At 31.9% G+C, this 57,671-nt stretch carries 52 protein-coding genes and 2 tRNA genes (2 of these 54 cut by a window edge); 32 read left to right on the top strand and 22 right to left on the bottom strand.

Annotation, left to right across the window (positions count from 1 at the left end):
• From HMPREF2706_RS09105 to HMPREF2706_RS09090, 4 genes are all read left to right on the top strand, one after another.
• On the top strand, positions 1-81 hold the 3' portion of the coding sequence (locus HMPREF2706_RS09105; protein WP_002432975.1) for a TerC family protein. 720 nt of this gene lie to the left of the window's left edge; the window shows 81 of its 801 coding nt (coding positions 721-801); its start codon lies off the left edge, out of view; it ends in the stop codon at positions 79-81.
• 215 nt (positions 82-296) lie between these two features.
• Positions 297-2,228 carry a S1C family serine protease gene (locus tag HMPREF2706_RS09100; protein WP_070862331.1) on the top strand — a complete coding sequence of 644 codons (1,932 nt, stop codon included), beginning with the start codon at positions 297-299 and terminating at the stop codon, positions 2,226-2,228.
• Between the two features lie 17 nt (positions 2,229-2,245).
• Positions 2,246-3,604, top strand: a complete 1,359-nt coding sequence (locus HMPREF2706_RS09095) for a TrkH family potassium uptake protein (RefSeq protein ID WP_002469916.1) — start codon at positions 2,246-2,248, stop codon at positions 3,602-3,604.
• 178 nt (positions 3,605-3,782) lie between these two features.
• Positions 3,783-5,291: a bifunctional metallophosphatase/5'-nucleotidase gene (locus tag HMPREF2706_RS09090; protein WP_049426931.1), complete on the top strand. Its 1,509-nt coding sequence runs from the start codon at positions 3,783-3,785 to the stop codon at positions 5,289-5,291.
• A gap of 96 nt (positions 5,292-5,387) precedes the next feature.
• Here HMPREF2706_RS09090 and HMPREF2706_RS09085 read toward each other — a convergent pair whose 3' ends face one another.
• Positions 5,388-5,990 carry a CPBP family glutamic-type intramembrane protease gene (locus tag HMPREF2706_RS09085; RefSeq protein WP_002433304.1) on the bottom strand — a complete coding sequence of 201 codons (603 nt, stop codon included), beginning with the start codon at positions 5,988-5,990 and terminating at the stop codon, positions 5,388-5,390.
• A gap of 5 nt (positions 5,991-5,995) precedes the next feature.
• Positions 5,996-6,181: a YkvS family protein gene (locus HMPREF2706_RS09080; RefSeq protein WP_002433441.1), complete on the bottom strand. Its 186-nt coding sequence runs from the start codon at positions 6,179-6,181 to the stop codon at positions 5,996-5,998.
• A gap of 204 nt (positions 6,182-6,385) precedes the next feature.
• Here HMPREF2706_RS09080 and HMPREF2706_RS09075 point away from each other — a divergent pair, with 204 nt between their 5' ends.
• Positions 6,386-7,372, top strand: coding sequence for a lipoate--protein ligase (locus HMPREF2706_RS09075; protein WP_047796044.1), 987 nt, complete (start codon positions 6,386-6,388; stop codon positions 7,370-7,372).
• Positions 7,373-7,452: 80 nt separating this feature from the next.
• Here the strand turns inward: HMPREF2706_RS09075 and HMPREF2706_RS09070 are convergent, their stop codons facing one another.
• Positions 7,453-7,671 carry an IDEAL domain-containing protein gene (locus HMPREF2706_RS09070; protein WP_030065132.1) on the bottom strand — a complete coding sequence of 73 codons (219 nt, stop codon included), beginning with the start codon at positions 7,669-7,671 and terminating at the stop codon, positions 7,453-7,455.
• Positions 7,672-7,890: 219 nt separating this feature from the next.
• On the opposite strand from HMPREF2706_RS09070, the gene HMPREF2706_RS09065 reads away from it, so the two are divergent.
• The 3 genes from HMPREF2706_RS09065 to HMPREF2706_RS09055 all read left to right on the top strand — a co-directional run bounded on the left by HMPREF2706_RS09065 (position 7,891) and on the right by HMPREF2706_RS09055 (position 8,818).
• Entirely contained in the window at positions 7,891-8,466 is a 576-nt protein-coding gene (locus HMPREF2706_RS09065) for a competence protein ComK (protein ID WP_049426935.1), read from the top strand.
• A 185-nt stretch (positions 8,467-8,651) separates the two neighbouring features.
• Positions 8,652-8,726: transfer RNA gene (locus tag HMPREF2706_RS09060), tRNA-Asn, on the top strand.
• A gap of 3 nt (positions 8,727-8,729) precedes the next feature.
• Positions 8,730-8,818 (top strand) — tRNA-Ser (locus HMPREF2706_RS09055).
• A gap of 580 nt (positions 8,819-9,398) precedes the next feature.
• On the opposite strand, the gene HMPREF2706_RS09050 is transcribed toward HMPREF2706_RS09055, so the two are convergent.
• The 3 genes from HMPREF2706_RS09050 to HMPREF2706_RS09040 form a co-directional block, all read right to left on the bottom strand.
• A complete protein-coding gene (locus HMPREF2706_RS09050; protein WP_030065136.1) occupies positions 9,399-9,926 on the bottom strand; it encodes an Ltp family lipoprotein in 528 nt (175 codons plus the stop codon).
• 606 nt (positions 9,927-10,532) lie between these two features.
• A complete protein-coding gene (locus tag HMPREF2706_RS09045; protein WP_047796099.1) occupies positions 10,533-11,204 on the bottom strand; it encodes an Ltp family lipoprotein in 672 nt (223 codons plus the stop codon).
• A 20-nt stretch (positions 11,205-11,224) separates the two neighbouring features.
• Positions 11,225-11,590 carry a hypothetical protein gene (locus HMPREF2706_RS09040; RefSeq protein ID WP_030065139.1) on the bottom strand — a complete coding sequence of 122 codons (366 nt, stop codon included), beginning with the start codon at positions 11,588-11,590 and terminating at the stop codon, positions 11,225-11,227.
• A gap of 1,070 nt (positions 11,591-12,660) precedes the next feature.
• On the opposite strand from HMPREF2706_RS09040, the gene HMPREF2706_RS09035 reads away from it, so the two are divergent.
• The 4 genes from HMPREF2706_RS09035 to HMPREF2706_RS09020 all read left to right on the top strand — a co-directional run bounded on the left by HMPREF2706_RS09035 (position 12,661) and on the right by HMPREF2706_RS09020 (position 17,111).
• A complete protein-coding gene (locus HMPREF2706_RS09035; RefSeq protein ID WP_030065142.1) occupies positions 12,661-12,795 on the top strand; it encodes a gallidermin family lantibiotic in 135 nt (44 codons plus the stop codon).
• 96 nt (positions 12,796-12,891) lie between these two features.
• Entirely contained in the window at positions 12,892-15,495 is a 2,604-nt protein-coding gene (locus HMPREF2706_RS09030) for a lantibiotic dehydratase (RefSeq protein ID WP_070862330.1), read from the top strand.
• A 94-nt stretch (positions 15,496-15,589) separates the two neighbouring features.
• Entirely contained in the window at positions 15,590-15,874 is a 285-nt protein-coding gene (locus tag HMPREF2706_RS12405; RefSeq protein ID WP_070862329.1) for a lantibiotic dehydratase C-terminal domain-containing protein, read from the top strand.
• Positions 15,867-17,111, top strand: coding sequence for a lanthionine synthetase C family protein (locus tag HMPREF2706_RS09020; RefSeq protein WP_064212237.1), 1,245 nt, complete (start codon positions 15,867-15,869; stop codon positions 17,109-17,111). Before HMPREF2706_RS12405 ends, HMPREF2706_RS09020 begins: the two co-directional genes overlap by 8 nt.
• Positions 17,112-17,247: 136 nt before the next feature.
• Here the strand turns inward: HMPREF2706_RS09020 and HMPREF2706_RS09015 are convergent, their stop codons facing one another.
• Together HMPREF2706_RS09015 and HMPREF2706_RS12400 are read right to left on the bottom strand one after the other, a co-directional pair.
• Positions 17,248-17,862, bottom strand: a complete 615-nt coding sequence (locus HMPREF2706_RS09015) for a winged helix-turn-helix domain-containing protein (protein ID WP_049427964.1) — start codon at positions 17,860-17,862, stop codon at positions 17,248-17,250.
• A 470-nt stretch (positions 17,863-18,332) separates the two neighbouring features.
• Positions 18,333-18,461, bottom strand: coding sequence for an SAR1012 family small protein (locus HMPREF2706_RS12400; RefSeq protein ID WP_002435341.1), 129 nt, complete (start codon positions 18,459-18,461; stop codon positions 18,333-18,335).
• A 196-nt stretch (positions 18,462-18,657) separates the two neighbouring features.
• Here HMPREF2706_RS12400 and HMPREF2706_RS09010 point away from each other — a divergent pair, with 196 nt between their 5' ends.
• Positions 18,658-19,209: a GNAT family N-acetyltransferase gene (locus HMPREF2706_RS09010; RefSeq protein ID WP_023350492.1), complete on the top strand. Its 552-nt coding sequence runs from the start codon at positions 18,658-18,660 to the stop codon at positions 19,207-19,209.
• A 55-nt stretch (positions 19,210-19,264) separates the two neighbouring features.
• Here the strand turns inward: HMPREF2706_RS09010 and HMPREF2706_RS09005 are convergent, their stop codons facing one another.
• Entirely contained in the window at positions 19,265-20,203 is a 939-nt protein-coding gene (locus HMPREF2706_RS09005) for a 1,4-dihydroxy-2-naphthoate polyprenyltransferase (protein WP_023350491.1), read from the bottom strand.
• A gap of 178 nt (positions 20,204-20,381) precedes the next feature.
• Here HMPREF2706_RS09005 and HMPREF2706_RS09000 point away from each other — a divergent pair, with 178 nt between their 5' ends.
• Genes HMPREF2706_RS09000 through menB form a run of 4 tightly spaced genes read left to right on the top strand, consistent with a single transcriptional unit; the run spans position 20,382 to position 25,004 of the window.
• Entirely contained in the window at positions 20,382-21,743 is a 1,362-nt protein-coding gene (locus HMPREF2706_RS09000; RefSeq protein ID WP_030065153.1) for an isochorismate synthase, read from the top strand.
• Positions 21,730-23,403: a 2-succinyl-5-enolpyruvyl-6-hydroxy-3-cyclohexene-1-carboxylic-acid synthase gene (gene menD / locus HMPREF2706_RS08995; protein WP_002469946.1), complete on the top strand. Its 1,674-nt coding sequence runs from the start codon at positions 21,730-21,732 to the stop codon at positions 23,401-23,403. The genes HMPREF2706_RS09000 and menD overlap by 14 nt, the downstream gene beginning before the upstream one ends.
• Entirely contained in the window at positions 23,390-24,193 is an 804-nt protein-coding gene (menH, locus tag HMPREF2706_RS08990) for a 2-succinyl-6-hydroxy-2,4-cyclohexadiene-1-carboxylate synthase (protein ID WP_030065155.1), read from the top strand. The genes menD and menH overlap by 14 nt, the downstream gene beginning before the upstream one ends.
• The gene (gene menB / locus HMPREF2706_RS08985; protein WP_002435362.1) at positions 24,186-25,004 is read left to right on the top strand and encodes a 1,4-dihydroxy-2-naphthoyl-CoA synthase; all 819 of its coding nucleotides are present in this window, start codon (positions 24,186-24,188) and stop codon (positions 25,002-25,004) included. The genes menH and menB overlap by 8 nt, the downstream gene beginning before the upstream one ends.
• A gap of 106 nt (positions 25,005-25,110) precedes the next feature.
• Here the strand turns inward: menB and HMPREF2706_RS08980 are convergent, their stop codons facing one another.
• Entirely contained in the window at positions 25,111-26,283 is a 1,173-nt protein-coding gene (locus tag HMPREF2706_RS08980; protein ID WP_049427968.1) for an aminotransferase class I/II-fold pyridoxal phosphate-dependent enzyme, read from the bottom strand.
• A gap of 148 nt (positions 26,284-26,431) precedes the next feature.
• Complete coding sequence (locus HMPREF2706_RS08975) at positions 26,432-27,439, bottom strand: acyltransferase family protein (protein ID WP_030065159.1); 1,008 nt, start codon at positions 27,437-27,439, stop codon at positions 26,432-26,434.
• A gap of 155 nt (positions 27,440-27,594) precedes the next feature.
• Here HMPREF2706_RS08975 and HMPREF2706_RS08970 point away from each other — a divergent pair, with 155 nt between their 5' ends.
• Positions 27,595-28,014 (top strand): MarR family transcriptional regulator, encoded by a 420-nt coding sequence (locus tag HMPREF2706_RS08970; protein ID WP_002435477.1) that lies wholly within the window; start codon positions 27,595-27,597, stop codon positions 28,012-28,014.
• 216 nt (positions 28,015-28,230) lie between these two features.
• Here the strand turns inward: HMPREF2706_RS08970 and HMPREF2706_RS08965 are convergent, their stop codons facing one another.
• From HMPREF2706_RS08965 to HMPREF2706_RS08950, 4 genes are all read right to left on the bottom strand, one after another.
• Entirely contained in the window at positions 28,231-32,625 is a 4,395-nt protein-coding gene (locus HMPREF2706_RS08965; protein ID WP_049427969.1) for a glucosaminidase domain-containing protein, read from the bottom strand.
• A gap of 245 nt (positions 32,626-32,870) precedes the next feature.
• Complete coding sequence (locus tag HMPREF2706_RS08960) at positions 32,871-33,296, bottom strand: GNAT family N-acetyltransferase (protein WP_002435317.1); 426 nt, start codon at positions 33,294-33,296, stop codon at positions 32,871-32,873.
• Positions 33,297-33,496: 200 nt separating this feature from the next.
• A complete protein-coding gene (locus tag HMPREF2706_RS08955) occupies positions 33,497-33,967 on the bottom strand; it encodes a DUF2538 family protein (RefSeq protein ID WP_002435360.1) in 471 nt (156 codons plus the stop codon).
• 56 nt (positions 33,968-34,023) lie between these two features.
• Entirely contained in the window at positions 34,024-35,289 is a 1,266-nt protein-coding gene (locus HMPREF2706_RS08950; RefSeq protein ID WP_030065162.1) for an LCP family protein, read from the bottom strand.
• A 440-nt stretch (positions 35,290-35,729) separates the two neighbouring features.
• Here HMPREF2706_RS08950 and HMPREF2706_RS08945 point away from each other — a divergent pair, with 440 nt between their 5' ends.
• Complete coding sequence (locus HMPREF2706_RS08945; protein ID WP_070862328.1) at positions 35,730-37,382, top strand: phospho-sugar mutase; 1,653 nt, start codon at positions 35,730-35,732, stop codon at positions 37,380-37,382.
• A 30-nt stretch (positions 37,383-37,412) separates the two neighbouring features.
• The gene (locus HMPREF2706_RS08940; protein WP_030065164.1) at positions 37,413-38,636 is read left to right on the top strand and encodes a serine hydrolase domain-containing protein; all 1,224 of its coding nucleotides are present in this window, start codon (positions 37,413-37,415) and stop codon (positions 38,634-38,636) included.
• 142 nt (positions 38,637-38,778) lie between these two features.
• Here the strand turns inward: HMPREF2706_RS08940 and rihC are convergent, their stop codons facing one another.
• The 6 genes from rihC to HMPREF2706_RS08910 all read right to left on the bottom strand — a co-directional run bounded on the left by rihC (position 38,779) and on the right by HMPREF2706_RS08910 (position 44,454).
• Positions 38,779-39,687, bottom strand: a complete 909-nt coding sequence (rihC, locus tag HMPREF2706_RS08935) for a ribonucleoside hydrolase RihC (RefSeq protein WP_030065165.1) — start codon at positions 39,685-39,687, stop codon at positions 38,779-38,781.
• Between the two features lie 150 nt (positions 39,688-39,837).
• Positions 39,838-40,128, bottom strand: a complete 291-nt coding sequence (gene qoxD / locus HMPREF2706_RS08930; RefSeq protein WP_002435478.1) for a cytochrome aa3 quinol oxidase subunit IV — start codon at positions 40,126-40,128, stop codon at positions 39,838-39,840.
• Positions 40,125-40,730, bottom strand: coding sequence for a cytochrome aa3 quinol oxidase subunit III (gene qoxC, locus HMPREF2706_RS08925; RefSeq protein ID WP_002435471.1), 606 nt, complete (start codon positions 40,728-40,730; stop codon positions 40,125-40,127). The genes qoxD and qoxC overlap by 4 nt, the downstream gene beginning before the upstream one ends.
• Positions 40,720-42,708, bottom strand: a complete 1,989-nt coding sequence (gene qoxB, locus HMPREF2706_RS08920; RefSeq protein WP_049427976.1) for a cytochrome aa3 quinol oxidase subunit I — start codon at positions 42,706-42,708, stop codon at positions 40,720-40,722. The genes qoxC and qoxB overlap by 11 nt, the downstream gene beginning before the upstream one ends.
• A complete protein-coding gene (gene qoxA / locus HMPREF2706_RS08915; protein ID WP_002435296.1) occupies positions 42,708-43,832 on the bottom strand; it encodes a cytochrome aa3 quinol oxidase subunit II in 1,125 nt (374 codons plus the stop codon). Before qoxA ends, qoxB begins: the two co-directional genes overlap by 1 nt.
• A 304-nt stretch (positions 43,833-44,136) precedes the next feature.
• Positions 44,137-44,454: a DUF5011 domain-containing protein gene (locus tag HMPREF2706_RS08910; RefSeq protein WP_002435347.1), complete on the bottom strand. Its 318-nt coding sequence runs from the start codon at positions 44,452-44,454 to the stop codon at positions 44,137-44,139.
• Positions 44,455-44,715: 261 nt separating this feature from the next.
• Between HMPREF2706_RS08910 and HMPREF2706_RS08905 the strand changes: the two genes are divergently transcribed.
• Positions 44,716-45,861 (top strand): globin domain-containing protein, encoded by a 1,146-nt coding sequence (locus HMPREF2706_RS08905; protein WP_070862327.1) that lies wholly within the window; start codon positions 44,716-44,718, stop codon positions 45,859-45,861.
• A 90-nt stretch (positions 45,862-45,951) separates the two neighbouring features.
• On the opposite strand, the gene folD is transcribed toward HMPREF2706_RS08905, so the two are convergent.
• A complete protein-coding gene (gene folD / locus HMPREF2706_RS08900) occupies positions 45,952-46,809 on the bottom strand; it encodes a bifunctional methylenetetrahydrofolate dehydrogenase/methenyltetrahydrofolate cyclohydrolase FolD (RefSeq protein WP_002435335.1) in 858 nt (285 codons plus the stop codon).
• A 203-nt stretch (positions 46,810-47,012) separates the two neighbouring features.
• Between folD and purE the strand changes: the two genes are divergently transcribed.
• The 11 genes in view from purE to purD are tightly spaced (at most 27 nt apart) and all read left to right on the top strand, a layout consistent with a single transcriptional unit that may run on beyond the window.
• Positions 47,013-47,495 carry a 5-(carboxyamino)imidazole ribonucleotide mutase gene (gene purE / locus HMPREF2706_RS08895; protein WP_030065166.1) on the top strand — a complete coding sequence of 161 codons (483 nt, stop codon included), beginning with the start codon at positions 47,013-47,015 and terminating at the stop codon, positions 47,493-47,495.
• Complete coding sequence (gene purK, locus HMPREF2706_RS08890) at positions 47,482-48,609, top strand: 5-(carboxyamino)imidazole ribonucleotide synthase (protein ID WP_002435349.1); 1,128 nt, start codon at positions 47,482-47,484, stop codon at positions 48,607-48,609. The genes purE and purK overlap by 14 nt, the downstream gene beginning before the upstream one ends.
• The gene (purC, locus tag HMPREF2706_RS08885; protein WP_030065168.1) at positions 48,610-49,317 is read left to right on the top strand and encodes a phosphoribosylaminoimidazolesuccinocarboxamide synthase; all 708 of its coding nucleotides are present in this window, start codon (positions 48,610-48,612) and stop codon (positions 49,315-49,317) included. It abuts the gene before it with no gap.
• Positions 49,314-49,574 (top strand): phosphoribosylformylglycinamidine synthase subunit PurS, encoded by a 261-nt coding sequence (purS, locus tag HMPREF2706_RS08880; RefSeq protein ID WP_030065170.1) that lies wholly within the window; start codon positions 49,314-49,316, stop codon positions 49,572-49,574. The genes purC and purS overlap by 4 nt, the downstream gene beginning before the upstream one ends.
• Before the next feature lies 1 nt (position 49,575).
• Positions 49,576-50,247 carry a phosphoribosylformylglycinamidine synthase subunit PurQ gene (gene purQ, locus HMPREF2706_RS08875; RefSeq protein WP_023350479.1) on the top strand — a complete coding sequence of 224 codons (672 nt, stop codon included), beginning with the start codon at positions 49,576-49,578 and terminating at the stop codon, positions 50,245-50,247.
• On the top strand, positions 50,240-52,429 hold the full coding sequence (gene purL / locus HMPREF2706_RS08870; RefSeq protein ID WP_064212240.1) for a phosphoribosylformylglycinamidine synthase subunit PurL: 2,190 nt from the start codon (positions 50,240-50,242) through the stop codon (positions 52,427-52,429). The genes purQ and purL overlap by 8 nt, the downstream gene beginning before the upstream one ends.
• Positions 52,408-53,892 carry an amidophosphoribosyltransferase gene (gene purF, locus HMPREF2706_RS08865; RefSeq protein ID WP_070862326.1) on the top strand — a complete coding sequence of 495 codons (1,485 nt, stop codon included), beginning with the start codon at positions 52,408-52,410 and terminating at the stop codon, positions 53,890-53,892. Before purL ends, purF begins: the two co-directional genes overlap by 22 nt.
• Complete coding sequence (gene purM, locus HMPREF2706_RS08860) at positions 53,885-54,919, top strand: phosphoribosylformylglycinamidine cyclo-ligase (RefSeq protein WP_070862325.1); 1,035 nt, start codon at positions 53,885-53,887, stop codon at positions 54,917-54,919. Before purF ends, purM begins: the two co-directional genes overlap by 8 nt.
• Entirely contained in the window at positions 54,916-55,482 is a 567-nt protein-coding gene (purN, locus tag HMPREF2706_RS08855; protein WP_070862324.1) for a phosphoribosylglycinamide formyltransferase, read from the top strand. Before purM ends, purN begins: the two co-directional genes overlap by 4 nt.
• 15 nt (positions 55,483-55,497) lie before the next feature.
• Positions 55,498-56,976: a bifunctional phosphoribosylaminoimidazolecarboxamide formyltransferase/IMP cyclohydrolase gene (purH, locus tag HMPREF2706_RS08850; protein ID WP_030065177.1), complete on the top strand. Its 1,479-nt coding sequence runs from the start codon at positions 55,498-55,500 to the stop codon at positions 56,974-56,976.
• A gap of 27 nt (positions 56,977-57,003) precedes the next feature.
• Positions 57,004-57,671 carry the 5' portion of a phosphoribosylamine--glycine ligase gene (gene purD / locus HMPREF2706_RS08845; RefSeq protein WP_030065180.1) on the top strand. It continues 571 nt past the right edge of the window, so 668 of the gene's 1,239 nt are visible here — the first part of the coding sequence; it begins with the start codon at positions 57,004-57,006; its stop codon lies beyond the right edge, outside the window.

Here is a 57,671-nt window from a genome sequence, read left to right as displayed (position 1 = left end):
ATTTTCTGGGCAGTGCTAATTTTACTAGTGATTATAGGATGGTTTACTTCTGTCATTAAAAATAAAAAGAAGAATAAATAGTTTATTATTTAAACATTGCTCCACTCATCTAACCTTTTGAGTGGAGTTTATTTTTAACTTTGTTATATTGAACATTGCAGTTTTATAGTTAAAATATTAAAATTTAAACTATAATCAAACTCGATAATACTGTATTGAAAACCTTAGAAATAACTAAAATTTAATAATTTTTACATATTTAACTAATATAAGTGAATATAGGAGTGGGTCATCAATTGGATAATGATAAAAAACAAGTCATACCCCGTAGTCAGTATCGTCGAAAGCGACGTGAATATTTTCATAATGAAGAAAGAGAAGAACGTATTAAACGTGAACGAGAAGCTCTAAAACAGCAAGTTGCTAAAGAAAAACAACAATCCAAGGTTAACGAAGAACGCGTTAAAGATAATTTACGTAAAGCAAGAATTGAGAAATTAACTCAAGAAGAAATTCAACAACAACACGAAATAGCAAATCAAAGGCAAAAAAATAGACATGAAGAGACCAATCAAACAGATGCATTAAAACCTTCTTCAATGAGCAAAAAATCTTCTAATTCTAAAGAATTAAGTGATCACACTCAAACACATTTAACTTCAGAGGATAGACCACGAAGTGAAGTTGAAGATGAACAAGTAAATCATAATCATAAAGAAACAAGAGTGCCATATTCAATCACTAACCAACCGAAGGACTTAGAGGGGGAAGACAAAACCGCTAAAACCGCTAAAGAAAATGATGACAACGTTCAACAAGAACAGTCTAGTATAAATGAAACAACAGATAAAAAAGAGGTTAGCACTAAAGATAGTGATTATGAGAACAATAATCAGATAGAAACTTCTAATGATATAACAGATAAGAGAAAAAATAATGATGAGCGTCATTTAGATTCTGAACAAAACAAAGAAAAGCCATATTCATCTATAAATCATCATTCAGATGATAAGGAAAATGATGATAAAGGTTATGATAAAAATTCAAAGAAAGATTCTCTAAAAACGAGTAATAAAAATGATAATTTTGAATACATCAAGAATGCAATAATTGCTTTCTTTAAAGAACACTGGCCAAAACTTTTAATTATCATAGGTATTATCTTATTATTACTTATATTAAATGCTATATTTACAACAGTTAATAAAAATGATCATACTAATGATAGTGCTTTTAATGGAAATGACAAGAATTATACAACTACAATGAAAAACGCTAATAACTCTGTCAAATCAGTAGTAACTGTTCAAAACAATGTATCTAATAATACTACTATTCCTAAAAGTAAATCAGGTTCAGATAATGAAATTGGTTCGGGTGTCGTCTACAAAAAAGTAGGCGACTCTATTTATATTTTAACGAATGCTCACGTAGTCGGAGATAAAGATAAACAGAAAGTTACATACAATAATAATAAGTCTGTTGAAGGAAAAGTGGTTGGCAAAGACAAATGGTCTGATATTGCTGTTGTAAAAGCTAACTTATCAGATGAAAGTATGAAACCAATAACTTTAGGTGATTCAAATAACTTAGTATTAGGAGAATCAATATTAGTAGTTGGTAATCCTTTAGGAGTAGATTTTAAAGGCAGTGTTTCTAAAGGGATTATCTCAGGTTTAGATCGTCATGTACATGTGGATATAGATAAAGACAACAGTTATGATGTGTTGATGAAAGCATTTCAAGTTGATGCCCCAGTTAATCCAGGTAACTCTGGAGGAGCTGTAGTAGATAAAGATGGTAGACTTATAGGTATTATTTCGTTGAAGATAGATATGGAAAATGTAGAGGGTATGGCCTTTGCAATTCCGATTAATGATGTACGTAAAATAGCACAACAATTAGAAGACAAAGGAAAAGTGCAATACCCTAACACTGGTATAAAAATAAAAAATGTAGCAGATATTTCAAGTGAAGAACGAGAGGAAGCCAACCTTCCATCAAGTGTTAACAATGGTGTGCTTGTTAATGATGTTAAAGAAAATAGCTTAGGTGAAAAATCAGGGTTGAAAAAAGATGATGTAATAGTAGAATTAGATGGTAAAACCGTTGAAGATAATTTACGCTATAGACAAATTATTTTTAGCCATAGAGATGATTTAAAAACTTTAACAGCTAAAATCTATAGAAATGGTACAGAAAAAACTATTCAAATTAAACTGAAATAAACGTTGAGGTGAAATTTATGTCTATATTAAGTCAATTACTTAAGAAATCAAGTCCTCAACAAGGGATTGTTCTTTATTATCTCTTTGCCATTGTGGTTGCATTTCTATTATTAAATTTACCTTTTGTACATAAACATGGAGTTGATGTTAATCCTATAGATACATTGTTTGTTGCGGTTTCTGGAATTAGTGTGACAGGATTAACACCAGTAAATATAGTTGATACTTATTCTACCTTTGGACAAATAATCATTTTGATTATTTTAAATATAGGTGGAATAGGTGTCATGGCTATCGGTACATTACTCTGGGTAGTGTTGGGTAAGCACATTGGTATAAGAGAACGACAACTTATCATGTTAGATAATAATAAAGACACGATGAGTGGTACTGTAAAATTGATTTTAGAGATTGTAAGAACAATATTTGTAATTGAACTTGTAGGCGCATTATTATTAGCATTTTACTTTTATCGAGATAATCCTGATTTAAAACACGCTTTTATGCAAGGTGTGTTTGTATCGGTTTCTGCTACAACAAATGGTGGTTTAGATATAACGGGAGAATCTCTTGTGCCATATGCAAAAGATTATTTTGTTCAAACAATAGTTATGTTTCTAATTGTTTTAGGTTCGATTGGATTTCCGGTTCTTCTCGAACTTAAAGCATACATAAAAAATAGAGTAACTAATTTTAGATTCTCATTATTCACTAAAATAACAACGTCTACATATCTATTTTTATTTGTATTCGGTGTACTATCTATATTGTTATTAGAACATAACCATGCCTTCAAGGGTTTGAGTTGGCATCAGGCTCTATTTGATTCATTATTCCAGTCTGCGACTACACGTAGTGCTGGTTTACAAACAATTGATGTGTCACATTTCAGTGATGCCACAAATATTATAATGAGCATATTAATGTTTATTGGGTCCTCTCCAAGTTCGGTTGGTGGAGGTATCCGTACAACGACTTTTGCTATTCTTATTCTTTTTATTATTAATTTTAATAATACTGCTGATAAAACAGGTATCAAAGCCTTTAATAGAGAAATTCATATTATGGATATTCAACGTTCCTTTGCGGTATTTACAATGGCATCAATTCTAACTTTTGTAAGTATGATTATTATTGCTGCTACTGAACAAGGTAAATTGACATTTATTCAAATCTTTTTTGAGGTAATGTCAGCATTCGGTACGTGTGGCTTAAGTTTAGGTGCAACTGATAATATTAGTAATTTAACTAAAATTGTACTAATGATTCTGATGTTTATCGGGCGAGTCGGCTTGATATCATTTATTATTATTTTAGCTGGACGTAAAGAACCTGATAAATTTAGCTATCCTAAAGAACGAATTCAAATAGGATAATTTTTATAAAATACTTCTGGTAAATGAATACTATTTATCAGAAGTGTTTTTATGTTTAGATAAGTTTTTATTAATTATTGTGTTTTGTTTTCCAAAGGCATGATTTGAATTACTTTTATATTAATTACACTACAAGATATTTACATGTTAAACTTACTTTAATGAGAGGAGTGGCTAGATGGAAAAAAATGAAAATATTACTGTAGATGTGATTGCAACCTCAGATATGCATAGTCACTTCTTAAACGGGGACTATGGATCAAATATCTACAGAGCAGGCACATATGTCAAAGATGCTCGTAAACAAAATAAGCATGTTATTTTACTTGATAGTGGAGGTAGCTTAGCAGGTTCGTTAGCAGCATTTTATTATGCGGTAGTAGCTCCTTATAAGCGTCACCCTATGATTAAATTAATGAATGCTATGCAATACGATGCTAGTGGGATAAGCCCTAATGAATTTAAATTTGGTTTGTCATTCTTGACGCGTTCAGTTGCGTTAGCCCGTTTTCCTTGGTTATCAGCAAATATAGAGTACACAGTGACGCGTGAGCCATATTTTTCAACACCATATACAATTAAAAACTATGATGATTTAAAGATAGCTATTGTCGGATTAACAGCTGATGGTTTAATGAAAAATGAATATGCTGAAATGGAAGATGATGTCAGTATTGAAAAGACGCTTCTCTCAGCTAAGCGTTGGATTAGATATATTCATGAAGTTGAGGAGCCAGATTTTCTTATAGTTATTTATCATGGTGGTCTTAATAAAATAAGTAATAAGAGTAAACGAAACGAAAGAAATGCGAACGAAGCTGAAAAAATTATGGAAGAATTGGGTGTTATAGACTTAATTATTACAGCTCATCAACATCAAACTATTGTTGGTAAAGATCATGAAACAGTTTATGTACAAGCAGGTCAAAATGCTGAAGAGTTAGTACATTTATCAATTCATTTTAAAAAGCGTACGAGTTCATATGAAATAGAGAATATCAAATCAAAAGTGATAGATTTAAATGACTATAATGAAGATCAAGATTTACTAAATGAGACGCATTATGATCGTAAAGCTGTAGAGTATTGGGCAGATGAAATTATATCTAATAACAAATTTAATCTAATTATTGATAGTATTGAAGACATTATTTGTCAGCCACATCCATTTGCTCAATTACTTCATGATGGTATAAAAGCTGCGTATGATTATAAAATCTCATGTGTGCACCTACCTATAAACGGAGAGGAAGGACTAGGTGGAGTTATTCGCAATAGGGATTTATATGAGGCATATCCACATCCAGACAAACCTGTTGATCTAACGGTAAGAGGGAAAAACATAAAAGATATTCTAGAGTATAGCTATTCCCATATAGAATTCGAACAAGGAAAATTAAGTTTAACAATTATTGATGAAACGTTGTTTACATTCTGGCAAGGTATTAATTATACAGTCGATATGAAACAACAGCCATACCACAGAGTTAAAATAGATAATATAGATGAGAATCAAATGTATAGAATCACCATGACAGATTATTGTTATAGAAATTACAAAGATTACTTGAAAGATGCGATTGTTCATGAAACTCATGATGAAACAATGGGGGGACTGATTAGAAATAATCTGAAAAATGCAGATTACAATATTAAAGTAATGAATAATTTTAAAGTTAATCTCTAATTTGTCTCTCAATATATAACAAAGTTATGATTAATAAAATTACTTCAACAAAAAAAGCATTTCTTAACCCGCAAGAGAAGGGTTAAGAAATGCTTTTTATCCATGAAATATTAATAACAATATTATAGCAACTATTTGTGCTATTGAAGTAGTTGCTATTCGTCTAGTATATTCATAACTTAATGATAAAATGATTTGAGTTACAAAGATAAAGAATACAATCCACCAATTATCAAGGTAGATAAATAATGAACTTGAACAGATTGCAACTATTAATATGCTTACCCATTTAGGTAAGTTGAAACGAATTAATTCTTTTTGTAAAACAGTTCTCATATATAACTCATGACACGGAATTACAAATATTAATGTAATTAGCATTTGCCATTTGAAATAAACGCCTGTTCTTGATAATTCTTTGATTAATGATGCGTACGATAATTCTGATGAAATAAGTGAAAAAATGAGTTGTACGATTATAAGTACAATACTTGTGATTATACCAATTCCAATTGAAGTTAATAATCGTTTAGATGCAATGTCTCTTTGATAAAAAACATAACTTATTCCTGCTATTAGCATAATGCCAGTGTATAAGTACCAGTACTCTTGGTGTTCACCCCACATCACAAATAAAATTGCGTGAAAGACGATGAAGCTTATAATAAACCAAATTAAAGCTTTAGAAACATTTTTCATTATAATTAACCTTCTTGTTCAACGATTTTATATCGCTTATGATTAATGACAGTTTTCTCAGGTAAATCTAATTCATTAAAGTTTTCCATAATTGTTAAGTCTACAATAACAGAATTGTCATTAATTTTCTCTACACGGCCTCTTAAACCGTCATAAAATTCTACAATATTACCTACTTCTGCAACAGTCATAATGACTCCTCCCTTAAATCATAGCTAGATAATATTGTACTAAAATTTACATAACAAATAAACTAATATCCTTAAAAAACTAAGATTGTTATATATAAATATGAAAAGTAAGACATAAATGAGTAAATAATTGGAATTTTTAATATAAATCATTCATAACTAGGGTAAGGGCATATAGAAAGATACTTTAAGGAGAGGAATGTTATGAAGTTTATTAGTAATAATAATATTACTGATCCCACGCTCAATCTAGCAATGGAGGAGTACGTTCTTAAAAATCTTCCAGCTGAAGAAAGTTACTTTTTATTTTATATTAACAGACCTTCAATCATTGTAGGCAAGAATCAAAATACAATTGAGGAAGTTAATAAAGAATATATTGATAAGAACAGCATTGATGTTGTGCGTCGTATATCTGGAGGTGGTGCGGTATATCACGATACAGGTAATTTAAACTTTAGCTTTATTACTGATGATGATGGCAATAGTTTTCACAACTTTAAAAAGTTTACATTGCCGATTGTGCAAGCTTTACAATCTTTAGGAGTTAATGCTGAAATGACGGGCCGTAATGATATCCAAGTTGGTGAAGCTAAAATTTCAGGGAATGCAATGGTAAAGGTTAAAAATAGAATGTTTAGTCACGGCACTCTGATGTTAAATTGTGAACTTGATGAAGTTCAAAATGCGTTAAAAGTTAATCCTGCTAAAATTAAATCTAAAGGCGTTAAATCTGTAAGAAAACGTGTGGCTAACATTGATGAATTTTTAGAAGAACCACTAAATATTAATGAATTTAAGCAAATTATTCTAAAGACTATTTTTGGGGAAAATGAAGTAGAAGAATATGTATTAACTGATGACGATTGGACTAAAATTAAACAGTTAAGTAACGAAAAATACCGTACTTGGGAATGGAATTATGGTAAAAATCCTAAATATAATTTTGAGCGTGAAGAAAAATTTGAAAAGGGTTTTATACAAATTAAATTTGATGTTAAAAAAGGACGTATTGAACATGCGAAAATATTTGGAGACTTCTTTGGAGAAGGCGATGTAACCGAACTTGAATATGCACTTGAAGGTTGTTTACATGACTTCGAGCATATTGAGGAAGCATTATCCAATTATGATCTATACCATTATTTTGGTGATATTGATAAATATGAAATTATAAGATTAATGTCTTAAATAAAATAAAAAAGGTCTATTCTCTAAACTTAAATTAAAGTAGGGAATAGACCTTTTATAATGAGTGACTCGAATCTAATTTATTCACTGAGAAAAGCCTCCAATTTTTTATATTCATCTGTGTACTGTTTGAAATCTTTCTCATTCTTATTAACAAGTGCTTCGTCGATAAGAGTCTCAAGTTTTTTCTTCCTAGCTTCTCTTAATGCTTCATCAATTACAAGTTCTACACCTAAATCATTAACTGTTGTTACAAAGTCTTCAAGTGTAGTGTATTTTACATTTGTATTATGATTCATGAAAATCACTACCTTTCCTATTTATTGATATATGAGTATTATACAGTTTTTAATTTTTGAAATCAATGAATATTCTGACATTTTAAAAGAAATATGTGTAAAAAGAAAATAAAAGTAGAACTTGACTTAATTTAAGGCTCGTATAAAATAAAATTAAGTTATTATTATTAAAAGAAAATAGTAACAATAATTTATTTTTTTGTGAAGTGAGGTAATCGAATGACTATTTTTAGTGAATCAATCTATGTTATTAGAAAAGGTGACATGTTAATTCGACCAAGGTATGATGAATATCAGCAAACTTCAGGTTCAGAAATTATAAGATTTGATAAATCACGAAAGGTGAGTCCATTTAAAGTTCAAAGAATTATCGAGAGGTCCTGCAAATTCTATGGTAATAGCTACCTAAGTAAAAAATCTGAAACTAATAGAATTACAGGTATCTCTAGTAAACCACCTATTTTACTTACCCCTTTATTTCCAACTTATTTTTTCCCAACACATTCTGATCGACAAGACGAAAACATCTGGATAAACATGCATTATATCGACAGCATCAAAGAACTTAAAAATCGTAAAAGTAAAGTGATATTTGCTAATGGTGAATCCTTTATATTAAACGTTTCATATCATAGCTTATGGCATCAATATACAAATGCGATTATTTATTATTATATGGTAGATAAACATGCACGTATGAAATCAAATAATCCAGAACAACCCATTGATTATAATCAATCATCGTTAAATATATTTGAAGCTCTCTCAAGGTATTCTCTTTTAGATGATAAGTAGACACCATTTTAATATTTTTAACTACACAAATTAAGATTAAAATTGTTTGTTTAATTTTAAAATATGCGGGGCGTTAATATTAAATTAGTGTAAATGTTCCGTATATTTTTTTAAGATTTCTCTTGAAAAACTGAACAGGATTGATATAATAATATTTGTGCTTGATAGAGATAAAATTAAATTAATCCGCAGTAGCTCAGTGGTAGAGCTATCGGCTGTTAACCGATCGGTCGTAGGTTCGAATCCTACCTGCGGAGCCATATGGAAACGTACTCAAGTTGGCTGAAGAGGCGCCCCTGCTAAGGGTGTAGGTCGCGAGAGCGGCGCGAGGGTTCGAATCCCTCCGTTTCCGTACAGACGCTTATAATGGTTTAAATCCATTATAAGCGTTATTTTTTATCTTCTTATTCCGTAAAATAGTAAATATTAGTAAACTTTTGTTTTACTAGATTACAATAAAACGTTGTTAAATCAACGTTCTTTTTTATTTTTAATAGAAAACTGTAAAAGTCTGTTTCAAATTAAAATGTCAACGAGACCGACAATATTTGAAATTTTCCTTAAAAGTTGTCGATTTAGTAGTCGGTTTATTCCTGCAATACTTAGAACGAAGTTAGTTTAGCGTCTAAACTTTCATCTACTTTATCTTTTAATTCTTCTAATAGGTGATTATAAACACATTATGTAATTGATATTTTTGAATCACCTAATTTTTAACTTCTGTGCTGAATGATATAATTTTAGAAACTAACATAATTAAATAGTTACAGATAGCTATAGACTAAATAAATCATCTGGGTTAGAAGTTAAAGTAAACGTTTCAACTTTTAAACATAATTCATTTTACTTTAAGTTATTTTTGCTACCTTTTATGTTCCTCTCTTAAAATATGGTAAAAAAAATAAGGGTAGACGTGCTACCCTAAAATTAAATTAATTTTCTAGATGATCTACAGCATATTGCGCTTCTTCTTTAGTAAATTTCTCGCCATAAGATGAAGTAAGCTGATTATACACCGCATCTTTTGACATATTTTGTTGTTCAACGTAATCCTTAGCTTTCTTCTTAGCGTTCTCTTTATAGTTAGCTTTTAAATGTTTTATTGCATAATCAGCGTCTTTTTCTTTAAATTTTTCACCTGCATCAGATGTTAACTGATCGTATATTGCTTGTTTAGACATATGCATAGTATCAGAATAAATTTTTGCTTTGTTTAAAGCTGCTTTTTCTTGAGTAGTAGCGTTAGTATCATTTGAACTATTATTTGAGTTACTAGTGTTAGTGATGCTAGCAGTACAAGCAGAAATGCCTATAATGATTATAATAATTAAGACTAAACATCCGCCGCATCCCCACAGCCAACCTTTCTTGGATTTCTTTTTTTGTTCGTTCATTTTCTGATATTCTTGAAATTGTTCTTTTTGTCTTTCTTGTTGATACTTGTTGTAATTTTTTTCCATCTTTTTACTCCCTTTTAATAATTTTAAAGTCGCATACTAATAAATCAATAACACATATTACATCAGCTTTATGTTAAACCTCGAGATTAAAATCTAGGTTGTATATTACATATAACCAGATGACGTTATCATTATTGATACGTATTCGCTTGTATGTAAGATGTAGCCATATTAAGACAAATATTTAATTGCTCTTTTAAATTGCAACATCATCACATTCAAAATATTTTCTTCTTTATAAAATTTAATTGTGACTTCTCTATTAATAACTAAACGAAGAGTGTTGGTCGCTTTAATTTATACATCTTATAAATGCGGTGTAAAATTTTATAAAAAATAAATATAGAATTATTATACCAAAAATTCAAGAGATAAGTTAATGTTTTTTGAAATATAGTTTCCAATGAAAAATGGTTATTCTCAACTAAATTATCCTGATTAGTTATGAAAAATAAAAAACACATTTTTAGTTTTTCGCTTCTTTTAATTTTTTTATATAACATTTGATATATTATGTTGTCTTACTAAAACAGCGGACTATAAATTTGGTCGTTTTTACATATATTCTCAAAGGAAATATGAGAAAAAGTTACTCTTTCTCAAGACTTAATTATCTAAATGGTCTACAGCATATTTTGCTTCAGAGTCGGTAAACTTCTCACCATATTCAGATACTAATATATCGTAAATTGCATCATCAGACATGTGCATATCTTTAGCATAAGATTTTGCTTTTTCTAGTGCGTTTTTTTCATAATTGGCATCAAGATGATCTATAGCAAATTGTGCATCTTCTTTATTAAACTTTTCTCCATATTCTGATGTTAATTGATCATATATTCCTTGTTTTGACATATGCAAATCTTTAGAATATGTTTTTGCTTTTTCTAGTGCAGCTTTTTCTAAACGTGTACCTTCAACAGATGTGGCCTCGTTTTCTTTATTTGTTGTATTGTCATCTTTTTGATACTTATCGTTTATTTCTTTATCTGTACTACTATCATCATAATTTATGTTTTCTGTATTATTGGCTGTATCTGCTGTTTCATTATCTGTCTTTACGGTAGGTTGTGTTTCATAATTATTTGTTTTGAGGTTACCAACATAAGTTATACTAGATAACGCTATAACTACTATTGCCACTGTTATGATTGATTTTGTAATAGAAGGCCATTTACTATATCGCCACATTACAAATAAACCAAGTGGGAAAATAAATATTAAAGTTAAAACAATAAACCATTCTTGTTTATACCATGATGTTGATTCTTGTTGCATAAAAATATCCTCCTATGTATCTATTTGATGAGTAGTAAAATTTTGATTTGTAATATATTGAGAAAAGGTAAATTAGAATATTTAATAGAGTAGAAATAAAGGTTTAGAAAAATAAAAGTGGTAGGAAGTTTAAAAAACTTACTAAGTTTAAGAAGGGTAGTGCAGTTGTGTGTAGTAACTGCATGTTCTATTTGATTTAAAGGGATTAATGAAGTTAATTCATTGCTTTTTAAATAATAAGAATCAGATGTTTCTCTAATGTTAGCAGATGATGATAAGCGTTCATTAATGTATAAATCATTACCCGAGATTAAACATTCTAATTTATTAGGCATCTCTATATATTTAACATTAATATCATCAATCAGCTCCTTATATTGATGCATAATTCTCACTCCTTATCTAGTTTTAGAAATTGTATATCTGTTATTTGTTTTTAAACATCAACTCCTATTAAAAGTTTAAATTATGCATAATTTTTATATAAAAAAGAGAACGCACTTATACTAATGGTTAATTTATTAGTAAGTTAGCGTTCTCTTTATTTATCGCTATTTCATTTGCTTTTTAATCTATGAAATTTTATCGCTTTAAAAACATCATATAGTCAATTATATATGTAGCAATAAATTCATGAGTAGCATTTTAAGTTGATCACTAATGTTAATTCTTATTTTAAAACCTACTTAAAGCCTATAAGCATATTATATATAATATTAAAAAAATTTCGATAATAAAATTCTAAAATATTGAATTAAAGTATTGCGTAAAATTTGTTTAATAGTGAATTGAAATATAATTCAAAGTGTACGAATAATACTTAAAATAAAGTAGATTTAAACAAGTTTTGGTTTTGAGTTTTAGTATAGAGGGGTAGAGTTGCTAATAGTAATTAAGAATATATAATAGTAAACAATTCAAACTAGTTAAGCTTGCTAATTAATTCAATCTGTTAGCTGGATTGTTTACAAGGCATAAAAATGTTTTTATTTTTGTATATAAAGAAGATAAAGCTAATTTGTATAATAAATTTATTCTTATTAAGAAGTCATCATTATTTATTAATTATATTTGATTTTGTTAAATGTCACTGTTTTATTAGTGACTACTATGAGGTTAAAGAATATGGTATTTCCTAAAAAAGTGTGTATTTTTTATAAAAATTATAGTATTCGTTTACTATAAGACTAGGAAGCATAATTGAATAACTTAGATTTAAGTGGAGCTATGACTATACAGTCATGGCTTTTTAATATGTAAATTTTACTTTAGAGTGTAAGTATATGTGATAACACTGTATTCTCATTATTTAATAAAGTTAGTCCTAATTTAAACTATTATATTATTACACATATGTAATAATAATGATAAAATATAGAAATATTTTTAAACTCGTATTAATATGTAATTGAAAAGAATTTAAATATTCTTTTAAAAAAATTAAGGAGTGATTCGAATGAAATGTGTTAAAGAAAAGAAAGAACTTTTTGATCTTGACGTTAAAGTAAATGCGAGAGAAATCAGTAATTCGAAATCAGATCCACCAAACACAAGTTTAATTTGGTGTACAGATGGATGCGCTAAACGGTAAAAACTTGTAATTCTCTAGTAAAAAGTGTTGATTTAAGTGCAATGTTTGAGCAGAGTTCCTTATAAAGGGCTCTGCTTTATTTTTAGAGGTGAATAAATGAAAAGTATTTTTAATACGTCTAGCTATTACATTATTAGAGCTCCTTTACTTCCTGTTTCCATTTATAATACTTATTTAAAAAATGATGAAATAGATTATTCCTCTTTTTTTCAAAACAAAATTATTGAAGAAACCATTTTGACTACGACATATCATTTATATCAAAGCTTAACTAATATTTCATTTGATAGTGAGACGAAGAAAGTGCGTAATGCTAAAGAGAGCTTTTTAAAATATCTTATTAGAATGAGTACGAGGGGCACGCCATATGGATTGTTAAGTGGCGTATCATTGGGACAACTTGCTGAAAAAACAAATATACAAATACAAGAAGATGTTAATTACTATTATAAAAGCGTAAAAATAGATGGGTCTTGGTTAAGCAAATTAATTCATTTTTTAGAAAGTAATTATGATTATTATCAAGATAGTTACGTTATTTGGAATGAAAGAAATTACATTACCGACCAGCGTATATATTTGGATAATCAAACATGTCTCATTCAGGAAAATAATAGAGAACTAGTCTCGATCAAAAATAATGATTTGCTTAAATTCATTAAACAAAGCTTGCAAGAGGATTTAACATTTAAAGATCTAATAAAATTAATTTCAGAAAAATTTTTAATTAATGACGAGCAGGAAATAAAAAGTTTTATACAAAATCTATTAGACAAAGAAATAATATTTACAAGCTTAAGAACTGCTTTTAAAAAAGAAAACCCGTTAGATTATTTATTATGCTTTTATAGAGACTTTGATAATGATTTTATTAGATCACTTCAACTTATACATTTTGAAATGATGAAGTACCAAATTATGGAAATTGGGAAAGGTAAGAAAACCTTTTTAAGAATTCGAGAGTTGATGAGTCATTTATTTAAAGCTAAAGAGTATATTCAAATTGATACTAAAATTCAAACTAAAAATAATTATTTAAGTAAGAAAATTGCTAGAAATATTAGTGAAGCTGCATATCTACTATGGTTACTTTCTCCAGATGATTTGGGTATTAGCACTAATCATGATTTTCATTATAGTTTTTTAGAAAAATATGGTTTAGAACAAATTGTAAATTTAAAGGAATTACTTTCTGATATCAATGGTATGGGTTATTGCACTAAAGAAGATAAATCTATAAAAAATAATAGTCCTTTTTTGAAAGAAAAATATTATTACGCACTTTCTCATAATGAAGAGATAGAAATCACTGAAAATGATTTCTTAGACATAGAAAAGAAAAACACTATTCCTATCGAGAGAGCGCCTTTATCTTCAGAAATATATAGTGAGTTTTATTATGGTAATAATATAAAAGGATATGATGAATTTTTGGTGATTAGTCCTATTGTATCTTCTTTCAATGCTGGTGCGACGATGGGGCGCTTTTCTCAGGAAATTGATAGGGACATACGTAAGCAATTAGATAACGAAATATATGAACAATATATTGAATATAGTAATGAAAATAACACTGAAGTTATTCATATAAATGAAATTCCTAAATATGCCAGAAATTTAAATATTAATCATACTGGTACTACAAAATTTAAAGAACTTGACCTAGATATGCCATGTAGTTCAATTACATTAGACGATTTATATGTTGGAAGTACTTTTGATAAATTATATTTATTTTCTAAAACTTTAAATTCAAGAATCTTATTTATTACTCATTCTATGTTGAATTATGTTTTATGTTCTAATTTATATAGGTTTCTCAGAGAGGTGTCCTTAGGTAATACAAAATTTATCCAACCTATTAAAGACGATGGAATTGAGGGATTTAATTATTGTCCTAGAATTAGATATAAAAATGTAATTTTAAAGCCCGCAACATGGAAATTAAATAAAGATATGTTTTCAAGTAGTGAAAAAGAAAATTGGATTGAACAATTTCATAAGATCCAACAATTTTATAATATCCCTAATGATGTCAATATGGCTTTTGGCGATAATAGGTTAACGATTAATTTGTCTAATGATGCGCATATATCTATATTAAAAAAAGAAATTGAAAAGCAAGGTAGAGTTTGTCTTTTAGAGGAATTTATATCTAAGTCTAACAATGATAGAGTGATAGAAATTGTGACGCCAATATATAGAAAAGCTAAATCTAATGAAAAAAGTTTAATGATTCCTAAAAATATATATAAGCGATTGGAAACTAAAAGGGAATGGCTTTCAATACATTTGTATATTGATGAAAGCTATCAAAATGAATTTTTAATTCAATATATATTACCGTGTTTAAGAGAACTTTTTGATAATAATCACTTAGAAAGTTTCTTTTTCATTAAATATAGAGAAAATGATCATTTCATTAAGCTTCGTTTATTAAGTAAATCAAATGATTCAATACATTTATATCATGAGATAATGCAACTTAAACAAAAGTGGCTTAAAGAATCTGAATTATCTACTTATGCTATTGTAGAATATCAACCTGAAATCAACAGATATGGTGGTATTGAAACAATTGAGATCATTGAGGATTATTTTATGTATGATAGTTGGTTGGCAATTCATATCATTGATCAAACATTTAATTATCCTAAGGAATTTATTGTAGCAATAACTATTATTTTTTTTAATAAATGAATTAAATATAAACCAAGAAGAAATTGATGAAATTAGACATAACAATGTTGAAAATTTATATCGTAATAATGAGATAAGAGAATATAAAAATGAGATGGTTAAACTTACTAACCCTAGAGATAATTATTGCTATTTACATGCAAAGCTACCCAAACTTCATCAAATTTTATATAACAATTATAAAGAAATTGAAAAATTAAAAGTCGCTTTAAGTAGAGGTTTATCTACTCCTAGAGCACATATTATTGGCAGTTTGATTCATATGAGATGTAATAGAGTATTTGGCGTTAATCGAGATAAAGAGAAATTTGTACTTTCTATTTTTAATGAAATAGAGAAGACAAAGAAATACTGGTGTGGTGATATTATCAATGAATAAAGTCGAAGCAATGATGAAAAAAGAAGTTGAATTTTTATCACACTATGAAAATGCTACAGCACTAATTGAGAATAAGAGTGATTGTTGGAGTTCTTATACATTGTCCCATGGTTATCCTGGAGTGATATTGTTTTTAAATGAATTTCAAAATTTATACCACGTTAACTTTGATGAATTAATACATAAATATGTGTTGAGGATAGGCAAAGAATTAGAAAGAGGAATAGAAGGTTATTCTTTGTTTAGTGGTATATCAGGTATAGCATTTTCAATTGATGTGGTATCTGATGGTCATTTACATTATCGAAATATTTTGCAGACACTAGATGATTATTTAATCGAGTTTATCAATAGAAAAATGACGTGTATAAATACAGAAGCTAATCCTAGAGAATATGATGTGGTAAGAGGTTTAGCGGGTATTGGTAGGTATTTGTTAAACAGAGTAGATGCAAATCCGAAGGTTATTTCTAGTTTGATAGAAATAATGAATCACTTTAGAGGTATACATTATTCAAAAAGACACTGGATTGTTTCCAAGGATAATCAATTTTTAAATATAGATAAAGAAAGGTTTTCTTTAGGAAATATAAATTTAGGTTTAGCACATGGCATATTAGGTCCATTCTCGTTGTTGGCGCTTAGTAAAATAAAAGGAGTGGAAATTGATAATCATTCAAGTTTACTTTCTGATATTACGGAATATTTATTTAAGACTGAATTTCAATATAATCAAAGTTGGCTTGATCGCTATGATATAGCAGAAAAGTATTATCCTTCATACTCTATCAGAAATGGCTGGTGTTACGGGGATACTGGGATAATGAATACAATTTGGCTATTAGGTTTAGCTTTAAATAATGTAAATCTCATTGAGAAAGCTAAAAATTTAATAATTAAAATAATTAGATTGAATAATGATAATTTATTGAGTCCAACGTTTTGTCATGGTCTATCGTCTCATTTAACTATTCTAAATAATGTAAATAGATACTTTAATATACAAGAAGTTAATAGTTATCTAGAATTAATCCAGGAAAAGATATTGTCACATTATTCTTCTGAAAATCAGTTTATGTTTTATGATATCGAATTAGAAAATAATCAAACACGTTATAAAAATAAGGTGGGGTTATTAGAAGGACAGATAGGTATTCTTTTATCATTATTAGATTATCAAGCCACTCATAGTAATTATTTAGAAAAAAGTTGGAAAAATATGTTTTTAATTAGCTAATAATTTCGTCTCGTTAAAGCGTTAACCAATAGTAAACATTTAAGATTTTAATCGTAGTATAATATTAAATCCTCAAAGTAATAGAATTTATAATACTTTGAGGATTGTTTCGTGTTTGTACTGATTATGAATTTAATTATCTATCTTTGATAACTAATTTGTAGCCTGTAGATCTTTTATTTATAATTTCCAAATTATCGCAATTTTGAAGATGGTATCTTAATCTGTGAATGTAAACATTTATAGTATTAGAATCTACATATTCTAAGGTATCCCAAACTTGAATTTTTAGATCTTTGCTGGAGACGTATTGGTTCACATTTTGGTATAGATAATTTAGAATTTGCAATTCAATGTGGGAGAGTGCATATTTTTTGTCCTTAAAAATAAATAATTGCTTTTCAAAATCGATGAGCAGCTTAGGTCGAAGGTAGTGTAAGTGCTTCTTTATTTCGTTAATAATGAGCCACTCTATAAAATAATGGTCTTCGTCATTAAGGATGACATATAAAGCTACACCTTTTTCATAAAAGTAATACTTTCGGTCTTTGTTATTATTTTTAGTTATTACTATGATAGGTATTGAACTCACTTTATTTTCTATCATCTGATTATATTCGTTACTAGTTTCCCAAATGATAAGCAAATCGGGTTTGGACTTCTTTGAATTAATAACAATGCAGTCATTAATGTCGAGTATTTTTTCTTTTTCTATTTCATTTATAGAAGGTAAAATTTGGATATTAAACACTTATAACTACTCACTCCTTTAATAAATTGTAAAATATTTAATATGACTCTATAGAACTTACTTTCTCTATCTTTTTCTTTTAGCATATATTTCACCTCAATCGTTTAAAGTAATTTTAATCATTCTTGCTATAAAAAGGAGATAAAACATTATATTTAGAAAATTCTGATTATTAATCATAATGACTACTTTTTAGAATTATTAATTTGATTTTACGGATTATTTTACCTTAGTTTTTTATCTGAATTTCACATTATATATTGTAAGGGTTTTCACTATAATATTCCATAAAATTTTAAATAAAGATTTCGACATTTTTATTACATTACTATAATGAATATCTTTTAATTATTAATAGAAGTTTTTATTTAATAAAAAGTCGAACTAACCGTACGTGATTAGTTCGACATATTTAAAATATAGTGCTTCTCAAACAAATGTAATGTTCCCATTAATAAACTTCTTAGTATTTATTTTTCTTTATTCTCATTGTCATTGCCATTGTTAGATTTTCCTGATTTACCAGATATGAGGTTTCTAATGGCTTTAACAATATAGCCTGTGATTAAAATTCTAAAAACTCTTCTAATGATATCCATAATTATTCTCCCTTTATGATTGATTTATTATACATATTTACCCTTGATTGTAGCTTATTAAAAGTAATTTTAAGAATTTTTAAACATTCAACATTGAATTTACTCATCAACTTGATGCCCAGTTAGTAATAATTTTATTAAATCACAGAGATTATATATAATAACAGTGCAACCTATTTAAAAAGGGGAATAAATGATGATTAGAAGAGCGCGACCAAGTGATAATAGGCAAATTGCTAAATTATGCTATATCATATGGAAAGATATGGAGTTAGAACTGACTCAAACGTTTACTAAAAAACGTGTGATTGAGGCGATAGAATTAAGCATTGTAAATGTTAAATATCGTACGTATTATGAGCATATTTGGGTATATGAAAAAGAAGGTGTCGTGGCTGGTTGTATTATAGCTTATCCAGGTGAAAAGGAGCTAGATTTAGAGAGACAATGGTTGAATTTACCGCTTGAAGAGGATATTCGTGAACTAGGTACACCATTACCTCAACAAGAAGCTTACAATGATGAATTCTATATTGAAGCGGTGGCTACTTTTCCTGAATACAGAGGTCAAGGCATCGCTACGCAATTGTTAAAACATTTAATTGAGACTGATAAAAATGCGAAATGGAGTTTGAATTGTGATTATGAGAATGAGGGCGCTTTAAAACTCTATACTAAATTAGGATTTAAACAAAATGGAGATATTGATTTGTATGGGCATCAGTATCATCACATGACATTAAATTAAAAACTCGACATTGAAATGTAATTTCATTGCCGAGTTCATTTTCAAAAGTATTAAATTAAAGCCCACCTAACAGTGCGCTAATATATATTCCTAATGCATATAAAAGACCAAATATTGTGTTGGTCTTACCTGTAGCTGCCATAGCTGGCATCATAGTAGCTGGTGTATCGTTCTTATTAAAACGTCTTACAGCTTTAATTGGCATAGGGAATGATAATAACACTAATAAGTAAAATAGTGATCCTGGTGCTTTGAACAATGCTGTGAAAATAACGAATACATAAGCAACTATATACATGGCTGCCATGAAAATCACAGAGGCACGTTTACCTAATAAAATAGGTAAAGTTTTTCTGCCACTTTCTTTATCTTTAACACGGTCACGGATATTGTTTGCCATATTAATAAGTCCAATTGTAATAACGATTGGAATACTAATCCAGAAAGCATAACCTTGAACATTTCCTGTTTGAATAAAGAATGATAACACTATAATAATCATTCCCATGAATAAGCCGGAAAATAGTTCGCCAAATGGTGTCCATGAGATTGGAATAGGTCCACCAGTGTAAAGATAACCAATTGCCATACAAACGATGCCGACTGGAATAATCCAGAATGAACTTTGTATAGCTAAAAAGATACCTAATAATGCTGCGATAATATAAAATGCAATCGCTATGTTCATGACAAGTTTTGGACTCATACCATTACGCACGATAGCGCCACCAATACCTACAGAGTTATGATCATCAAGACCTTTTTTGAAATCATAATATTCATTAAACATATTTGTTGCAGCTTGTATTAATAAACATGCAAGAAGCATGGCTAGGAATAAACTGAATTTCAAATGGTCTTCACTACCTAGTAGATAAAGCTTTGCAGTAGCTGTTCCGACTAAAACTGGGATGACTGCTGCGGTTAAAGTATGAGGTCTCATCAATTGCCAGTATTTCTTAACAGTTGAATATTGTTGATATTGATCTGCCATAATATGCATAACCTCTTATTTATATAGTTTTAACATAAACATTTTAAAGGAATCGTAGCTAAAGGTCAATTGACGTGAAAAATTGCATGTTTAGTTTAAGCAAGAATGATAACACATGAATTCAAAAATGATACAATATACTAATGAGTAAAATTCGAAGGAGAAAGAAGTGAAAAGAATGGCTGTGAATGTTAAAGAAGAAGACATTGTCGATAAATTGTATGCGAGCACCAAGGACTGGGTGTCTGTTGAAACTGAATTAAATAGAACAATTGATCCAAGTACTTTATTTTATTTAACAGAACAGGATGCTGGCGATCGCTTTTATATGCGCTTAAATGACAATCATTCTTCATATTTTGGATATCATGCAGTTCAAAGGTTTAAAAATAACTTTGAAAATAAGCAGTCTATCTTTAAGGAATGGGAAAATTTAAAAAATGAGATCGAATTAATACATCCTAATACCAGTCAACACCACCTAAGATTATGTGGTGGATTTCAATTTTCAAGTCATAAATCAGACGATGAGTGGCGAGAGTACGGGTTAAATCACTTTGTATTACCTAAAGTATTGATATCTATTGAAGGGGACCGCACATTCATCACTTATACTACTGAACGCCAAGATTTTAATATTGAAACTTTTAAAGAGGTAGTTTCATATTTTGAGAATACAGAAGTTAATGAAACAGAAGATAGTCTTGGAGATGTTACACGTGTGGAAGACATCTACAAAGACGATTGGCGAGAACTCGTTGAAGAAGCGATAGAAACAATTGATGAGACTAAAAAAATTGTACTCGCGCGTAGACGTTTAATAAAATTTAATAAAGATATTAATATTCCTTACGTTTTAAATCAAGCTTTAAAAAATGAAAAGAATAGCTATATGTTCTTATTAGAATCTAATCAATCTATATTCTTTTCACAAACGCCTGAACAACTCATTAAAGTTCAGGATGGTGTACTTTCGACAAAGGCTGTCGCGGGAACAATTAAACGTTCTCATAACGAAGTAGAAGACGAAGCGAATATTAAAGCTTTCTTAAAAGATAAGAAAAACTTAGGTGAACATCAATTTGTAGTGGAAAGTATCTTGAATGATATTAAGCCTTTCGTACAAGATGTAGAGTACAATGAAACACCTAATATTTTAAAAAACGATCATTTATATCATTTATATACAGAGATCAAAGGACATTTAAACGAAAAATCATACATTGGTTTAATTGATTGCTTACATCCTACACCAGCTCTAGGTGGTTATCCAAAGGATGAGGCATTAGAATTTATTGAGAATAAAGAATTTGGAACTCGAGGACTTTATGGTTCTCCAGTAGGTTTCATTGACGTTTATGATGATTGCGAATTTATTGTTGCGATTCGTTCGATGTTAATCAAAGGAGACCAAGCTACATTATTCGCAGGTTGCGGTATAGTTAAGAATTCTGATCCTGATAGCGAAGTCGCTGAAACAGCAGTCAAATTTTCACCAATGATGAATGCATTAGGAGTAGATAATTATGACAAATCATAGCGACGCATTGACGCAACAAGTTTTCACGTTCGCATCTGAATTATATGCATATGGCGTACGTGAAGTGGTAATTAGTCCAGGATCACGATCAACGCCGCTAGCCCTTGCATTAGAGGCACATCCGAAAATTAAAACCTGGATACATCCTGATGAACGAAGCGCAGCATTCTTCGCATTAGGACTTATTAAAGGAAGTAAAAAACCAGTTGCGATATTGTGTACGTCAGGTACAGCAGCAGCGAACTATACACCAGCAATCGCTGAAAGCCAAATTAGTAGATTGCCTTTAATCGTATTGACGAGCGATAGACCACATGAATTACGTAGTGTAGGCGCACCTCAAGCGATTAATCAAGTGAATATGTTTAGTAATTATGTCAATTTCCAATTTGATTTACCTATCGCAGATGGTAGTGAGCAATTGCTAGATACGATACATTATCAGATGCAAATTGCGAGCCAATATCTATATGGGCCGCATCGTGGTCCGATTCATTTCAACATGCCATTTAGAGAGCCATTGACACCTGATATGGATCGTGTTGATTTACTCACATCTGAGAATAAAACATTACCGCATTACCAGAAGAGTATTGCTGTTCATGATATTAGCGCAACATTACAGAAGAAAAAAGGCCTTATTATCGTAGGTGACTTGCAACATCAAGAGGTTGATCAAATTCTGACGTATTCTACAATTTATGACTTGCCTATTTTGGCTGATCCACTAAGCCAATTACGTAAAAATAATCATCCTAATGTGATTACCACGTATGATTTACTTTATCGTGCAGGTTTAGATTTAGATGTAGATTTTGTTATTCGAGTGGGGAAACCCGTCATTTCTAAAAAGTTAAATCAATGGCTTAAACGCACATCAGCTTATCAAATATTAGTACAAAATAACGACAAAATTGATGTCTTTCCAACACCACCGGATATTTCTTATGAAATTTCAGCGAATGATTTCTTTAGATCTTTAATAGAGGAAGAGAATGTTCAACGTAAAGATTGGCTAGAATTGTGGCAATCATTAGAAAGACAATCCCGCATTGAAATTAAAGATTACTTGAACCATGCATCTGACGAAGCAGCTTATGTGGGCGAACTTATTCATAAATTATCAAATGAAGATGCGCTTTTCGTTGGAAATAGCATGCCTATTCGAGATGTTGATAATTTAATGTTTGAAACCGAAGCGGAAGTTTATGCTAATCGTGGTGCAAACGGTATAGATGGAGTGGTATCAACTGCGATAGGTATGGCGGTTCATAAGAATGTGACACTTTTAATTGGAGATTTATCTTTTTATCATGATATGAATGGTTTATTAATGGCGAAGTTAAATGATATTCATATTAATATTGTGCTTGTGAATAACGATGGTGGTGGCATCTTTTCTTATTTACCTCAAAAAGATTCAGCTAGTGAATATTTCGAAAGACTATTCGGTACACCAACAGGTTTAGATTTCGAGCACACTGCATTATTATATGATTTTACTTTTGAACGCTTTGAAAACTTAACAGACTTTAAATATATGGAATTATCAGCGATGGGTTCTCATATATATGAAGTTTTAACGAGTCGAGAGGATAATTTGCAACAACATCAAATTTTATATAAGAAGTTGAGTGATATCGTTAATGTTACATTATAATTTTTTTAAATCTCAAAATGATAGCAAACAATTGCTTGTGATGTTGCATGGCTTTATTAGTGATTCGACAACGTATGACAGTCATATTGAGCAACTTCGTCAACATGTAAATGTATTAACCATTGATTTACCCGGACATGGTCAGGATACTTCAGACATGAGTGATACTTGGGATTTCCCGTATATTGCTCATGCGCTTGATGAGGTACTGAGTCAATATCACATGTATGACGTGTACCTTCTTGGTTATTCTATGGGCGGCCGCGTAGCGCTATACTATGCTTTAAATGGCAGTGTAGCGCTGCGTGGGTTGCTCTTAGAAAGTACTTCAGCGGGGATTCAATCGGAAGCGGATAAAGTGGAACGTGTTCAAGTGGATGCGGCTCGTGCGAAGGTGCTTGAAATTGCTGGATTGGAAATCTTCGTGAATGATTGGGAGAAGTTGCCGCTTTTCCGGTCGCAGTACGAATTGGATGCTGAGGTACGGAAGGCTATTAGGGCGAATCGAATGAGTCAGAATCCTGTGAGGTTGGCTAAAGCGCTTCGGGATTATGGTACGGGCAATATGCCGAATCTTTGGCCACAAGTGTCGTCGCTTCGTGTTCGTACGTTAATTTTGACAGGTGAAAAAGATGAAAAGTTTGTTCAAATAGGACAGAAATTAAAAGAAGAGATACCTAATAGTCGAACTGTACAAGTTTCAGATGTTGGGCATACAATTCATGTGGAAGATAGTACGGAATTTGATACAATAATATTAGGTTTTTTAAAGGAGGAGCAAAATGACTAGACAGTGGGAAACACTTAGAGAATATGATGAAATAAAATATGAATTTTTCGAAGGGATTGCTAAGGTAACGATTAATCGTCCTGAAGTACGTAATGCGTTTACACCTAAAACAGTAGCTGAAATGATTGATGCATTTTCACGTGCGCGTGATGATCAAAATATTTCAGTTATTATCTTAACTGGTGAAGGCGACAAAGCGTTCTGTTCAGGCGGAGATCAAAAGAAACGTGGTCACGGTGGTTACGTAGGTGACGATGAGATTCCTCGTTTAAATGTGCTAGATTTACAACGTTTAATTCGCGTTATTCCAAAACCTGTTATCGCAATGGTTAGAGGCTATGCCATTGGTGGCGGTAACGTATTAAATGTAGTTTGTGATTTAACAATCGCGGCAGATAATGCAATCTTTGGTCAAACTGGACCTAAAGTAGGTTCATTCGATGCTGGTTATGGTTCTGGTTACTTAGCACGTATCGTTGGTCATAAAAAAGCGAGAGAAATTTGGTACTTATGTCGCCAATACAATGCTCAAGAAGCTTTAGATATGGGCTTAGTTAATACGGTAGTACCTTTAGATAAAGTTGAAGACGAAACAGTTCAATGGTGTAAAGACATGATGAAACACTCTCCAACTGCTTTACGTTTCTTAAAAGCAGCAATGAATGCCGATACAGATGGCTTAGCTGGTTTACAACAAATGGCTGGAGACGCAACACTACTTTACTACACAACTGATGAAGCGAAAGAAGGACGCGATGCTTTCAAAGAAAAACGTGATCCTGACTTCGACCAATTCCCTAAATTCCCATAAGCGTTTAGTGAGAATATAGATAAATCCACTTGATTGATATCGATCAAGTGGATTTTTATATTCATAGGTATCTTATTTAGTTGAGAAATGATTACCCTACAAGTCTTTATTTCATCTTATCAGGATAATTTTGGTTTAAATAGTTCTCTAGACGACGCATGCCTTCTTTGAGCATATCCATCTCATAAGCATATGAAATTCTAATATATCCTTTACCCATATCTGTGAACGATGAGCCAGGAACCATTGCGACATGTGCTTGTTCAAGTACATCTACACAAAAATCGAAATCATTTTCAGTGAATTTCTTTATACTTGGAAAAATATAAAATGCGCCTTCCGGTTGAGCTGTTAATTCAAAACCAAGTGATTCAAGTTTATTTTTTAAATAATCACGACGTTTAATGTAAGCATCATTCATGTATTGTGGTGCCTCTAATCCTTCATTTAAAGCAGCGATACAAGCAATTTGAGCGGGAACATTGGCACAAATACAATTATACGCGTGCATAAACGTTAACTTTTCAATTAAGTATTCTGGACCAATGAGGAAACCTATACGAATACCTGTAGCTGAATGCGATTTACTTAAGCCTCCAATGAGTAACAATTGATCTCGAATTTCTTCGAATTCCGCGAAGGATGTATGAGCGCCTTTAAATGTATTTTCAGCGTAGATTTCATCGCTAATAATAAAAAGGTTTTTATCTACAAGTGTATCTACTATGGCTTTTACCTCTGAGCGTTCAAGTATAACGCCTGTAGGGTTAGTAGGGTAGTTAAGTAGAATAGCTTTGGTTTTCTCTGTAATATGTTTATTAATGAGTTCCGGTGTCACTTTAAATTCTAATTGTGTGGTATCCATGTAAATAGGAATGCCACCTAATGTTTCAATAAGTGGTATATATCCTGCGTATACTGGCCCTGGAATTAAAATTTCATCGCCGGGTTCAATAATACTTCTCAAAGATGTATCTAGCGCTTCACTAGCTCCATTAGTAATAATAATTTCTTCTTCACTATATTCGAACCCATATTTATTCTTGAAATAGTTACTAATTGCTTGTCGTGTTTCAGAGAGGCCTTTATTGTGCGAATAACTTGTCTTATCTTCTCTAATTGCACTGATGTAAGCTTCTTTAACAACGTCAGGCATTGGAAAATCTGGTTGTCCAATAGTTAAGTTCACACAATCATCAATGTGTTTCATTCTGTTTGAAAATTGACGTATACTTGGCGCTCTTAAAAATTTTGAATTTGTATTTAATGATAACTTCATTTTCGAAAAACACCTCTAAAAAAATACCAAAATGTAGTATTTGAATTGTTAAAATATTCTCATAATTCTTTCAAATTATTACTATCATAACATATTTTAAGTACTACATTTCGGTATAAAAATACATCTATGAATTATAATGAAATTGTTAGTCTTTGAAATCCGCTGGTTTGCGCAAGTTGATGACTGGATTAGTCCATTTACACACAAATCTTGATGATAATACGAACACGATAATCAGTGAAGTAACGATTAAGAATAAATATGTGAATATCGAAACTGTATCTTTAAATGGATAAATAGCAAAGCCTCTTAATATACCAATGACAATGCCATGTAACAAATATACAAACATCGTTCTACGTCCAATATATGTGTAGAAACGCTTCTTCTGTGATGTCAGATTTAAGAATGCACTCATAGTTATTAGAATAATGTTGTAGTGTATTAATCGTTTAAATGGACTATACATATCACCACCATGGTTTTCAAGTGATATATAAGGCGAACTGCCAAGTAACCAATCGCCATTAATAGGGTGCATAACATACCCTATAAAGAAACCAATAAGTATAATGATTGATAAGGGTACCCATTTTTTATTTCTTAATTTGATTGTTTGTTCTTTAGTGACTAAATGTCCTATATAGAAGATAGGAAAGAAGACGATTGTTCTAGAAATACTCATATAACTATCTATATTACCTGAAAATCCTGCAAGCACAGAAACTAATATAGCAACAGATAAAACAATATATGGATTGTATCTACGCACGATAACTAATACAACATGGAAGAAGAATAGCGTGAGTAAGAACCATAGGGCAAAGACCGGGTTAAATGGATCTAACTGTATAGCGTCTTCCTTGCCAGTTAAGTAATAATATATTGAAAAGAATGCGAAAAAAATGATATAAGGTACTAGTAATTTTTTAGCGATCTTCTCTAGGTAGTGTGGTTTATCAAGATTTTTCGCAAAATATCCCGAAATAAATAAGAATGTAGGCATATGAAAACTATAAATGAGTAGGTATAATGCTGATAAAAATTTATCTTCGGAAGTATAAGGTTGTAAAAGATGTCCAAAGACAACTAGAAATATTAAAAATGCTCGGGCATTATCGAAAAAATAATCCCTATCTTTGATAGCTGTCATAAAGCGTCTCCTTTTTCTCTCTGAATAGACTTATTATAATTTAGTATACTTTTAGGTAGATATGCAACGAATTTGTGCAAAGTGTATAATAGTATTGTATATTTTATAAATAAAGCATATAATATTAACAACCTTAAATAGTGGAGTAGAACAACATGTATAAACAACTTGAAAAACTTATCACACTCACAAATAATGATTTAAATTTAGTAAACAGACGTTTCGGTCAACGTACAGATATAACCGCTGAACAGTTAGAATTATTACGTATTTTATATAATTATGATCGCTTATCACAATATGATTTAACTATGAAGATCAGCCGAGAGCAATCTATCGTTTCAAGATGGATTAAAAAGCTAGTACTTAAAGGTTATATTACAAGTCAACAATCTCATGAAGACTTACGTTGTAAAGAGTTAATATTAACTGATGAGGCTCGCGCACTTATTCAACAAATTAATACAGCAAGATGTGAATTAATCGAAGCGAGATGCCAATGTTTAACACCTAAAGAAATAGAAAGTCTTAATCAATTATTAGATAAACTGAACAGTAGACATATTTATATTTAGTTTAGTAATTATTTTAATTTTTGCTTCAAAGTGCAATATACATCTAAACAAATATTTGACTAAAAAGGTAAGTAACTTATAAGTAATATTTTATTACTGATATAAGTTGCTTATTTTTTTATTCATAACGAGACGTAAGTTCAAAATGAGTTAAAAATGGAAAAAGGGCACCTCTAAGTTATTTTACTTAAGAGATGCCCTAATTAGAATTACTAATTATTTATTGTATTGTGGGATTTCAAAGTATTTACCAACTTCACCCATTTTATCGTAGAAACCTTTAATAACTTGAGCGTTTAAATTAGCCCAGTTAATATCTGTAGCGTATTGATGTGTACCTGGATGTGCAGGGTTCCAACGCATTTTATAAAGCGTATTTTGTCCTGCTTTGACATAAGATTGACCAATAAATTTAGCTCCGCCAACAATAGCTTTGGAAACTGAATCCCAACCAGCTTCTTTTGCATATTTAATGCCTTCTATTAAAGGATTATCATCATATGCGCCTATACCAAATACATTGTGATATTTTTTAGCTGATTTATTAGTGAATTTACCGTTAACAATGTCTCCACCTTTAGCTAAATCAGAAGTACCATAACCAGTTTCTATTAAAGCGTGAGATATTAAATAAATCTCATTAATACCATACTTTTTAGCAGCTTGGCTAAATGACGCGCCTTGTCCTTCTAGAACACCTTTACCTTCCAGCAATTTATTAAGTGCTGAAACTGGTAAATATTGTGGTTGGTCTAAAAGTAAGAATTGATATTTATACTCATCGTCTTTAGCTAATCTAATAGGATCCATAGCGTTTTTAATTTCATCATAATTAGCATCTTCCCATTTTCCTGCTGTTCTTTGAACTTGAGGGTTATAGTATGAATTATTTTGAATATTTGCTGCTTTTGTTAAAGTCATACCAGTTTTAACGTATCTGATTGACTCTTTAGACAAGTCAGTTGATTTAATCCATACATATTTACCATTTGTTAATTGACCATAATACCAAGTTACACCGTCGACTTTCATTTGTTTCGATACAAAGAATGGTTGATTGTAATAAGAGTTGAGTGAATAATGGGCGTTATTTGCAACATCATTATAGTAGTAACCCTTATTATTATTTACAACAAACGTGTAATGATATGGAGTAGCTTGAGCATCAGTACTATTTTGAGTTAAGTCTTTAGCTGCTATCCAACCTGTTCTGTTATCAACTGTTCCATATAAGAATAATTCTTTTCCAACATATACCGATCTAGCAGCACTAAACGCTTTATTTGAAATCATTTTTGATGAAAGAAGTTGTTGGTTCTTCGTGCCCCAAGCAATAGAATATAATCCGTTGTTTTCTGAATTAACTTTATATTTACCTGTAGATTTTGTTTGTTTACCTAAGTTTTGGCTTGTAACATCTTTAATGTTTACCCAACCTAAAGGTGTATTTTGAGTGCTGTCTTGAAGTAAAACATAAGTGTTGTTACCTTCAGTACGTTGTTTGCTAATAACAAAGGTACGGTTAGCATATTTAGTGCCGCTTTTAGCTGTTTTATCATAAACAGATGTTTTGATACCTGAATTATTAGCTTTAACCTGTGCTACTTTATTTATAGTTTGAGTTGTTGCACTTTGAGTTGCTTTAGATGTTGATTGAGTTGAAGCAGCTCTATTCGCAGTTGTGACTTTACTGCTCGTTGCAACTTTAGATTGAGTTGGTGCAGTTAAATAATATTTACTTACCCAACCAGATTTACCATTGACCGTTCCATATAAATAAGTAGCTTTGTCGATTTGTTGTTGTTTCGTAGCTTTGAATGTTTGGTTGCCAGAACCTGAAACTTTACTAGCTTCTTGATTAAATGTACCCCAAGGTACCGTATATAATTTAACGCCAGGTTTAATAGTATAAGTTGCGTTCACTTTAACAGGTGATTTCGCTGTGTTATACACTACATCACTTTGTTTAACCCAACCATATTTTTTACCAGTGTTATAGTCTTCAACTAGGTAGAATTTATCATTACCTAAAGTAGCTGATTTTGTAACAGCTAAAGTACGTTGTACTTGGTCTGTTTTTTTACCTTTACTGTCATAAACGGTTGTATAAACGCCATTATTTTTAGATTTAATTTGAGCAACACCGCTATTTGCAGATACAGTTAATTTATTATTACTAGTTGATGAAGAACTTGAACCACTTGATGGTTTAGTTGAATTGCTACTTGATGATGGAGTAGTTAAATAATACTTACTAATCCAACCAGATTTACCATTTACTGTACCGTATAAATAAATAGCTTTATCAATTTGTTGTTGTTTTGTAGCTTTAAATGTTTGGTTACCAGAACCTGAAACTTTACTAGCTACTTGGCTTGGTGTACCCCATGGTACAGTGTAAAGTGTTGAACCTGCTTTCACATTGAAAGTTTGATTTACTTTAACAGGTGATTTCGCTGTGTTGTAAACGACATCGCTTTGTTTAACCCAACCATACTTTTTACCGCTATTATAATCTTCAACAAGATAAAATTTATTATTACCTAAAGTTGCAGATTTAGTTACAGATAAAGTTTTTTGAGCTTGATCAGTAGAATGTCCTTTAGAATCGTAGACTGTAGTATATAATCCACTGTTGCTAGGTTTGATTTGAGCGACACCACTATTAGCTTTTACAGTTAATTTATCGCTACTTGATGAACTTGAACCACCTGATGGTTTAGTTGAACTTGAAGAAGTAGTACCCCAAGGTGCAACTTGTCCAGTTTTAATTAAGTATTTTTCATTAATTAGATCATAAAGTTCAGCATAACTGTAATTATGATTACTGAAATATTGATGAGGGTCTGCATGGTCTGTACCACCTAACCATCGGCTAATTGCATAGTGAGTCCATACTGTACCTTGACCATCATTCTCAGCACTATCTGGTTTTAAACCATAATAAACAAGTTGAGTTGCAGCATAGTCTGCGTAGTTATTCATAGAGCGCGCAAATGAAGCGTAATCATGTGTGTGAACAATCTCAACATTAATAAAACGCTCGTTACCAGCTGGACCTGCGCCCCAAGATAAATAATCAGTTGGCGCAGTTTCAACAATTCTATTGCCGTCAACAAATGCGTGTACAAATGCTGATTCATAATTATTCTTCATAAAATTAATTTCGCCATCAATTGTAGAGTTTTCATTTGCAGTGTCATGTACTACGATTCCCTCAGGGCGACCTACACCATATCTATAACCATATTTAGGGAAATATGAAGTGTAGTTTTCTTCAATTTGAGGTGCTTTGAAATTATTCTTACGAATATAATCATTGATTGACGATTTAACTTGAGGTGTGTATTTAGGTAAAGAAGAAGTGGCTTTAGATGTCGTTTTCTTATTTACTGAATACATCATTCTAGGTTTAGCTACTGAACTAAATGTAGTCACTTTTTTATCATTATTAGAAGTAGCTTTTTCATTAGTTGATTTGTTTGAACTAGTAGTAGCGTTACTGTTAGTAGCTTTCACACTAGTAGTTGTAGCTTTATTAGTTGATTCATTATTTTTAGATTTATTAGATTCAGCTTTAGGCTCTGAACTATTGTCCTCTTTAGCTTGAGCAGTTAATGACGCGTTTTGAGGCTGCTTATCATTATTAGTTCGAGTTGTATGAGAATCTGCTTCATTAGATGTTGAAGCTTGAACATTAGATACATCTGTATCTTCAGTCTCATCATATTCGTCATAGTCAAAATTATACCCTGATTGATTAGTGCTACTTACTTTAGCGCTTGATTGATTAGTTTCTTCATCAGTTGGTTGTTGACTATTAGAATTTTTAGTTGTTTGATGATTAGAATGACTTGAATTAGAAATAGAAGTCTCACTATTTTCCTTTTCATTAGTTTTGTTTAATGATGATTGAGTAGTATCTAACTCTTTATTGTCATTACTTTGTGTTTGAGATGCATATTGCTCGTTTGTAGATGAGTTGTCTACTTGTTGACTCTCATTAGATTTTGAATCTTCAGTATTTGATGGGTGAGCTACTTCTTCAGATTGTGAAGTAACTTCATTTTTGTCCAAGCTAGATTCATGATTTTGTTGTTCAGGTTGTGAAACATCTTCATTATTATCTGATTTTAAGTCTTCTTTAGTAGAAGGACTAGTTGCATCTTGTTCATGTTGTTCAGATTGTGAAGCTTCCTTATGATCATCTTGTGTGCTAGCATCTTCTTTATTTGAAATTGTTACGTTAGCATCTTGAGTTTGTTGGTCAGTTTGAGCTGAATTGTTCGATTGATCTTGAGAAGTTTTACTTGAAGAACCGTTTAATTCATCTAGTGAGGCATCGTATGTATTTGAAGTGGTATCATCATTTGATTGAACTTTCGTAGGATCTTGATAAGTTTGAGTTCCTGAAACATTTTGTGCTGGTTGAGAGACTTTCTCTTTAACTTGTTCAGCTTGTTTAAGAGTAGCTTGGTCATCCAATACGTTTTTATTGTTTGTTTGATCTTGAGTGTTTTCTGCGGCGTGTGCGTGGTGAGCAGTGAAGGCAGTTCCAAATAACGTTAATGCAACCATTGACGGTAATTTGTAATTGAATTTCTTCGTCATATTTTTATTTACTCCTCATAATATATTTTATTTTGTACCAATTATAATATTAGTTGTAATATCTGTATTACTTTTAACAGTTTTGTAATCAAACTTTAACCTATGACTAACTGATAATTATTTTAGTATTCATACAGTTAAAGCATTAATTACGCGTTTTCTATTCATTTTCATTAGTGTAAAATGCATATTAAATATTACATTTTTAAGTTTGTGCAAAGTTGAAAATTGAATATAAAAAGTTGTTATATTGCTTTATTCATTCTGATGTGTTCGATATTTTCTTCAATGAAAGTATTCCCGAATGCTTTATAACCGATTTTTTCGTAAAAAGTTTGCGCATGTGTTTGTGCATGCATAGTTAATTCGTCAAAGTTTAAATCATTAGCTAATTCTTCAATAGAGTTCATTAATAGTTTACCGTAACCCAATCCTCTATGTTCTTTAATGATAGCTACACGTTCCACTTTTCCTAACTTTTCTTTAATAGGTCTAATTCTAGCGGTAGCAAACGGATCACCATCTTTTGTATAACCAATTATGTGATATGATATTTCTTCATAATTATCTATTTCATTCTCCTCAGGGACGTGTTGTTCTTTGACGAAAACTTTTTTTCTTATCATAAAACAATCATTCAACATGTCTTCATTAATAACTTTCTTAAACATTTAAAACCTCCAGTATCTCTAATAATTCCCAAAATCATGTAATTAAATCACAAATTGAACAGTTTTTTAATAAAATTTTCATTCTAGAAGAGATGGCACATCCAAGAATCAAAAAATTATTTATAAAAAAACCGCTAACATAGTTAAAAGCAATGTTAGCGGAAAGTTAGAGTTATATTAAAACACTCTGAATGTTTCATTTATAGAGCTTCTTTTCGTACAATGGCGCAATATTGCCAAAAAATTCTTAATTGCGCTATATTCCAGTTATTCATGCCCATCGTAAAGCCAGATGGTTTAAACAAGTTAACGTCTGTCACTTCAAGTGCAGCAGCGATTAGGTATTGTAAAGGTACGCTAATACTTTTCATAGTTTCAGTTATACCATTTTCATCATAAACCCATGTGAAAGGTAAGTCAGATTCGAATACATCTACTTTATTGAAAATCTCAGGAAGGGCGACAATATAACAAGCGCCGTCGACGACTGGATTATCGAAACTGTTTTTATAGTAAACAAGTAATGCTTCGTAGTTTTCTCTATGCTCATGATTGACATAGAAGAATTCATTACGAAATAGGGCCATGTCTTTACTATGAACAATTTGTTGTTCCAACATATTAAACATGCCATTAATATTAGCGACCTTTTCATATGTTTTGCGACTCATTGTATAAGCTCCTCTCCTAATTAAATAACTGCGATGTAAACATGATTAATAAATAGTTATTGAACATTCATATTAGCATCATCATTTAATGTGTTATTTTGCTCATTATTTTGTTGATATTGATTTTGGTAATTGTTGTCATCAGTTGTTTGATTATTATTACCTGTATCTTCTTGACCATCATTTTGATCGTTATTGTTGAATGTTGCTTCGTTATTTGAGTTATCATTCATTGTATCGTTGTTATTATTGTCATCATCGCTTGTTGTGTCTTTTTGATTTTGACGTAATAAACTATCACTTAACTCTGTTAATGGGACGAGTGAACCATAATGTTTGATAACTCTATGGTCTAAAAAGTCGTCTTTATCTGTTATTTTAGATAAGCCTAAATCAGAGCGCAAGATATTTGAATATTTCATTATACTTTTAACACTTGGATTATAGTAATAAATACCATCTAAATAATCGTCTTTACCTTCAAGTTGGGATGTTTTTATATCTGTGTTGCCTGTAAGATACATCTTAGCTAATGATTGAATTTCCTTTTTAGTAAGATTATGTTTAGCATTTTTACCAACGATTTCAACTACATTATCTAATTTATCAATTGAATCTAAACTTTGGGCTTTTTGGAAAAGAATTTTTATTAAGTCCATTTGTCTTTGACCACGTTTTAAATCTGAATCATGATGTCTTGTTCGAGCTACAGCTAAAGCTTGGTCACCATTTAATTTTTGATAGCCTTTTTTAATTTTTATTCTGCCGGTATCGTCACTATTTGGTTCATTTAAATTATAAGGCACATCATAATAAATACCGCCTAATTCATCAACAGCTTCAACAAATGCTTTCATATTAATTCGAACATAGTAATCTACTGGTACATTCATTGTCGCTTCAACAGAGTCCATAGCAGCTATAGGACCACCGTATGCATGAGCGTGAGTGATTTTATCATAATAGCCTACTTTTGGTATATAACTAATTGTATCGCGTGGAATACTTAACATTCTAATTTGATGTTTCTTTTGATTAAATGTTGATAAAATCATTGCATCTGATCTAGAGTGTTCAATACTTTGTCCGTTCTTTTCTCTGCCTTCATTATCATCTATTCCTAAAAATAAAATAGAAATAGGTTGCTTTTCAGGATTTACTTTTGAATCTCTTAAAGTGGATTGACGTTGCGCATTATGCTGATCTTGAGACTTTTCAAAAGCAGATTCTGAACTTTTATATAATTGAGTAGCAAATATGATTGGAACGACGACAAGAACGAATGTTAATAATATTAAAAAATACTTTAAAAATTTGTTCATCGTAAGTGCTCCTATGTTATTATTAAAATTTATATTTATGTGCTGAAATTTGTATATAGTTATGAGATACGTTTTTACTTTTGTATTTATGCACTATAGCCTTAAATTGTATTACTTTATAAGCAAAATTACAACTCATAGCTTCACATTAATTTTACAATCTTAAAACTAAGTTTACATTATTTTTTCTATAAGTTTGGAAATAAATTTCTGTAAAACCCTTTATGGTACTAAAGTACTATAGAATTATTTTTAAATAAGCGTATTATCTAATTAAAGTGATTTATCTATGTCATTAAGTTATAATAATGCATAGCTAATCAAATATATAAAATTTGTAAAAACAATTATCAAATACAATTTCAATTATCAAATTTTCACCATAGATTCGACGTGCTACTTTCCTTTACATTGATTGTTTATAAGAAAGGAGATTACTAATGAAACAAGAATGGATAAAGCGTTTGGATGAAAGTTTAATTCAATCGTTTTATGAGCAACAGAACGAAAGAGAAATAGAAGAAGGGTTAACAACACAGTTATCTTTTGGGACTGCTGGAATTAGAGGGAAGTTTGGCATTGGTCCTGGTAGAATGAACGCTTTCACGGTAAGAAAAGTAGCTTTAGGCTTAGCAAAATTTATAAAAGCAAATTCTAATGAAGCAACTATTGTTGTCTTTTACGATTCTAGATTACTTTCAGAAGCTTTCTCTAAAGAATTATCTACAATATTAGCTGATAACGGAGTTAAAGTTATTACTGCAGAAAGCTATAAATCTACACCTGAACTCTCTCATGCTATAAGATATTACGGGGCAGATGGTGGGGTAATGATAACAGCAAGCCACAATCCCAAAAATTATAATGGTATTAAAGTTTATAATGAATATGGTGGGCAACTATTACCTAAAGACTCTGAAATTTTAAGTAGTTATATAGACGAAATTGAAAATCCATTAGATATAGAAATCGGTAGCTTTGATAAGTTAGTAACTAAAGATCAAATTAATTTTGCAAGCAAAGATGTTAGAAATAATTACATAAATGAAGTTATTAGGGCTACGGGAAACATTGAAAAAAAGAATGTTAAAACAGTACTAACTAGTCTACATGGAACAAGTTTGCCTATAGTTTCTGACATTTTGGACAAACTCAATTATGATAATTATGTTATTGCTCAATCACAATCTATTCCAGACGGAACATTTCCTACACTAAATAGTCCTAACCCTGAGGACGAATCCGCATTTGAAGTAGGGAAGAAGCTAGCTGAAGAAAGTGATGCACAACTCATTATTGCTACTGATCCTGACGCAGATAGATTAGGGATAGTAGAACGTTTAGATAATGGAGAATATAAATTTTTCAATGGTAATGAATTAGGATTTATATTAATGAAATTAAGGTATCAAGACCTAATTGATGCTTCATATGAAGATTTATATATTGTTAAGTCCATAGTAACTAGTGAACTAAGTGAAAAATTGGCGGATGTTTTAAATGTTAATGTTTATAATGTGCTTACAGGATTTAAGTATATTTCGGAAATTTTAAATGATAAGAGCCATACTAATGAAAAACTATTGTTAGCATTTGAAGAAAGTAATGGCTATATGGTTGAACCATTTGTAAGAGATAAGGATGCTCTTCAAATCGTACCTTTAATCATCAAATTTAAAAATCTACTTTACGAAAATAATATTACTTTAAAAGATACACTTGATGATATATATCGTACAGTCGGTCATTATCAAAATGTTAATTTAAGTCCTGTATTTGAAGGTGCGGATGGGCAGCGTAAAATAGAAACAATTATAAATTCATTTAGAAATAAAGAAATACATCAAGTGTGTGGGTTAGATGTAAAAGCAATTGAGGATTATCAATTAGGAACAATTAAGTATATAGAAAGTGGGAAAGAAAAAGCCACTTACTTACCTAATGCAAACTTAATACGTCTAATATTTGATGAAGGTTTTATAGCTATTAGGCCATCAGGTACAGAGCCTAAAATTAAGATATATTTTTCACTAAACGTAAATAACATTGATAGTTTAATTAAAGAATTCCAAGAGACTTATATTGAATATTAAAGACATGAATGTGTGAGGCTAACAAGAAAAATGAAACTTAATAAATTTAAAATAATCTTTTTTATAATCGTACTAGTTACACTGATTGTATTAGTTGGAATATTAGGATTTAAATGGAGTAAACATCATGAAGTAGAAACGCAAGTATTAAAGAATCAAAGCGATAACACTAATTATATTGAAAAAAGAGATAAGTCAGTTAAAGCGCCCGAGAAGTTAAAAACAATAGTTGATAAAAAAGAACCAATGTATGGCCAAATTGATAAGTATTTAAAAGAAACGCATTTCAATGGTACAGTAGCTATATTTGATAATGGTAAATTGAAAATGAATAAAGGATATGGTTATAAAGACATTGAAAAAGGTAAGAAAAATACTGCTAATACAATGTATCTTATTGGTTCTTCTCAAAAATTCACAACGGGATTAATGCTTAAACAATTAGAGCTAGAACATAAGGTGGATTTAAATGCCCCTGTAACGAAATATTTACCTTGGTTTAAAACAGATAAAGAAATAACAATTAAAGATTTAATGTTACATAAAAGTGGATTATACAAATACGAAGCTTCAACAAACATTAAAAACTTAGATCAAGCAGTATTATCTATTCAGAAACGTGGAATTGATGATAAAGTTTATCATAAACATAGTTATAATGATGCAAACTATTTAGTCCTAGCTAAAGTGATTGAGAAGGTAACAGGGAAACCATACGTACAAAATTATTACGAACGTCTTGGTAATAAATTTCATCTAAAGCATTCTGCTTTTTACGATGAGAAGCCATTACAAAATGAAATGGCTAAAGGTTATAAATTTAAGAATGATTCATTTTCGTTCTTACGTCCTAATGTACTAGATCAATATTTTGGTGCAGGGAACCTATATATGGCACCTTACGATATGGGTAAACTTATTAATAAGTTTCAACAAGATAAATTATTTAGCTCTAATGTGACAAATCCAATGCTACATGAATTTGGTACTGAAGAGTATCCTGAAGAATATCGATATGGCTTCTATGTTACGCCATATCTTAATAGAGTGAATGGCGTGTTCTTTGGCCAAACATTTACTGTATACTTTAATGACCGTTATGTTGCTATATTAGGTACTAATATTAAAAATACTAACGGCTTCGTGCCTAATGAAGATAAAATGAGACATATTTTCTATAATATTCTTAATCAAAAGAAACCTTATAATACACCAGGTGTTAAAGTTCAAGAAAAACAGCGTACAAATCATTAGATATTCACCTAAAAAGACGATTAGAATAAAAACCACGCATATTCAATAAAGATATTTTTAGCCAATATATTAAATCAGACTGAGAAATTAAATATTATCTCAGTCTGATTTTTTTAATATATAGTTCAATATAAATACGTTACTATTTACAATAGCTCAGTGCGTTAAGGAATAAATCTTCGTAATCTTTATCTACAGGTGAGAGTACAACTGTACAATTAGGATATTGAGATTCGAAATCTACAACAGTTGCTCCTTTAGTGTAATGACCAGCTAATTCTATTTGAACATCTGCTTCTTTGACATTAAATGCTTGAGGTTGCAGTAAATATAAAATAGTAAACACATCATAAATTTTAACGCCATATTCGAAGTCTTCGCTTCGATAGTGTTGAAATAAATCATGTAACATTTGTCCTGTTTCATTTTGATTTTTAAAGCTTTTAACGTAATCATGCGTAAATATGGCTTCTCTAGCTAAGTCTAATCCTATCATTGTCAGAGGCAATCCAGAGTTAAATACCACTTGCGCAGCTTCAGGATCACAATAAATATTAAATTCTGCTAGAGGCGTGACGTTTCCTCTTCCTGTACTACCACCCATAAGAACAATTTCTTTAATGTAATCAGTTACTTCAGGATATGTAGAAAGGAGTATTGCTATATTAGTCAATGGACCAATTGCAATGATAGTCATAGGATTCTCGCTCTTTAAAATTGTTTCTTTCATAGCTTCAACAGCGTGGGTAGATGCCAAATCCTTTTGCGCAATTGGGGGAAAGTCATAGCCATCCATACCAGATTCTCCATGAACTGGTGCAGCGTCGACAATTTCGTTTAATAAGGGTTTTGATGCACCTCTATGAACAGGCACATCACTATTAAAGAAATGTTTAAGCTTTAAAGCATTTGCGGTAGTCTTCTCAATACCTACATTCCCATTCACAGTAGTAATCATTTTTACATCAAATTCTGGATGACATAAACCCAAACTGATTGCTGCAGCATCATCTATACCAGGATCAGTATCAATAATTATTGGGGTTACCATTATATTAATTCGCCTCCTAAAAATGAACTTCCCATTAAGCGTATCATTGTATCATCATAATTTCGACAATAAAAAAAGCAAGCTAACATATATATGCTAGCTTGCGTGTTGATTAACTAAGCCATGAGCTTGATAATCTTTACCTCAGTTTTATAAGTGGTGAGAGTGACCACCTTGCATTACCCAATACGTACCAATAACGATAGCTAGGGTAATGATGATTGCGAAGATAACTTTGAATGATTGAACTCGACCATCTTTACCTTCAGTTAAGTGCATGAACATTAATAATTGAACTGCAGCTTGGATAAAAGCAAAACCAAAGATAATTGTTACCTTAGCATGGAATGTCATTGATGTGTATAGTGTTACGAAAACTGCTAAAAGCGTTAAAACGATTGAAGCAATGAAACCGACAGTATGTTTTACGATTGTATTCATCCGCTATACACCATCCCTATCATATATACGGCAGTGAAGATGAAGATCCAAACAACATCTAAGAAGTGCCAGTATAAACTTACTATAAATAATTTAGGAGCATTGTATGAATCTAAACCGCGAGTTCCGATTTGGATTAATAAACAAATGATCCAAACAATACCTACTGATACGTGACATCCGTGCGTACCTAATAGGATGAAGAAACTAGACCAGAAGGAACCGATAGTAGGATTTACTCCTTCTTGTGCATAGTGTGCGAATTCGTAAATTTCAAAACCTACGAATACAAGCCCTAATAATACAGTGATAATCATCCAAATCATCATTAAGTTCTGTTTCTCTTTTCGCATGTAGTAAATTGCAATACCACAAGTGTAAGAACTTAATAATAATGAGAATGTCATAATTAGTACAAGAGGCAATTCAAATAACTCTGTAGTCATTTTGTGAGCGTAATCGCCACCGTGTTGCAAAGTTAATAACGTTGCGAATAGGGTACCGAATAACGCGAATTCAGCTGTAAGGAAAATCCAGAAGCCAAGTTTATTTAATTCGCCTTCATGACTACGTGAATCGATTGTATTAGTATCATGACTCATGACTTACAGCCTCCCTTTCTTTAATACGAGCTTCTCTTAAACGTTTTTCAGTTTCTGCAACTTCAGAAGCATGGATGTGGTAACCATGATCAATTTGGAAACTTCTCCAAATCATAGTTCCAAAGATACCTGCTAAGCAGATAATTGCAGGAACGAGTGTTTCAAAGATTAAGAAGAAACCACCGATTGTAAAGAAGATACCCATCCAGAAACCTACTGGAGTATCGTTAGGCATATGAATATCTTTGTAATTATGGTTGTCTAAGTAATGACGACCATGTTCTTTCATATCAACAAAAGTATCGTAGTCATTCCAATCTGGAGTGATTGCAAAGTTGTATTTAGGTGGAATAGCTGAAGCTGTTGACCACTCTAAAGTACGACCAAGTCCATCCCAGTTATCACCAGTTGCTTCACGTGGTGCTTTGATATGAGCATAGACGATACTTGCAACTAAGAATAGGAAACCAATTCCCATTAATAATGCACCGATAGTTGAGATGAAGTTTAATAACCACCAACCATCAGAAGGCATGTAAGTGTATAAACGACGTGGCATACCATCTAATCCGAGTACGAATTGAGGTAAGAAACAAACGTTAAATCCGATCATGAATAACCAGAAGCACCATTTGTTTAATGTTTCGTTTAATTTGTAACCCATCATTTTTGGATACCAGAAGATTAAACCAGCTAAGCAGGCAAATACTACACCAGTAACCAATGTATAGTGGAAGTGGGCTACTAAGAAATAAGTGTTGTGATATTGATAGTCAGCAGATGCCATCGCTAACATTACACCTGTAACCCCACCTAATAGGAAGTTAGGGATGAATGCTAGTGAGAATAACATAGGTGACTCGAATGTAATTCTACCTTTATACAATGTTAGTAACCAGTTAAATAATTTAACTCCGGTAGGCACACCGATTAACATTGTTGAAATTGAGAAGAATGAGTTGATTAATGCACCATTACCCATAGTGAAGAAATGGTGAACCCAAACTAAGAAACTTAAGAACGCGATACCTGCAGTCGCCCAAACCATGCTTTGGTGACCGAATAGGCGTTTACGTGCGAAAGTTGGGATAATTTCTGAATAAATACCGAATGCTGGCAAGATAACGATGTATACCTCAGGGTGCCCCCATACCCAGAAGAAGTTTGCCCATAACATCGGCATACCGCCATCTGCTACTGTAAAGAAGTGTGTACCGAACACTCTATCTGTAGTCATTAATGCTAACGCAACTGTTAAAACAGGGAAAGCTAAAATGACGATAAGCGTAGTAATAAATGTTGTTACAGTAAACATTGGCATTTGCATGAACTTCATTGTAGGAGTTTTACATCTAAGTATTGTTACAAAGAAGTTAATACCAGTCATTAATGTACCAAGACCAGAAATTTGTATTGCAACTAAATAGTAGTTGACTCCTGGTCCAGGACTAAATTCACCAGCAAGTGGTGCATAGTTAGTCCAACCTGCAGCTGGAGATCCACCTACGATAAATGATAGGTTGAATAAAATCATACCAGCAAAGAATAGCCAGAAACTAACGTTGTTCATTACAGGGAAGGCAACATCACGTGCACCGATTTGTAATGGAACGACGATATTCCATAAACCAAAGATGAAAGGCATCGCCATGAAAATAATCATGATTACACCGTGCGTACTGAAAATTCCATCATAGTGGTTTGCTTCCAAGAATTTATTATCTGGAATAGTTAATTGAGTACGAATTAATAACGCGTCAATACCACCACGTACGAACATTAATACGGCACAGATTAAATACATTACACCGATTTTTTTATGGTCTACGGATGTGAACCATTCTTTGTATAGATATTTCCATAATTTAAAATAGCTAATTACTGCGATAAGTCCGATAACTAAGAATGGGGCAGCAATTTGCGCCATGATAATCATCCAGTTACCTTTAACGAGTAATTCATCCCATGGAAAATTCATTAATGTCCACCTCCATGATCATCATGTTCTTTTTTTTGAAGTTTAGACGCATTTTCGTCTTTTGCTCCTTTAGAAATTTTTTCCATTTCTTTAGAGTTATGGTCCTCTTCTTTTTTGAACTCATTGTCATATTTTTCATTGTTGCCGAGAATAATAGGTTTCATACCATGACGTTCATAGTTCGCGTTTGTCACTTTGACCTTACGAGCTGGTTTAACAGGTTTATCTTTTACATCTTTATAAAGATCTTTTTCTTCAGTGAAGTTAGGATCTTTCTGAACGAAATTATAACGTTTATAAGCGTAGAAGATATATTCTGGATCAGCTGCTGGGTCAACAAACGCCATATGAGTACCATTGAATGTTAATTCTTTATTAGGTGTGCTTGGTAAGAGTTGTTTATCAAATGTATCTTGATTTAATGTTTTCTTACCTTTAGCTTCTTTAACCCATTTATCGAAATCATTTTGGCTTACAGAGTGAACTTTAAATGTTTGACGAGCAAATCCGTCACCATTGAAGTTAGAGTTACGACCTCTGAAGGTACCTAATTGATCTGCTGTTAAAGTCCAATTCATTGTCATACCAGTCATAGCATATTTCTGACCACCTAATTGTGGAATCCAGAAACTTGTCATAGTATCCATAGCTTGAAGCTTGAATACGACTGGTCGATCTTTAGGAATTGTTAATGTATTAACAGTCTCGATGTGTTGATCTGGGTAAGCAAAGAACCATTTGTAACCAGCGCTTACTGCGTAAACCACAAGTGGGTCTTTGTCTTTTTGAGGTGGTTTCTCATAATCATATAATGTTTTAACTGTTGGTACAGCTAAAGCAATAACGATTAGGATAGGTACCACAAACCAAATTGTTTCTATTAAAGAATTGTGGTGCATCTTGCCTGATACTTCATTCTTATTATAACTGTACTTATAAATAAAGAATGCAAACATGGCAAGCACAACGACAACAATAACAAGCATGAAGATGATTGAGTAGATGATCAAGAACTTCTGACTACTTGCTACTGGCCCTTTTGCATTAAAAACTTCTATATTTGAACAGCCACTAAGTAAAATTAGTGTGCCAAATAATAGAAGCAAAGACTTAAATTTTGACACTTTTTTTGACCTCCTAATACTACAAATGTAGGGCTTACCACTAATTTTAGTTTATTACACAATATTTACAAGTACCTGTAAAAAAAAATTTGTTGTTATATGTAAAGAATAAGCATTGATATAAGGTATGACGGGGATTTTAAGATTTGTTAAAATTATGTGTACATTTTGTGAAATTAGACAAATTTAACAAAATTGCATGTAATACAACTTATGTATTGAGAAGTGTTATCAATTGAAGGGTTGAGGGGGATTTTGCAAATAAAAAAGTTGAGAAAATTCTCAACTTTAAATAGGAAAGATTCTATTTTACTTCAATATATCTCGTAGATGTTTTTTCTGCTCCATCAGAGTCAGTTACTATATATTTAACTTCATATTTTCCAACTTTAGATGTATCTACCTGACCGTCGACTTTGATTTTATGAGTTAAGTCACCATCTTCTTTATCATATGCGCTTATACCATTTAATAAATTATAATCTTGGCCTTTTTCAATTACAATATCATTGACCCCGCGTAGTTGAGGTTCGGTATTAGTAGTCGCTTCTGCATTCAAATTAGGCGTTACTAAGGTAGCTGAAACACCAAGCGCTGATAATGACTGTAGTAATTTATTCATAACTTAACCTCCGTCTGATAGTCATCTATGATTTAAATCTAATATACTTTATATTTAAGATTTATACATCATACTATGGTCTTAATATACCCCAGTTTTAATAAAAATTAAATATATTTTAAGTAAATTTCATTAAAGATTATGTAAATTGAAAGTTTTGTGAAGGTTTTAGCATTTTATTTATTTTTTAGAAAAATAGGAATAGAATTAACTTGCAATAAATTAATAGGCCTTTTGAGACCATATGTGGGAGTGGAAATAATGTTAACGGAAAAAGAAAAAAGTATCATTAAAGAAACTGTTCCTGTATTACAGGATAAAGGTGAAATAATTACATCACATTTCTATAAAAGAATGTTTAAACAACATCCTGAATTAAAAAATATGTTTAATCAAACGAACCAACAAAAGGGTCTTCAATCAACTGCACTTGCACAAAGTGTTTTAGCTGCGGCAGTTAACATTGAGCATTTGGAAAATATTATGCCAGTAGTTAAAGAAATCGCTTATAAACACTGTGCATTACAAGTACCACCTGCTGGATATGATATTGTTGGTGAAAATCTGATTGCAGCTATAAAAGAAGTAGTGGGATTAGATGATGATCATGAAATTATTAAAACATGGAAGAAAGCCTATCAAGATATCGCTGATGTATTTATTTCAGTTGAAAAGGATATTTATAGTCAAATGGCTTGGGACGGTTTCCAACCATTTAAAATAGAAGAAATTAAACATATTTCTTCAGATATTAAGTCTTTCACAGTTGTTTCAGATAAACATGATTTAAGTCAATTTGTTCCAGGTCAATACATTACCGTAGATGTAAGTAGCGAAAAGATGCCGTATCGTGCAAAACGTCATTATTCAATAGTAAAAGGTCACAAACAACATTTAACATTTGCAGTTAAACGAGATGTGACAACTGAGCATGAAGGAGAGGTATCTACTATATTACATGATGAGTTAGTAGAAGGTGATTCAATTAATTTATCTGCACCAGTAGGTCCATTTAAAGTAGAAAACTTGAATAACGAACAATTATTCTTAGGATCTGGTATAGGAGTTACCCCTTTAGTACCAATGTTTAATGAAGCAGTTACAAATGGGTCTAAAGCTCAATTTATTCAGGTTACTAATGATGTTAACGATGCACCGTTTGAATCATTAATTAATGAAATTGCAACTACTAAAGAATCTGTTGATTATCACCTACATGATAAAAACTCAGAAGGCTATCTAGATGAAGAAAAACTTAAAGACTATATTAATGAAGAAACAGAAATTTATATTTGTGGAGGTACTCACTTCTTACAATCAATTATAAAAGCATTAAAAGAAATGAATGTAGATACAAATAAAATTCATTACGAAACATTCATTCCTAAATTAAGTGTAACTGTATAATATAACGAAGAAACCATCTCAGTATTTAAATGATTACTGAGATGGTTAATTTTTTTTTTTAAAGAATGGAAAGTTATAGAGCGTAGAGATTTATTCAATTCCTCTGCGCATTTTTTCTGCTATAAGTGTATTATTTAGTACCATAGTAATTGTTAATGGTCCTACACCACCTGGAACAGGTGTAATTGCTCCGGCGATTTCTTTCACTTCTTCATATTCTACATCGCCTTTTAATTTGCCATTTTCATCAGGTGTATTACCAACATCAATAATTACTGCACCTTCTTTAACCACGTCTTTAGTTACAAGGCCAGGTTTACCTACTGCACTGACGATAACATCTGCATCTTTTAAGTGTTTACTCATATCTTTTGATCGTGAATGTAAAATAGTTACAGTTGCATTCTTTTGTAGTAATAGTTTTGAAACAGGTTGACCAACAATATGACTTCTGCCTATTACAACAGCATGTTTACCTTCTAGATTAATATCCGCATGTTTTAAAATTTCCATAATTCCTAATGGTGTACAAGGTACAAAAGTTTGCTCATCAATATAGAGTTTACCAATATTTGAAGGATGGAAACCATCTACGTCTTTATCAGGATTAATAGATTCTAAAACTTTTTGTTCACTCACTTGTTCCGGTAGAGGAACTTGAACAAGAATTCCACTCACAGAATCATCGTTGTTAAGTCTGTCTAACTCTTTTAGAACGTCTTCTTCTGATGTTGATTCATCTAAATGTACAATTTCGGAAATCATTCCTATTTTTTCAGCAGCTTTCTTTTTAGATTTTACATAACTTTGACTTGCGCCATCATTACCAACTAGAATAACTGATAATTTTGGAGTGAAACCACGTTCTTTTAAAGATTCAACTTGTTCTTGTAATCCTTGACGATATTCCTTAGCTATTTGTTTTCCATCTAATACTTTAGCAACCACTTAAAACTCCTCCTTTAATTTCTTTAATTTCTTAACTTTAACATTAATTATAAAGTAATTGATAGTCAAAAGACGTAAATTAAATTTAAAAATATAATTAAAGTTCGATTTTTGATTGAAAAACTATCCTATGATTGTTATGCTATATCTGTAATATACAACTAATTCTTATCACAATCCAAACTTTTGAAAGGGTGTAAAACGTGAGAGTAGCAGTCATTATGGGTAGTTCTTCAGACTGGGAGATTATGAAAGAGAGTTGCTTGATGTTAGATGAATTTAATATTCCGTACGATAAAAAAGTGGTTTCTGCTCATCGTACGCCACAACTTATGTTTGAATTCGCTAATCAAGCAAAGCAAAACGGCTATGACATTATTATTGCTGGAGCCGGTGGAGCAGCACATTTACCTGGTATGGTAGCGTCAATGACTACTTTACCTGTCATAGGTGTGCCAATAGAGTCAAAAAGTTTAAAAGGGTTAGATTCTTTATTATCTATAGTACAAATGCCTGGTGGAATACCAGTAGCAACTACGGCTATAGGTAAATCAGGTGCAAAAAATGCTGGAATATTAGCAGCTAGAATGATTGGTATGACTGATAACACAGTTCATAAAAATTTGGAAAATTATGAAAAAACATTAGTGAATAAAGTGGAGGCAATGCAAAATGAGCTTCAATAAACTGAAATTCGGTTCAACAATCGGAATTATTGGTGGAGGACAATTAGGGAAAATGATGGCACAGTCCGCACAAAAAATGGGCTTTAAGGTTATTGTCCTTGATCCAAACGAAGACAGTCCATGTCGCTATGTTGCACATCAATTTATTCATGCTAATTATGACGACGAACAAGCATTAAAAGAACTAGGTGAAAGTTCAGACGTCATCACTTATGAATTTGAAAATATTTCTTCACAACAACTTAAACAACTTACAGAAAACTACAATATACCTCAAGGCTATCAAGCAATTCAGTTACTTCAAGATCGTCTTACTGAAAAGCAAACACTAAAAGATGCTGGAACACAAATCGTTCCTTTTCTACAAATAAAAAATAAACAAGATTTATATCAAGCTTCTAAGGAACTAGGGTATCCATTCATCGTTAAAACTCGCTTTGGTGGATATGATGGGAAAGGACAAATCCTAGTTGAAAATGAGTCAAATTTAGATGAAGCGATTGATTTAATTTCTAATCAAGAGTGTGTAGCGGAACAATACCTTGATATTGATAAGGAAGTTTCTCTTACAGTAACTATCGGAAATGAGCAACAAACAACTTATTTTCCATTACAAGAAAATGAACATAGAAATCAAATCTTATTTAAAACAGTCGTACCTGCTAGATCCAATAAAGAAAATGAAGCGCGTAAAGAAGTGGATAAGATAACCAATGCAATTCATTTTGTAGGTACATTTACTGTTGAATTTTTTATAGATAAAGAAAATAATCTTTACGTTAATGAGATAGCACCACGCCCTCATAATTCTGGACACTATTCAATAGAAGCATGTGACTTTTCTCAATTTGATACCCATATTTTAGCAGTAACAGGACAGAGACTCCCACAACAAATTGAAGTCTTGAAACCAGCAGTAATGATGAATTTACTCGGACGCGACTTAGATTTACTTGAAAATGAATTTGAAAATCATCCTGAATGGCACGTTCATATCTATGGTAAATCGCAACGCAAACCAGATAGAAAAATGGGGCATATGACATTACTTACTGATGATGTGAATCAAACTGAACAATACATGTTAATGAAGTTCGAAGGGAGAGACAAATAAGTGTCATTATTATATGAAGGAAAAGCAAAACGCGTTTATACTACCGATACAGAATATCAATTGCGAGTAGAATACAAAGATGAAGTAACCGCAGGCAACGGAGCCAAAAAAGACACAATGGCCGGCAAAGGAAAGTTAAATAATCAAATCACATCAATTATATTTGATTATTTAACTCGTAACGACATCAATAACCACTTCATTAAGCAACTTTCAGAGACAGAACAAATAGTACAACAAGTAGAGATTATCCCATTAGAAGTCGTAGTGAGAAATATCGCCACTGGTTCTATTACTAAGCGATTAGGATTTGAAAAAGGGCACGTGTTTGAAGAACCATTAGTCGAATTTTTCTATAAGAATGATGACCTTAACGATCCTTTAATTACTGATGATCATGTAAAACTACTTCATATTGCTAAAGATGATGAAATAGACAAGTTAAAACATATGGCAAAAGAAATTAATAAAGTATTGGTTCAACTTATGGAAGAAATGGAGCTAAGACTTGTCGATTTTAAAGTTGAATTTGGTAAAACACATGATGGCGAAATTTTACTAGCTGATGAAATTTCTCCTGATACATGTCGTATATGGGACAAATTTTCAGATACAAACTTTGATAAAGACGTTTATAGAAATGATACTGGCTCACTCATTGAAACGTATCAAACATTCTTGAATAAATTGGAGGATTTTAAACAATGAAAACAATCGAATTGCACATCACTTTACAACCACAAGTATTAGATACTCAAGGACAAGCTCTAAACAGAGCTGTACATGATTTAGGTTATACACAAGTGAATGACATACGCGTAGGTAAAGTTCTATACATGACGGTTGATGAAGCAACAGATGAAGCGGTTGATAATATCATTACGACATTAAGTGAAAAGTTATTCGCTAACACAGTGATAGAAGAATATAACTATAAAGTGATTGAAGAAAAGGAGAATGCATAAGATGAAATTCGCAGTTCTCGTATTCCCTGGCTCTAACTGTGATAGAGACATGTTTAATGCCGCAATTAAATCTGGCGTTGACGCAGCTTACGTCGATTATCGTGAAACGAGCCTCGAAGGATTTGATGGGGTTCTGATCCCTGGTGGCTTTTCATTTGGTGATTATTTAAGATCTGGAGCAATGGCAAGTGTGGCTCCTATTATTAATGAGGTTAAACGTCTTGCAAAAGAAGGAAAACCAGTGCTTGGAGTATGTAATGGTTTCCAAATATTGACAGAAATTGGATTACTTCCTGGTGCGTTGCTTCATAATGATTCTCATCTTTTCATAAGTAGAAATGAAACTTTAAAAATTGTTAATAATCAAACTCCATTTACTCATTTATATGAAGCTAATCAAGAAGTCGTTTATCCTGTTGCTCATGGTGAGGGGCATTACTATTGTACAGAAGAAATCTTTAATGAACTTGAACAAAATAATCAAATTATCCTTAAGTATATTGATAATCCTAATGGTTCATATGAAGATATCGCAGGCATTGTTAATAAAGAAGGAAATGTTTGTGGAATGATGCCCCATCCTGAACGTGCATTAGAAACACTACTAGGCACTGACAGTGGAGTGAAATTGTTTGAATCAATGGTTAAAAGTTGGAGGGAACAACATGTCTAAATTTATCGAACCAAGTGTTGAAGAAATTAAACTTGAAAAGCTTTATCAAGATATGGGACTTAGTGATAAAGAATACGATAAAGTAGTTGAAATTCTTGGTAGAGAACCCAACTTTACTGAGGTAGGAATCTTTTCGGTAATGTGGAGTGAACATTGTTCATATAAACATTCTAAACCATTCTTGAAACAGTTTCCGACTACTGGTGAGCATGTCTTAATGGGCCCTGGTGAAGGGGCAGGTGTAGTGGATATTGGAGATAATCAAGCAGTCGTATTTAAGGTGGAATCACACAATCATCCATCAGCTATAGAACCTTATCAAGGCGCTGCAACAGGTGTAGGTGGAATTATTAGAGATATCGTCTCAATAGGAGCGAGACCTATTAACTTGTTAAATAGTCTACGTTTCGGTGAACTATCAGTCAAACAAAATCAACGACTTTTAAAAGGAGTTGTGAGCGGGATTGGTGGTTACGGAAATTGTATCGGTATTCCGACTACAGCTGGTGAAATTGAATTTGATGATCGATATGATGGCAATCCACTTGTAAATGCAATGTGTGTAGGTGTCATCGACCATGACATGGTCCAAAAAGGTACTGCTAAAGGCGTTGGTAACTCAGTTATTTATGTTGGTCTGAAAACTGGTCGCGATGGTATTCACGGTGCCACATTCGCTTCTGAAGAACTAACTGAAGAAAGTGAAAGTAAACGACCTTCAGTTCAAATCGGTGATCCATTTGTAGGTAAGAAGCTCATGGAAGCAACACTTGAAGCTATTACGTTCGATGAACTGGTAGGAATTCAAGATATGGGGGCAGCAGGTTTAACATCTTCTTCATCTGAAATGGCTGCTAAAGGTGGAAGTGGTCTTCATTTAAAACTTGACCAAGTTCCTACTCGAGAACCTAATATTTCACCATATGAAATGATGCTTTCTGAAACACAAGAAAGAATGCTACTTGTAGTTGAGAAAGGTACTGAACAAAAATTCTTAGACTTATTTGATAAACATGAACTTGATAGTGCAGTGATTGGTGAAGTTACTGATACAGATCGATTCGTATTAACTTATGAAGATGAGGTATTTGCAGATATCCCAGTTCAACCCCTTTCTGACGAAGCACCTGTTTATATACTTGAAGGTGAAGACAAAGAATACAATACTTCTAAAAATGATTATAGCAATATTGATGTAGAAGATGTATTTTCAAAATTATTAAAGCATCCAACGATTGCTTCAAAACGTTATTTATATGAGCAATACGATCAACAAGTTGGAGCAAACACGATAGTGAAGCCGGGTCTTCAATCTTCAGTTGTACGAGTAGAAGGAACTAATAAGGCAATCGCTTCAACAATTGATGGTGAAGCACGTTATGTTTTTAATCAACCATATGAGGGTGGAAAGATGGTTGTTGCAGAGGCATATCGTAATTTAATTGCGGTTGGTGCGACACCACTTGCAATGACAGATTGCTTAAATTATGGTTCACCGGAAAAGAAAGAAATTTATCAACAATTAATTGATTCAACTAAAGGCATGTCTGAAGCGTGTGAAGTTTTAAATACACCTGTTGTATCAGGTAACGTTTCGCTTTATAACGAAACGCGTGGTACGTCTATTTTCCCAACGCCAGTTGTAGGAATGGTCGGTCTTATTGAAGATATTAATTATTTAAACGATTTCCATCCCAAAGCTGGAGAAAAACTTTATTTAGTTGGCGATACGCGTAATGATTTCGGTGGAAGTCAAATCGAAAAGTTATTATACGGTTCTGTGAACCATGAATTTGAAGAGATTGATTTAAGCGATGAAGTTGAGAAGGGTGAATCCATTAAACAGGCAATTCGTAACGGCGTGGCTTCTCATGTTCAAACAGTAGGTAAAGGTGGTTTACTTCTTACCCTAGCTAAAATAAGTGCATACTATAATCTTGGACTTCATGCACAACTTGATATGACTAATGCACAATTATTTAGTGAAACTCAAGGTCGTTATATTATCTCAGTTAAAGACGGTCAGACTTTAGATATGAATCAAGCTATAGAGATTGGTCAATTAACAAGTGATGGCACATTTAAGGTCTCTAATTCAGAAGTTACAATTTCGGAAAAGGTTTCAGACATTAAACATACATGGGAAGGAGCAATCGCTCAATGTTTAACAACTCAGGATTAAATGAGGAATGTGGCGTATTTGGAATCTGGAATCATCCTGAAGCAGCACAATTAACTTACATGGGTCTTCATAGTTTACAACATCGTGGTCAAGAAGGTGCAGGGATTGTAGTTTCGGATGATCAAACACTTAAAGGAGAAAGAGGACTAGGTTTACTGACTGAAGCAATTAAAGATACTAATATGGAAAATTTAAAAGGGTATCCACATGCAATTGGTCATGTACGATATGCAACATCTGGTAATAAAGGGATTGAAAATATACAACCCTTTTTATATCACTTTTATGACATGAGTGTCGGTATTTGTCATAACGGTAATTTAATAAATGCTGAATCTTTACGTCAAAATTTAGAAAAGCATGGTGCAATATTCCATTCATCATCTGATACTGAAATCATCATGCACTTAATTCGTCGCAGTAAAGCACCAACCTTTGAAGAAGCACTTAAAGAAAGCTTACGCCAAATTAAAGGTGGTTTCACATTTGCGATACTTACTGAAGATGCACTCTATGGCGCAGTTGACCCTAATGCGATTCGTCCACTTGTAGTCGGTAGAATGGAAAATGGTGCATATATCTTAGCTAGCGAAACTTGCGCTATTGATGTTCTGGGTGCAGAGTTTGTACAAGATATCCATGCTGGAGAGTATGTCATTATCAACGATGATGGAATCGTTGTCAAAAATTATACACGTCATGTAAATACAGCTATTTCGGCTATGGAATATATTTATTTTGCAAGACCAGATTCTACAATAGCTGGAAAAAATGTTCATGCTGTGAGAAAAGCATCTGGTAAAAGACTCGCTGAAGAAAGCCCTGCAAAAGCTGATATGGTTATTGGAGTACCTAATTCTTCACTGTCTGCAGCGAGTGGTTATGCTGAACAAATTGGGCTTCCTTATGAGATGGGTCTCGTTAAAAACCAATATGTTGCACGTACATTTATTCAACCGACACAAGAATTACGTGAACAGGGCGTACGTGTTAAATTATCGGCAGTTAAAGATATTGTCGAAGGTAAAAAAATTATTCTTGTAGATGATTCAATCGTGCGTGGTACTACGTGTAAAAGAATTGTGAAAATGCTTAAAGATTCAGGAGCTGATGAAGTGCATGTGAGAATCGCTTCTCCAGAGTTCATGTTCCCTAGTTTCTATGGTATTGATGTGTCGACTACTGCAGAGTTAATTTCAGCAAGTAAATCACCAGAAGAAATTAAAGATTACATTGGTGCTGATTCACTAGCATATCTAAGTGTTGATGGGCTCATTGACTCAATTGGTTTGAATTATGATGCACCGTATCGTGGATTATGTGTTGAAAGTTTCACAGGAGATTATCCAGCAGGTCTTTACGATTATGAAAAGAATTACAAATCACATTTAAGCGATCGTCAGAAAGCTTATATAGCTAATAATAAACATTATTTTGATAGTGAGGGAAACTTACATGTCTAAAGCGTATGAACAATCAGGTGTAAATATTCATGCAGGTTATGAAGCGGTAGAGAGAATATCAAGTCATGTTGAACGTACAATGCGTAAAGAAGTCTTATGTGGACTTGGAGGTTTTGGTGCTACTTTTGATTTATCTCAACTTAATATGAAAGCACCCGTACTCGTTTCTGGTACAGATGGTGTAGGTACGAAATTAAAACTTGCTATTGATCATGGCAAGCACGATACGATTGGTATTGATGCTGTAGCGATGTGTGTGAATGATATTTTAACGACTGGAGCAGAACCTCTATATTTCTTAGACTACATTGCTACAAATAAGGTAGTTCCATCAATTATTGAACAAATCGTCAAAGGTGTGAGTGATGGGTGTGAACAAACGAATACCGCATTAATTGGTGGAGAAACTGCTGAGATGGGTGAAATGTATCACGAAGGTGAGTACGATATTGCAGGTTTTGCAGTGGGCGCTGTTGAAAAAGATGAGTACATAGATGGTTCTAAAGTAGAAGCAGGACAAGCAATTATAGGTTTAGCATCGAATGGTATTCATTCTAATGGCTATAGTTTAGTTAGAAAGCTTATTAAAGAATCTGGCATCAATTTACATGATAACTTTAATGGAAAGACTTACTTAGAAACGTTTTTAGCACCCACTGAATTATATGTAAAACCAATTCTAGAATTGAAAAAACATGTGGATATTAAAGCAATGAATCATATTACTGGTGGCGGATTCTATGAAAATATACCAAGAGCTTTACCTAAAGGGTTGTCGGCTAGAATAGATACAACTTCGTTCCCAACATTAGACGTTTTTAATTGGTTACAGCAACAAGGGAACATTAGTACAGATGAAATGTATAATATCTTCAATATGGGTATAGGCTATACCGTTATAGTAGATAAAAAAGATGTATCAACAGCTTTAGCGGCTTTACAAGAGCTTGATGTGAAAGCTTATGAAATTGGTGAAGTGATTGAAGACGCTGATACGCCACTTCATTTAATGGGGGTAGAATCGTGATTAAAATAGCGATTTTCGCCTCAGGTTCAGGTAGTAACTTTGAAAATATCGTTAAACATGTTAAAGAGGGCGATTTGCAGAACATAGAAGTGACTGCACTATATACTGATAAAGCTAATGCTCAGTGTATAGAACGAGCTAGAAAATTAAATATACCTTTTCATATTAACCAACCTAAAGACTTTGCTTCAAAGTCATCTTATGAACAACAGTTGCTTAAACATTTATCCGATGAAGGGGTTCAATGGATAGTTTTAGCAGGTTACATGAGATTGGTTGGTCAAGATTTACTTCAAGCCTTTGAAGGACGAATGTTAAATATACATCCTTCACTATTGCCTAAATATAAGGGGTTAGATGCAATAGGCCAAGCATTTGATAGTGGAGATACAGTGACAGGTTCAACCGTGCATTATGTAGATAGTGGCATGGATACGGGAGAAATTATTGAACAACAACAATGTGATATTAGAACGGACGACACGAAAGAAGATTTAGAAGAGAGAGTCAAAAATTTAGAATATGAACTTTATCCTAGAGTTATCGCTAAAATCATTAAATAGAGGAGTATCTAAGCAATGAAAAAAGCAATTTTAAGTGTTTCAAATAAAAGTGGAATTGTAGAATTCGCTAAATCATTAACTTCATTAGATTATGAATTATATTCTACAGGTGGCACTAAACGTGTGCTAGAAGATGCGGGTATCGCTGTAAAGTCAGTATCTGAATTAACTCAATTTCCTGAAATAATGGATGGTCGAGTAAAAACATTACATCCAGCTGTTCATGGGGGTATCCTAGCAGATCGTGATAAACAAGAACATCTCGATCAATTGAATGAACAACATATCGACCTTATCGATATGGTTGTCGTCAACTTATATCCTTTCCAAAAAACAGTAGAAAATCCAGATGTTACTGAAGCAGATGCTATTGAAAATATTGATATTGGCGGACCAACGATGTTGCGTGCTGCAGCTAAAAACTTTAAACATGTAACAACAATAGTACATCCTTCAGATTACAATGAAGTCATTGATAGAATTAAAAATAATCAATTAGATGAAGATTATAAAAAATCCTTAATGATTAAAGTATTTGAACATACAAATCAATATGATCATGCCATTGTAAGTTTCTTTAAAGGTGATAAAGAAACACTTAGATATGGTGAGAACCCTCAACAATCTGCATACTTTGTAAGAACATCAGATAGTAAACACACAATTGCTGGTGCGAAACAATTACATGGTAAACAGTTAAGCTTTAATAACATTAAAGATGCGGATGCGGCTTTAAGTTTGGTTAAAAAATTTGAAGAACCTACAGCAGTAGCAGTTAAACATATGAATCCTTGTGGCGTGGGTGTTGGAGAAACTATTGAAGATGCATTTAAAAATGCATATGATGCTGATAATCAATCAATTTTCGGTGGAATTATTGCATTGAACCGTACTGTAGATGCTAAATTAGCAGAAACATTACATTCAATTTTCTTAGAAGTAGTTATTGCTCCTAAATTTACTGAAGAAGCACTTGAAATTTTAACTCAAAAGAAAAATATACGTTTACTTGAAATAGATATGACCATTGATAACGCTGAACAAGAATTTGTTTCTGTTTCTGGTGGTTATTTAGTGCAAGATAAAGATAATAAGGATGTCACTCGTGAAGACATGACTGTTGCTACTGAAGTACGTCCAACTGAATCACAGTGGGAAGCAATGTTATTAGGATGGAAAGTTGTAAGTTCTGTAAAAAGTAACGCTGTGATTCTAAGTAATGATAAACAAACTGTTGGTATAGGTGCAGGGCAAATGAATCGCGTAGGTTCAGCTAAAATTGCTATCGAGAGAGCAATTGAAATTAATGATAATGTTGCGCTAATTTCTGATGGTTTCTTCCCAATGGGGGATACAGTAGAATATGCGGCAGAACATGGTATTAAAGCCATTATTCAACCTGGTGGCTCTATTAAAGATCAAGAATCTATTGATATGGCTAATAAATATGGTATCACAATGGTTATGACTGGAATGCGTCACTTTAAGCACTAAGTTTTACTTAAAGAAAGGAGTAAACTTATGAAAGTTTTAGTTATCGGAGCAGGTGGACGTGAACACGCGTTAGCTTCTAAAATCAATCAATCCTCACTCGTTGAAAAGGTCTATGCTATACCAGGTAATGAAGCAATGATTAACGTTGCGGAAATTCATAATGAAATAGCCGAGTCAAGTCATCAAGAGATAATAGATTTCGCTATAAATAATAACATTGACTGGGTGGTCATAGGACCTGAACAACCATTAATTGATGGCCTAGGAGATTTACTTAGACAACAAGCAATAAAAGTGTTTGGCCCAGGGCAAGCTGCTGCTCAAATTGAGGGTTCAAAGCTCTTTGCGAAACAACTTATGGAGAAGTATGACATTCCTACTGCAGATTATAAAGAAGTAACGAATCGATCTGACGCGCTAACGTATGTTAAAACGTGTGAATTGCCGGTAGTTATTAAGAAGGATGGTTTAGCAGCTGGGAAGGGAGTAATAATCGCCAAAACCCGAGATGAAGCTATCAAAGGTGTAGAAACACTATACACTGAAGAGCAAGGGCAACTGGTTTTTGAGAGCTTTTTAGAGGGTGAAGAGTTTTCATTAATGACATTTGTTAATGGTGATTATGCAGTTCCTTTTGATTGTATCGCTCAGGATCATAAACGTGCTTATGATAATGATGAAGGCCCTAATACTGG

Source organism: Staphylococcus sp. HMSC067F07 (assembly GCF_001837405.1).
Taxonomy (GTDB): domain Bacteria; phylum Bacillota; class Bacilli; order Staphylococcales; family Staphylococcaceae; genus Staphylococcus; species Staphylococcus capitis.
Note: the sequence above shows the minus strand (reverse complement) of the source record. Positions and strands in the feature narration are given on the sequence as shown.

Excerpts from the sequence above, each read along its gene's own strand:
- HMPREF2706_RS09095 (WP_002469916.1), top strand. The coding sequence starts at position 2,246 with ATGTCTATATTAAGTCAATTACTTAAGAAATCAAGTCCTCAACAAGGG.
- HMPREF2706_RS09090 (WP_049426931.1), top strand. The coding sequence starts at position 3,783 with ATGGAAAAAAATGAAAATATTACTGTAGATGTGATTGCAACCTCAGAT.
- HMPREF2706_RS09085 (WP_002433304.1), bottom strand. The coding sequence starts at position 5,990 with ATGAAAAATGTTTCTAAAGCTTTAATTTGGTTTATTATAAGCTTCATC.
- HMPREF2706_RS09080 (WP_002433441.1), bottom strand. The coding sequence starts at position 6,181 with ATGACTGTTGCAGAAGTAGGTAATATTGTAGAATTTTATGACGGTTTA.
- HMPREF2706_RS09075 (WP_047796044.1), top strand. The coding sequence starts at position 6,386 with ATGAAGTTTATTAGTAATAATAATATTACTGATCCCACGCTCAATCTA.
- HMPREF2706_RS09070 (WP_030065132.1), bottom strand. The coding sequence starts at position 7,671 with ATGAATCATAATACAAATGTAAAATACACTACACTTGAAGACTTTGTA.
- HMPREF2706_RS09065 (WP_049426935.1), top strand. The coding sequence starts at position 7,891 with ATGACTATTTTTAGTGAATCAATCTATGTTATTAGAAAAGGTGACATG.
- HMPREF2706_RS09050 (WP_030065136.1), bottom strand. The coding sequence starts at position 9,926 with ATGGAAAAAAATTACAACAAGTATCAACAAGAAAGACAAAAAGAACAA.
- HMPREF2706_RS09045 (WP_047796099.1), bottom strand. The coding sequence starts at position 11,204 with ATGCAACAAGAATCAACATCATGGTATAAACAAGAATGGTTTATTGTT.
- HMPREF2706_RS09040 (WP_030065139.1), bottom strand. The coding sequence starts at position 11,590 with ATGCATCAATATAAGGAGCTGATTGATGATATTAATGTTAAATATATA.
- HMPREF2706_RS09035 (WP_030065142.1), top strand. The coding sequence starts at position 12,661 with ATGAAATGTGTTAAAGAAAAGAAAGAACTTTTTGATCTTGACGTTAAA.
- HMPREF2706_RS09030 (WP_070862330.1), top strand. The coding sequence starts at position 12,892 with ATGAAAAGTATTTTTAATACGTCTAGCTATTACATTATTAGAGCTCCT.
- HMPREF2706_RS12405 (WP_070862329.1), top strand. The coding sequence starts at position 15,590 with ATGGTTAAACTTACTAACCCTAGAGATAATTATTGCTATTTACATGCA.
- HMPREF2706_RS09020 (WP_064212237.1), top strand. The coding sequence starts at position 15,867 with ATGAATAAAGTCGAAGCAATGATGAAAAAAGAAGTTGAATTTTTATCA.
- HMPREF2706_RS12400 (WP_002435341.1), bottom strand. The coding sequence starts at position 18,461 with ATGGATATCATTAGAAGAGTTTTTAGAATTTTAATCACAGGCTATATT.
- HMPREF2706_RS09010 (WP_023350492.1), top strand. The coding sequence starts at position 18,658 with ATGATTAGAAGAGCGCGACCAAGTGATAATAGGCAAATTGCTAAATTA.
- HMPREF2706_RS09005 (WP_023350491.1), bottom strand. The coding sequence starts at position 20,203 with ATGGCAGATCAATATCAACAATATTCAACTGTTAAGAAATACTGGCAA.
- HMPREF2706_RS09000 (WP_030065153.1), top strand. The coding sequence starts at position 20,382 with ATGGCTGTGAATGTTAAAGAAGAAGACATTGTCGATAAATTGTATGCG.
- menD (WP_002469946.1), top strand. The coding sequence starts at position 21,730 with ATGACAAATCATAGCGACGCATTGACGCAACAAGTTTTCACGTTCGCA.
- menH (WP_030065155.1), top strand. The coding sequence starts at position 23,390 with ATGTTACATTATAATTTTTTTAAATCTCAAAATGATAGCAAACAATTG.
- menB (WP_002435362.1), top strand. The coding sequence starts at position 24,186 with ATGACTAGACAGTGGGAAACACTTAGAGAATATGATGAAATAAAATAT.
- HMPREF2706_RS08980 (WP_049427968.1), bottom strand. The coding sequence starts at position 26,283 with ATGAAGTTATCATTAAATACAAATTCAAAATTTTTAAGAGCGCCAAGT.
- HMPREF2706_RS08975 (WP_030065159.1), bottom strand. The coding sequence starts at position 27,439 with ATGACAGCTATCAAAGATAGGGATTATTTTTTCGATAATGCCCGAGCA.
- HMPREF2706_RS08970 (WP_002435477.1), top strand. The coding sequence starts at position 27,595 with ATGTATAAACAACTTGAAAAACTTATCACACTCACAAATAATGATTTA.
- HMPREF2706_RS08965 (WP_049427969.1), bottom strand. The coding sequence starts at position 32,625 with ATGACGAAGAAATTCAATTACAAATTACCGTCAATGGTTGCATTAACG.
- HMPREF2706_RS08960 (WP_002435317.1), bottom strand. The coding sequence starts at position 33,296 with ATGTTTAAGAAAGTTATTAATGAAGACATGTTGAATGATTGTTTTATG.
- HMPREF2706_RS08955 (WP_002435360.1), bottom strand. The coding sequence starts at position 33,967 with ATGAGTCGCAAAACATATGAAAAGGTCGCTAATATTAATGGCATGTTT.
- HMPREF2706_RS08950 (WP_030065162.1), bottom strand. The coding sequence starts at position 35,289 with ATGAACAAATTTTTAAAGTATTTTTTAATATTATTAACATTCGTTCTT.
- HMPREF2706_RS08945 (WP_070862328.1), top strand. The coding sequence starts at position 35,730 with ATGAAACAAGAATGGATAAAGCGTTTGGATGAAAGTTTAATTCAATCG.
- HMPREF2706_RS08940 (WP_030065164.1), top strand. The coding sequence starts at position 37,413 with ATGAAACTTAATAAATTTAAAATAATCTTTTTTATAATCGTACTAGTT.
- rihC (WP_030065165.1), bottom strand. The coding sequence starts at position 39,687 with ATGGTAACCCCAATAATTATTGATACTGATCCTGGTATAGATGATGCT.
- qoxD (WP_002435478.1), bottom strand. The coding sequence starts at position 40,128 with ATGAATACAATCGTAAAACATACTGTCGGTTTCATTGCTTCAATCGTT.
- qoxC (WP_002435471.1), bottom strand. The coding sequence starts at position 40,730 with ATGAGTCATGATACTAATACAATCGATTCACGTAGTCATGAAGGCGAA.
- qoxB (WP_049427976.1), bottom strand. The coding sequence starts at position 42,708 with ATGAATTTTCCATGGGATGAATTACTCGTTAAAGGTAACTGGATGATT.
- HMPREF2706_RS08910 (WP_002435347.1), bottom strand. The coding sequence starts at position 44,454 with ATGAATAAATTACTACAGTCATTATCAGCGCTTGGTGTTTCAGCTACC.
- HMPREF2706_RS08905 (WP_070862327.1), top strand. The coding sequence starts at position 44,716 with ATGTTAACGGAAAAAGAAAAAAGTATCATTAAAGAAACTGTTCCTGTA.
- purK (WP_002435349.1), top strand. The coding sequence starts at position 47,482 with ATGAGCTTCAATAAACTGAAATTCGGTTCAACAATCGGAATTATTGGT.
- purS (WP_030065170.1), top strand. The coding sequence starts at position 49,314 with ATGAAAACAATCGAATTGCACATCACTTTACAACCACAAGTATTAGAT.
- purQ (WP_023350479.1), top strand. The coding sequence starts at position 49,576 with ATGAAATTCGCAGTTCTCGTATTCCCTGGCTCTAACTGTGATAGAGAC.
- purL (WP_064212240.1), top strand. The coding sequence starts at position 50,240 with ATGTCTAAATTTATCGAACCAAGTGTTGAAGAAATTAAACTTGAAAAG.
- purF (WP_070862326.1), top strand. The coding sequence starts at position 52,408 with ATGTTTAACAACTCAGGATTAAATGAGGAATGTGGCGTATTTGGAATC.
- purM (WP_070862325.1), top strand. The coding sequence starts at position 53,885 with ATGTCTAAAGCGTATGAACAATCAGGTGTAAATATTCATGCAGGTTAT.
- purH (WP_030065177.1), top strand. The coding sequence starts at position 55,498 with ATGAAAAAAGCAATTTTAAGTGTTTCAAATAAAAGTGGAATTGTAGAA.